This window comes from Magnetococcus sp. PR-3 (genome assembly GCF_036689865.1).
Taxonomy (GTDB): domain Bacteria; phylum Pseudomonadota; class Magnetococcia; order Magnetococcales; family Magnetococcaceae; genus Magnetococcus.
The window spans coordinates 1-57,671 of the sequence record NZ_JBAHUQ010000026.1 but is presented as its reverse complement, the minus strand read 5'-3'; the positions used below and the strand labels follow the sequence as shown (position 1 = coordinate 57,671).

The window sequence follows — 57,671 nt, the reverse complement described above, 5'->3', positions numbered from 1 at the left end:
CGTTGAGCAGGCGGGTATGGAGGTGTCGGTTGCTGAAAATGGTATGCGTGCTTTAGAAATGGTTCAGCAATCCCCTTATGATCTGGTGCTCATGGATATCCAAATGCCCATTATGGATGGGTTGGAAGCCACCCGGCAGTTGCGGCAACTACCCGGTTTAAAACAACTTCCTGTGGTGGCGATGACGGCCCATGCCATGCCGGGTGAGCGTGAGCGTTCTTTAGAAGCAGGGATGAATGATCATTTGACCAAACCGGTCTCTCCTGAAGCGATACAACAGCTATTGATCCGCTGGATTGAGCCAAAGCATCCGGCGCGGGTTGGCACCAAGATCGTCTCAGCCAAGGCTGTTGCAACACCCCCACCCAAAGTTTCTATTGTGGCGCCTGATAAGGGTACCGAAGAGCAGGTCGACCCTGACTTTACAGCTACCTTTGCGGGGCTTAGCCAGTTGGATACGCTGGTGGGTCTAAACCGCACAGGGGGAAATGCCAAACTTTATCAACAGTTGTTGGAGGGGTTTTTAGAGCGTTACCAAGATGCCCCCATCAAACTGGAGCTGTTGGTTGATAAAAAAGATTGGAACGGGATAGGGGATCTGGCGCATACCATCAAAGGTGTCGCTTCTTATATGGCCGCAGAAGCTTTGGTTCGTGCTGCCCAGGGCATGGACCAAGTGATCAAACAGCAGCAAACCCACTCTTACCAAGATGCGGTTAAGACCCTTCAGCAGCAGCTACAACTGGTCTTGGTCGAGCTGCAAGCATGGCATGAGCATATGCAACGTGAGGATACAGCCTCCCCCTAGCCCCCACCTTTTGCTCCGTCATGGATGATCTGCTCCTCTCCCCCTTTTTCTTCTCGACCCTTCAAAAAAAATAGACTCTCCTTTTTTGCCTGTATTTTTTGACAGCTCTCCCTCAGGAGGGCGGCAAAAAATGCACGGTTTATGTCGTGTCAAAGCTTCTCCTGTTTCTGAGTTGTTCTTATCTGTTTGTAATATACGTAGTTTTTATGTGAGTTGTTTTGTTGGCCCGGGGTTTGCTTCGTAAAAGTGAGGCAAGCTATCGAACCATGTTTGGCAGTCATTGAAAAAGGCTCTAATCGAGTTCGTTAAAAAAAAATCGGTCGGGATGCATTTTTTTCTAAAGTTTCTTAAAGCAGTGCCGATACAAAGAACTGGAGGGGTAGGTTTTTACGGAAGTAACCTCTCTCTCCAGGGGATAATAAGAAAGTAGCGTACGCACCACCCAAAAATGGGGGGCGTACTCGGAGCACACGCCCTTTCCACCGAACATACGGTGGGGCTGCCAACAACGGGTTGACCCGCAGCTAAGAAAAAGGGGCGAGGCAAGGATAGGCCGAAGGTTGCGTTCAGCAGGGACTGCGGGCGCACCAAGGGCAAGGATGTTGCCCTTAGCCACTTTTAAAAAGACGAATCAAGAGATAACGAGGAAGGTCGCCATGCCTATCACCATTAACGACTCCCTATTTGCAGCTCAGCAGAGTTCAAACCAGCTGTTGAAAGTTAAAAATGAGAGTGAGAACTCCTTTGAAGCACTCGCTTCTGGTTTAAAAATCAATCAGGCTGTTGATAACCCCGGTTTGATGGGGATGATTAGCCGTCTGACCAGTGAGGTTCGTGGTATTAATACGGCCCGTCAGAATATCAACCAGGGGGTTTCATTAACCCAGGTTGCACAGACAGGGGTTGATACCATTAGCAATGATGTACAGCGCCTACGTGAACTGGCGGTACAATCAGCCAATGGTACGCTGAATGACTCAGACCGCTCGGCCATCAATGCAGAGGCCACTGAGATCCAGCAGAGTATTGCCGACACCATTAGTAACACCACCTTTAATGGTCAAAGCCTGCTTGATTCTGGGAACAGCGTGACCATTCAGTCTGGTACCGATGCGAATAACCAGACAGATCTGCAGTTGAGCGATCTCTCCTCGCTTAATAGCGCAGGGTCTATCGATCTGAGCACACAAGCGGGCGCCGAAGCCTCCTTGAGCCTGCTTGATTCTGACCTGGATAGTCTGGGTACACTCAATGCTTCCTTTGGGGCCTATCAAAACTCACTGGAAAGTGCGGCGGATAACATTAGCCAAATGGCCATCAATACCGAAGCGGCCCGTGCTCAGGTTCAAGATGCCAACGTGGCCGCAGAGATGGCCCGTCAAACAGGCTCAGCCATTCGTATGCAGAGCATTATTGCGGTGCAGGCTCAGGCCTCTCAGATCACAGATAATCTTTATGGCAAACTGATCGGCTAAGGCTTTTCAGAGACAAAAAGAGCTTAAGAAAAACCCCCTCGTGGCAAGCAAGGGGGTTTTTTGTTTTCGCTGCCTTGAGCCGATGACCTTTCCCCGTTTACCATAGTCTTTGGTAATAAGCTTATTCATTGGTTTGGGGCCTACCTATGTTGCGTCTGTTGCTCATTGTTGTTCTACCTTTGGTCTTGGCTGTAACCCTGTTTGTTACCCAAACAGGGTTGTGGAGCAGTATGCAACAGGCAACGCCGGGTCAGGCGCACCATGCCCAGGATGCAGAGCCATTGCTGAAACAGGCTTATGCCCAGGCCTATGCTTGGCAGCAGCTGTTGGTTGAAGGTTTGATGGTTGAGAAATTTGAAACCTACTTGGCCAAATTTCATAAGCATCGACGTGTGACCCGAGAAGGTTTACAACGCATGGTCACGCGTTTAGAGGGGGATCCTGCGCTTGCCCGCTGGCAGGCTCTGCTTCAAGCGCATATGGCCATGGATCCCGCTTTCCGACAGGCCTTGGAGCGGTTTCAGGTTGTCCAAGAAAATCCCAAAGAAGCGGCTGTGGCGGTGATGCCGGATCTAGAAAATCGTTTTCTAAACCCCTTAGAACATGCGGTTGGGCAGTTGCAACAGCAACGCAGTCAAGCCTTACAGCAGCAAGAGCAGGGGCATCGTGGCTTGACCCCCTTACTTTTGTGGGGAATGGGGTCTGCGCTGGTTATGTGGATGTTGCAGTTAGGGTTGCTCTACCGTTGGCAGCAACACCCCCTTAAGCAGATGGCACAACTTCTAAAAAACATTTGGCCAGACACTGTTCCCCAGCCAGATTTGCCCATAGAAAAAGCCCCCGCATTATGGTTAGAACAAGCCCTGTTGGCCCTGACACGCCCACGATCGCTGCCCACCCCTAAGGATGACCCCGCTCCGGTTTGTACCGACCCGTTACGTTTGGAGCTGGGCCCTTTAAGACATGCCCATGGTGAGGGGGATATTCATGGGCTTGTTGTGGTTCGCCTGCTTGATAGTGAGCAGATGGGGCTGCAGATCGGGATGAAACCGTGGGTGGAGTGGCTCACCAATGCCATGGCCCGCTTACATCAATCCCTGGGTGCAGAGGCGTCTGCCATGATGTTGGGTATGCAAGGTATTGCGGTGCGTTTGCCGGCGGTACCTGAACCTTTGGCTTTGGCAGGGTGGGTCTCTCAAATAACCACCGCTTTGCAGGGGTTACCCCAAACCCTTTCTTTACCATTGCCCCTCTCAGTATCTGTTGGGGTGGGGTTGAAAGCCGATAGAGATCTTCAGCAGGCCTTACAGCAGGCATGGCTGGCCAGTTATTTACCCCAGCGTAGTGGTTATGGGTGCTATGAACAGGCCCTGGCTGCCCAATCGATGACAGAGCCTTGGTATTCATTGTGTGAAGCGGTACAGGCACGTCGTGGTATGGCCCTGTTTACCCCGATTGTCTCTCTGCAGGCTGGTGGGGTCTCTTATGTTGAAATGAGTATGCATTGGCAGCATGAAGAGGGTGGCGTGATGACGTTACCAACCCAACCTGTTGCATGGTATCTGCAGCTACAGCTGCCTGGTGTGGCATGGTGGATGATGGAACAAGCGGTACACCAACTGCACGCCTGGCGACAAGAAGCGTTGAATATTCAGTTGGATCTTCAACGGTGGCCATTGCCAGATGTCACCTTTGTCGGGCGTTTGCAGACGTTGATGATGCGCCTTCAGGTGCCTGAGGCGCGGTTGACCATTCTGATCCATCATGATCAATGGCGTGACCCACACCAACAACAGTCGATCCAGGCATTTCAACGTTTGGGTATCCAATGGGGGGTGAAGGGGGTTGGCGGGATCACCCATTGGCAGGGGTGGCCGTCATCCTGTTTGATCTGTTTGGACGAGCTGTGGATCAAACGTCTGGAGGGCGATGAGGAGGCGTGTGCCGAACTGCAGGCGCTCTCCATCCTAACCGCTGAGCATGAGATGACGATGATGGCCTCGGCTGTCGAGAGTCGAATGACACTGGAGCTGAGTAAAAAAATGGGGTGTGATGCTTTTCAAGGTGCTTTCATTGCGCCAGCGATGGCAGCCGATGATTTTTTAACATGGCGCAACCGCTCCCCCTGGTGTCGCTGATCGTCGGGTCTGTTTTGTGGTTCATTGAGTATGGCACGCTTCATTTGTGATGGAACAGGATCTGTGCATCCTGAAAAAGGCGGCACCTTTTACCGCCTTTCCTGAAAACCTTTCCTAAGCACTTCCTATTCATGAGAAGTGGTCTTCATTGTTACGCAAAGTTACCTTGTGATGCGTTGCTTAAGCCTTAAATAATCAGAATGTTAGCCTGATTATCTGGCGGGTGTGTCACTTGGCATGTTCTTGGCAATATTGATGGTCGGCAGAATCCTGAATCCCACCCCTTCAGAGGATCTGTTCAGGTGCTGCACCCTAAGGATAGGCCATGTTGGGTGTGGTGGGATGGGGGGATCCGACCTATGTCGGGCAACATATCTAAGCAGCTGGTATTAGCAGCGGTTGCAACCCCCCTTGGATAAGAAAGGGAGTCGTATGGGCATTGAAATTAACAAGCGGCAATGGGAGCGGGGTACACACCTGCATCTGTTGGCTTGCAGCCCCAAAGATCTGGTTGAAGAGCTTAACCGTTACCGTCTACAGAGTGAACAGCTCGAACGCGTCTATGAGCTGCACCGACGCTTGGGCGAAAAACCAGATTTAGCCGCCATGATCGAGGCTTTTTCCGTCTGGCTTAAAAGCTACTTCTCCCATGAGTTGGTGGCCTATCGGCATGGTGGCCGGCACCGTCAATACATCTCCTGTAGCTGCCATGGCCCAGATCGACAAAATTTGGTGGATGCGGCCTCTGCGCTGTTGGTGGCAGAGACGGTGGAAGATGAGCTGGGCAATCTAGACCACTTAGACAAACGCTATCGCTTTTTGTTGATGGACCCTGAACCGGCTCCTGAGCGACTGTTACTGATTTTTGATCAAGAAAGTGATGAAGGGGACTTTGAGTCCATGGTAGAGATGGTTGCCCGTGAGATGCGGGGACCTTTAGACCGTGTCTTGGCGTATGAAGATCTCTACGATCAAGCCCGTCGTGATGCGCTGACCGGGTTGGTCAACCGCCGGGTGTTTGATGAACGTCTGGAACAAGAGATTACCAACGCTGAACGTTACAGCCATCCGCTCTGTTTGGCCTATCTGGACTTGGATCACTTCAAAGCGGTTAATGATATTCTGGGACATGCAGAAGGGGATGTAGCGTTACGACAGGTCTCTTTGGCGTTGGCCAGTATGACCCGTGACTCAGACTGCCTAGCCCGTGTGGGGGGGGATGAGTTTGCCATGATCTTGCCCCATACAGATCTGGAGCGGGGGCGTAAATTTATGGAACGTCTGGTTTCTAACGTGCGTGCGTTAAATATTCAGGCCCCTGGGCATCCGGTTTTAGGGGTAAGTATTGGCATAAGCCAATGGGACTGTAATGTGCCCTTGGACCGTTGGTTGGAAGATACCGATGCGGCTTTGTATAAAGCCAAAGCCAATGGCCGTTGCCAGGTGTGTGTGCTGTAAAGAACAGGTAAGCATCTATAATTGTCTGCTTTCTTATACGGTGCTGGGGTTCTCTCCAGCACCGTATTTTTATTTGTGACATCCAGGCTCTGGCTGTTTAGACTTCCCCTCGCTGGGGAAAGGGCGTAATCTATAGGGCCTCGAACCCGAATCATGCAGAGACGACCATGGCCAGTGGGCCAGGTCTGTATATAGGTAACGGAATTCCCATGACCCAAGCCCGAAACTTTCTTGAGTTTGAACGTCCCATTGGTGAGTTAATGGCCAAAGTGGATGAACTGCGTCACCTCTCCACCACCTCTGATATCAATATTGAGGAGCAGATTGAGCAGCTGGAAGATAAAGCCAGCAATCTCACGGAGGAGATCTTTGCCAAGCTAAGCCCCTGGCAAAAGACCCAGCTTTCTCGACATCCCGATCGCCCCTATACCAGTGATTATCTGGAGCTGGTGTTTGATGACTTTGTTGAGTTGCATGGGGACCGTGGCTTTGCAGATGACCAAGCACTGATTGGTGGTATGGCCAAACTTAATGGTCGTGATGTCATGGTGTTGGGGCAGGAGAAGGGGCGTGGTACCAAGGAAAAGGTAACCCGTAACTTTGGTATGCCTCGGCCCGAAGGGTACCGTAAAGCGTTACGACTGATGAAAATGGCGGAAAAATTCCGCATGCCTATCATCGCTTTAATCGACACCCCGGGTGCCTATCCAGGTAAAGGGGCTGAACAGCGTGGTCAGGCAGAAGCCATTGCCCGTAACCTTAAAGAGATGGTGATGCTCAAAGTGCCCATGATCTCCATTGTGATTGGTGAAGGGGGATCTGGTGGGGCCTTGGCCATTGGTATGGGGAACCGGGTGATGATGATGCAGTACGCCATCTATTCGGTGATCTCACCAGAAGGGTGTGCCTCCATTTTGTGGAAAGATGCCGCTAAGGCCTCTTTGGCCGCAGAGGCCATGCGTCTGACCGCCGATGAAATTTTAGGGGTAGGGGTGATTGATGGTATTGTGCCGGAGCCTGTTGGCGGTGCCCACCGAGATCGGGAAGAGGCTGCACGTCTGCTGAAGGTGCATCTGGTTAAGCAGTTGGATGGTTTGTTGAAGATGGATTCTGATGAACTGCAAAATCAGCGTTACGAAAAATTTATGGCCATGGGTGAGCTGGAAGAGGTTGGCTAATTGCTCCCTATGACCATGGAGCTGTTTGAGATGTAAGGAGGCCTGGTATCAGGCCTCCTTTTTTATGTTCTGGGCCCAAGCTTTACCTTGGTTGCTTGCCGTCAGTATCTCCTGAAACTCAGTGGCTTCAACAGGGGGGCAGAACAGGTAGCCTTGTAAATGTTGGCAGTTTTTGCGCTTTAGGTGCTCCAGCTGTTGGGTGTTCTCTACACCCTCGGCAACCACCTCCAGCCCCAGTTGTTGGGCCATCAGTAAAATGGCATCAACAACCGCTTGCCCCCGTGGATTTTCGGGATCAATCTTCTGAATAAATGTACGGTCTATCTTCAATATTTCAATGGGGAATTGATGCAGATAGTTCAGGGAAGAGTAACCTGTTCCAAAATCATCAATGGCAATTCTAACCCCAATCTTTTTGAGAGAGGTTACAACGTTCAAGGCATGGTTCATATCCGCCATGGCCATGGATTCTGTAATCTCCAGTTCTAAACACTCAGCAGGTAAGCCTGTCTCTTGTAAGGTTTCAGTCACGCGTTGCAGCAGTTTTGTATCCCTAAACTGTCGGGGTGAAATATTCACCGCAACCGGTAGGTTTTGGCCATGCTGCTGGATCCAAAGCTTAGCGCTACGGCAGGCTTGCCGCAGGATCTGTTGGCCAAGAGGCAGGATTAAGTTGGTTTGTTCGGCAATGGCAATAAACTGATCAGGGTGGATAACCCCTTTATCTGGATGGTGCCAGCGAGCCAGGGCTTCTGCGCCGACAATACGCTGGGAGTGGAGATCAACTTTTGGTTGAAACCATACTTTAAACTGCGCCTCTTCTAGCGCAATGCGCATGTGGGACTCGGTTTCCGCACGCCGGGTATTGACTTGGTTCATCTCCTCTTGGAAAAAACGATAGGTGCCACGCCCCGCTTTTTTGGCTTGGTACATGGCGACATCCGCATGTTTGTTTAACAAAGGTGCGGTACGGCCATCTTGGGGGAAGCAGGCAATACCAATACTGGCACCAATGTGGGCCTCATGCTCATGTAACTGAAATTTTAGATGAAGTTGAGTAAGGATCGCTTTGGCCAGCTCAGTCGCCTTACGTTGAGATGAGAGCTCTGGCAAGATGACGGTAAACTCGTCCCCCCCTAACCGGCAGACGATGTCACTTTTTCGCAAGGTCTTTTGTATACGTGTGGCGACAGCTTTTAACAGTAGGTCTCCCATATCATGGCCAAGGGTGTCATTGATCATTTTAAAGCGGTCGAGATCAATGAAAAAGAGCATGAGCCCCCAATCTTGGCGGGTGGCGACCTCCAGCTCTCTTTGAAGGCGGTCTTGATAGAGGGTTCGGTTGGGTAGGCCGGTTAAGCTATCCTTAAAGGCTAGATCTTCAAGTTTTTTCTCGGTGGCTTTTTGTTCGGTAATATCGATAAAAATGCCGACATAGTTGATCACCTCACCCTGATGATCGTAGACGGTATTAATGGTGAGCCATTTGGGAAAAATAGACCCGTCTTTACGCTTATCCCAAATCTCACCCCGCCATACACCATGGGTTGCAATGCTTTGCCACATTTGTTGGTAGAACCGTGCATCATGATGACCGGATTGGGAGATGCGTGGATTGTACCCCAGCACATCCTCCCGAACATAGCCGGTGATACGCAGGTATGCCTCGTTTACGGCAATGACACGGCTCTCCTTATCGGTAATCAGTACCGCTTCATCGGTATGTTCCACAACCCGCTGATAAAGGTGCAGTTGCTCTTCTGCTGCGCGTCGTTGTTCAATTTCATTAAGTAGATGATCATTGAACTGTTGTAAGGCTTGTGTCCGTTTGGCCACCCTTTGTTCCAAGTTTAGGCGTTCCTGTAAGAGTGCATCATTGCTTTGTCTTAGCTTTGCATAAAGGTCAGAAAGATGGTTGGTCACATCTTTTAAAATGGCAAAATCCGTATCCAGCTTTTTTTGACAGTTTTGGCTCCATTGATAATCCCCCTCGGACAGACCCTTAAGCGCATGGGCTAAAATGGTAATGTTACCTCGTACTCGAGTCAGCATAACAAGACTGATAAAGAGTGTAATGAGCAGTATCGAGCTCCCTGTCCATGCCAAAGTGTGGAACTGTTGATCCAATTTTTGGGCTTGGGCCGTTGTGCGTTGGCTGGCGGCGGAGCTGAGCGTATTAAATAGATCGGCGGCTGCAAATGAGATGCTGTTGTGACGTGTCGCAATAAGTTGAACTCTCTTTGGTGCTTGCTTGGGGTCCAAAGAGGCGGACTTTAAGGCAGAGACCAGGGCATCTCGGTAGCGCCTAAGTTGGTGGTTCAGTGCCGCGAGCTGAAGATCCAGCGTGGTGTTGTGCAAATTCAAAGGTTGAATAAGCTGCGTGAGCTGTTGTTGAAAATGGTGGTTGCTCTCATCCTGGCTATCTAAGATCTCGCGCCCGCGTAGATAGACTTCTTTGGTGGATAAAGGGCTGGAATTTTTAAGAAAATAAGCGGTTCTGTCTTGTAGGCTGCGTAGGGTCTCTGTATGCAGGTAGAGCAGCTTATGTAGGGGGAGAATATTGGAGATGATTTGTTGGTTAAGTAAACTCTGTTGTTGACGTAACGGTTGTAGCTCGCGCCAGGTCGTCCAAAATATAACGAGAAGTAGGGCGGGTACCAATAGGCTCAGTATGCGTAGTGAAAACCATCGACCCAACGGCCATAACGGCATAAGGATTCTCCGGTATTTTGGTGGTTAGTGGAGTTCCAACCACTGCTGTGGATGAATCTTACCCAAGGTTTTTAGCCCTTTTTCATGGGGTTCAAAGACCCAAGCCACACCTTCTGGATCGGGCCAAATACCCATGGCCTCCTGCAAGTTCGCAGAGTGGGAAATGATGATACGGTTTTCACCCATCGCAATGGGTTTGGTCATGAGTTGGCGCAGCTGAGTGGTGATCTCTTCTCGGTTGGTGCGGTGTAACCCAAGGGCGTAGTAGAGGTAGGGCAGCGACTTGGCTTGTCCAAAGGCGATCTGGGCGGTGTCGAGACAGCGGCAAAAAGGGCTGGAGAGTACCTCCCCGATCGGTATGCTCATTTGCTGAAAGGCTTGCCCGATTAGCTGTGCCTGCTTGCGACCCTCTGTTGAGAGATTACGTTGGGTCTCGCACCGACTAAGATCCAGTGTGGGAGAGTCCTGTTCACTGTGTACGGTTTGGGTGTGACGAAAGAAAATAACCAGACCACCTTGGCGCAGGCGCTCAATTGATGGTCGCTGATCAGGATGTTCCGCCGCAGCCAGTGGCCCGACCAAACCTATGCACAGACAGAATAAATATACGCGAAAAAACATGAGTCTATCCTGGTCATGAGTCGTTAACGCTAATTGACCATCCATCGTTCTGTTACAAAGAGACGGTGAATCGGGATAATAATAGACCAAAAATGGTACCCTATAGTAGCGTAAGGAATTGAAAACATGCAAATGAAGTTTTTGGTCTGTACCATTTCACGGTTCTGACATGTCGTTGGAGTGTGACAGCATGTCAGATACATGCCGGTTGAAAGGCTTGATGGGTGAGGTGGTCGCGTAGGGATATTGATTTTTGTTAACTGGCAGATAAGGCGTGCAAAGGGTGATATTTAAGTGTTTTTAGCCAAGTGGTATTGATTACGGCCCGCTTCTTTGGCGACATACAGCGCTTGATCCGCCTCTTTTTGCAGTGCAATGGGTGCCGTATGATGGGTGGGCATGGTGCAGGCTAGCCCCAGGCTGATGGTGATTTTTTTCTCATCCAAGGTAGTTTTGCAGTGTTCAATGGCCAAAGCGGCCACATTGGCCAATAAGGTATCGGCGATCTGTTTTACGCCTTCTGTATCGGTGTTGGGTAACATCACCACAAACTCTTCCCCCCCATAGCGTGCCAACAGGTCAGTGCTGCGTTTCATGCAACACTGCATGGCATTGGCCACACGCTGTAGGGTCTCATCACCGGCTTGGTGCCCATAGTGATCGTTGTAGAGTTTAAAGTGGTCTATATCGATCATGATCAAAGCCATTGGCATTTTATGTCGGACACCTCGGTGCCACTCAGCCTCAAACTGATCATCAAACAGTCGGCGGTTTGCAATACCTGTTAGGCCATCCCGATAGCTTAGGGCTTCCAGCTCCTGTTGTAGGCGGCGCATTTTTAGATGGTTATCCACCCGTTGTGAGACAATGGCGGGGCGAATAGGCTTGGTGATAAAATCGACCGCCCCCAGTTGTAGACCTTTTAACTCATCTGCTTCATCTTCCAGGGCGGTGATGAAAATAACTGGGATATCCGAGGTCTCTTCTTGACGTTGTAAGCGGCGGCATACTTCAAAGCCATCCATTTCTGGCATGGAAATGTCCAGTAGCATTAAATCTGGCTGTTTCTCTTTGGCAAGTTGAAGGGCACTTGGGCCATTGGTGGCAAAAAAGACCTGATGTTCAGGATTAATGACTTGGCGGATGATCTGAATATTTGAGGGGACATCATCGACAATAAGAATACGTGCCTGACGGTTCATCGGGTTACGCGTCATCATTTTCTCCTGAAAGAACAGCGCTCAATCCTTGGGCAGCCTCAGCATAGTCCAGTTTACTGATCTGTTCCATCCATCGTTGGCCTAAAGGTTCTAAACCAGCTTCTTGTAGCTGTGGCTGCAAGCTAACCATGAGCTGTTCTGCGGCCATATCCATATTGTCTAAAAGCTCTTTAAGCTGCTGTAGCTTCTCATGCAAATCTGTAGAAAGGGTCACACCATGGGTTGTAGATGTTGAAGGTTCAGGTACCGTTTTGGTGCCCCCGGTTAATTCTGAAATCGCGTTCAGCAGGGGAGGCCAAGCTTCCTGAAAAGTGGTTAGCCAGAGCTGACACTGCGGCTCATTTTTTTGAATACATGCCTGCTCCAGCTTAGTGGCGGCATGGTGTAGTGCTTTGGCTGAAAGATTACCTGCCAAACCCTTAATGGCGTGGGAGATTGATCTGGCGGCGATGAAGTCTTGTTGCTGAAGATGGGCTTCAAGCTGTTGTCCACTCTGTGCATAGGTTTCGCTCAGTTCAACCAGCAGCTGTTTGTAGAGTGATAGGTTGTTATTCAGTCGCGTGATGCCTTCTGAGATATCAAGTGTGGAGTGTTTGGCTCCCCCTAAGTGTGACTCGGTCGTTTGGGGCCCCATGTTCAGCAGTGTGGGGATGTGCTCTTCGAGCGTACTCAACATCTGTGGAACATCAATGGGTTTGGCAATATGGGCTGCCATGCCGATTTGATGACAACGCTCAATATCCTGGGTCATGGCGTTAGCTGTCATGGCGATGATGGGTGGTGCTTGATCAGGCCAGCGTTGTTTAATGGTATGGGTGGCGGCAAAGCCATCCATGACCGGCATTTGCAAATCCATAAGTATCGCATGAAAACGCTGAGGATCGCCTTCAGCAATCAGATCCACCGCTTGTTGCCCATTTTCACACACCTCAACCTGCATACCTGTTGCTGAGAGGATTTCCAACGCAACTTGTTGGTTGATGTGGTTATCTTCTACCAATAAGACACGAGCCCCTAAAAACCGGTTCATCGTTGGGGTATTGGTCTCGCGGTGATGGGTGTGGTGCTGTTTTTCTGAGGTGCCTGCAAAGGTATCAAGAATGGCATCCAGTAAGATCGAAGGGGTGACAGGTTTGGAGAGAAACGTATCAACCCCCCCCGCTTCAACCTGTTCACGCATCTCTTCTCGTCCGTACGCTGAAACCATAATACAGGCCGCAGGTTGCGTGATCGCTTTATCATCCCGCATTTTTTCAATGGCCTGTAAGCCATTCATGTCGGGCATTTTCCAATCCATACACACCACATCATAGGGGGAATCGCCCTGGTGGCTGGCTTTGGCTAAGGTTTGTAGGGCTTCCGGGCCTGAGGCTGCGGTACCAACGACAAAGCCCATGCTGTTTAAGAACTCGGACAAAATTTCACGGGCTGTGCTGTTGTCATCCACCACCAATACTTTTTTACCCCGGACCTCCGGCCCAGGTACAATGCACCAGCGCCCTTCATCTTTGGGTAATTTAAAGTCAGCTGTGAAGGTAAAGGTCGAGCCTATTTCTGGTTTGCTCTCTGCCCAGATCTCGCCACCCATCAAGGTCGACAGCTGTCGGCAGATGGCCAATCCCAGCCCAGAACCACCATACTTACGGGTTGTGGAGCTATCGGCTTGGCTAAAGGATTGAAAAAGATAGTCCAACTGATCATCACTCAGGCCAATGCCTGTATCGCGTACACTAAAGGTTAACGTGATGTGCTCACCATCTTCCACCACGGTATCCGCTGAGATAACCACTTCCCCCCGTTCGGTAAACTTGACGGCATTGGTGCCCAAATTAATCAAAACTTGTGAGAGACGTAAGGGGTCACCAATGAGGTTGCGGGGGACTTTGTCACAAATATGGAAGAGCAGTTCCAGCCCTTTTTCCTCAGCTTTTACAGAGAGGATGTTACTGAGTTGATCCAGCACATCATCCAGACGGAACTCTGTGGACTCCAAAATCAGCTTGCCTGACTCAATCTTAGAGAAGTCTAGGACATCATTAATGACACCCAGCAGAGATTGCGCCGAGGCGTTGATTTTTGTCAGATAATCGGTCTGTTTAGCATTTAGAGGCGTATTTTCCAGAAGGTGCCCAAGTCCCAGCACGGCATTCAGTGGTGTACGAATTTCGTGACTCATATTGGCCAAGAAATCACTTTTGGCTTGGTTAGCCGCTTCAGCCTGCTCTTTGGCTTGGTGTAAGGCATCATCCAGTTTACGGCGCTCAATTAAACCGGCCAGTGTTTGGCCAATAATTTCAATATAGCGAAGCTCTTCATCTGACGCACAATGACCAGGGTTGAGATAAAGAATCAGTACCCCAAGCAGGGTGTTGCGAGACAAAATGGGTACGGCATAGTGACCATGATCTGCCATGCCTGGGTAATGAATATGATGGCGTTCATCAACATGACTGGCATAAATGGTTTGGCGTTGTTCGGCCGCTTGTCCGCACAGACAGTGCCCCAAACCCACCTTGTTGCAGCTCTGAAGTAAAATGGGTTCAAGGTTATGATGGGCACTGAGGGTGAGTTTTTGTGTCTCTTCATCATAAATAAACAGACCGCCCTTATCCAATAGGGTCAGCCACGGCAGGCTAAGGACTTCCGACAGGGCACTTTGTAGCTGTTCGGTAAAGCTCATGGGTTGCAGGGCGATTTTGAGCAGTCGATTAATCACCACTTGGGCATTGTGAGCCTGGTTGCGTTCTTGTTCGGCCTGCTTACGGTCGGTAATGTCCACCGCCATGCTGATTACAGCCCGTCGACCGTCCGGCAGCTCACCCAAAGGTGCAGAGCTGAAGTCCCAAATACGCTGGCTACCTTCCTGGGTGCGAATGGTAAACTCACCCTCATGCTGTTGTCCTTTATGACGGTGTAAATTACGTATGCCATCGATGACATTTTGGCTCTCTTCTGGGTGGGCACGTCCAGCCCAGCGCTCGATGGTGGGTATGGCTGCATGGGTATAGCCTGTGATATGTGTCCAGCTTTGGCTGATCTCCAAAACTTCACCATCGGATGCATGGAGCATAATGGGAGCAGGGGATTGTATAACCGCTCGACGAAAGCGCTTTTCACTGGCTTTTAGAGCCTCTTCATAGCGGCGGCGTTCACTGACGTCCCGGATAATCAGTAAGCGATAGGTGCCTTGCTCACTGACCGTCACATTGCTGGTGATCTCAGCAGGAAAGTAGCGGTCAGACGGGGTGTGGATCTCCATGGTGACGGTATGTATGGCCCCATCATTGGCCAGTAAGGATTCAAACAGTTCACTGCGGGACTCCCCACTGCTCTGTTTGCCAAACAGGGATTTGACCGATTGCCCCAAAAGTTCATCCTGGGGCATGTCAAACAGTTCACAGGCCTGATGGTTGATGCGTAAAATCTGACCATCTTCACGCAAGGTGAGCATGGCATCTGGCGTGGCCTGTAAGATGGTTTCCAACTGGCTGCTGATCTGTAGTGTACGGTTGTGCCCAAGAACAATACGGCGCAACATATAGGCTGTAAAAAGCCCCATAAGGATGGTTGCTGGTAGCAGCAAAATACTCCAGGTCAGGTAGCTTTTTGTGGTGTGCAGAGAGGCCATGGTGGTGGCCTGTTTTTCAGTACGGAAGGCATCAATGGAGTCCGTTAAGATGCGCATGGCCGTAATGGCGGGGGCATCATCAATTTTCACCACTTTATCAACCGCTTTTGGGTCGGCACCCCGTTTGACCAGTAAATAGGCCCTGTGGACATTATTTTTGTATTTCTCAATGACTTGTGTAAAGTTGCCCATGGCCTCAATCTCTTTGGGAGAGGGGGCGAGGCTATAGTAGTGAGAGGTTAGGGCCTCAAACCGTTCAAAACCGGCTTGAACCCGGTCATAATAGTGGGGTTGGCCTCTGAGTACATAATTTTTGAAGTGATGAATAAAACCACCATAACCCAGTTCCTGATTGATGCGAGAGAGAACCTGAGCTCGGGAGAGTGCCAGTTGTTGGTACTGGTTTATCTCCTGATGAAAGGTCTGTATACGGCGGAACCCTTCTAGCCCATAAAGCAACATACCTGAAACAGCGGCCATGGTAATAATCAAGATCAAGGTAACCATCCAGCTATAGCGGTTTCGGCTGCTCTTGTCCTTGGTAGAGGCGGTGGGCTTATGGGGCTCCGGTTGGGGTTTCTCCCGGTCTGATATGGTTGGTTTGGCGTGCTGATCCTGGGGGTGGTGGGGCAGACGCTCTTTGGCGCTATCCATTTCCATTAAGGTCTGGGTCAGTAGTTTGGCTTTGGCTTCTGCCATATAGGCTTGTGCACGCATGGCCAGAGACTGCTCAATTAGCCGCTCTTGAACCGTGAGTGCGTCATCCATGGCCTTAAAGGGGTCTTGGGCGTTAGGCATGCTCATCTCAATCCCGTTTTAGATCCAGGCCGCAGGGGAGTTGGCGTAGATGTTCAATGGCAACCTTGACCTGCTCTCCCTCAATGATCGAACCGTGTTGGGGTAAAATACGATCGATCTGTAACTGACTCAACCGCGCCATGGCAGGGGCTAATATGGTGTTGCTGGGCATATACTGCTGATGCCAGGAATCCATGCTTTGGGGAAAGTGGTCCCCTGCATAGAGCGCCCAGTTATGATCAATGGCGCCGAACAGATCACTGGAAAAAAGGCTGCGACTTTTGGTGTCGTAGGTCACGATGGCACCAGGGGCATGTAGATAGGGGGTGGGGATAAACTGCAACTCTCGGCCGCTGCGTAACGACAGCTTACCACCCTGTTGACTCGTGTCATGAAATTTGGATTTGATCCCATAATGCCGGATTAACCGAATGGTGTTCAAACTGGCCGCAATACGTAGATCATCCCGCCCAATGACATCCTCAATAACCGGTAAATTTCCGCAAACATCAGGATCTTGATGGTGGGCAATGATCAGGGTGATTTCCTGTGGTTTAACCAGATCAATAATTTTACGGGTAACGATGGGAAAATGGGGGATAGAGCCTGGATCAAACACCACCACATCTTCATCATCAATCAAGAGGTAAGGGTTGCAATGAAGGTTAGCCTCCGCATCATGAAACCCAACCCAGTGGATATCACGGGTAATGGCGATGGGGCGGTCATAGTTGAGCTGCGGCATAGATAGGCAACCTTCTGTTAATATCAGGTAGATGACGATCCAAAGTATCAAACAATCGATAAAGGCAATATTTTAGTTTTGTGACAAATGTAACATAGTGGTTTTAAATAGGTTTTGACCGGATTTGAATGTTTGCATTCTAGCGTATATCTCTCGCTATAGGAAAGGGATTTGCGTATGGGGAAAACGACCTAATATGGCTTTAAATCCTTTTGGTTGTGGGGTCTGGCCGCTCAAGGGGGGTGTTTGGGCGCTTCTTTGGCACATATGCACCCAGCGGGGGGCAAGGCTTCCATCTATTGATGAGAGGTCTTGTGGTCTTTAGGAAGCTGCAGAAATATAGGGATAAACAGAGTCTATAAATGAAGTGTATCGTTGAATTTATACGGATAGGGCGTGCTGTCAGCGTAGCTTCATGTTTAGGGATTAGGTATGATGCCTGAATCTATGCCGCTGGGGGGGCGGACCGCTCTTTATGAATGAACCGGCCCGGTATGTGCATGTCTGTTTCGGTGGGTTTTTCTGTATGGCGCATGTGTTCGGGTTGTTAGGGTTTGCGACCTTTTTTCAATTAGGAGATTATTGATGCCTCTGGTTTCCATGCGCCAACTGTTGGATCATGCCGCTGAGAATGACTATGGCTTACCCGCCTTTAATGTCAATAACATGGAGCAGGTGCGCGCCATTATGCGTGCCGCGGATGACACCGACAGCCCCGTTATTTTGCAGGCATCAGCTGGGGCCCGTAACTATGCGGGAGAGGCTTTTTTGCGTCATCAAATCATGGCGGCCATTGAGGCTTACCCCCATGTGCCCATTTGTATGCACCAGGACCACGGCCAATCTCCAGCGATTTGTCAGGCGGCTATTCGCTCTAACTTTACGTCGGTTATGATGGATGGTTCCCTGCACGAAGATGGTAAAACCCCTTCGGATTGGGACTATAATGTGGCCACCACCCGTAAAGTGGTAGAGTTTTCTCATGCCATTGGTGTGAGTGTAGAAGGTGAACTGGGTGTGTTGGGTTCCTTAGAGACCGGTATGGCCGGTGAAGAGGATGGTATTGGGGCGGAAGGCAAGATGGAGAAAGATGCCCTGCTAACCGATCCAGAAGAGGCGGCACAATTTGTTGAGCAAACCCATGTTGATGCCCTGGCCATTGCCATTGGTACAAGCCATGGTGCCTATAAATTTACCCGTAAGCCCACGGGTGATATTCTGGCGATCAGCCGTATTGCAGAGATCAACAAGCGTATACCGAACACCCATTTGGTGATGCATGGATCTTCGGCAGTTCCTCAGGAGCTGTTGGCCATTATCAATGAATATGGTGGTGAAATACCTGAGACCTATGGTGTACCGGTAGAAGAGGTTGTTGAGGGTATTAAACACGGTGTACGTAAGGTAAACATTGATACAGACCTGCGTTTGGCTATGACTGGGGCTATCCGCAAGTATTTACACAGTAACCCCAGTGCATTTGATCCGCGTAAGTATAACCGTCCTGCGGAAGATGCTGCTTATGATGTGTGTAGAGCCCGTTATGAGGCTTTTAACACAGCCGGTCATGCCTCCAAGATCAAAGTGATCACGATGGAGAGCATGGCTAAGCGGTATGCTTCCGGGGAGCTTGACCCCAAGGTGAACTAAGGTATGTGGCGACAGGCGCTCTTTGGCATAACTACACTACTGGCTGCCCTGGTCCCGTTTTCTGCAGCCTCCGCTCAGGAGGTGTTGGGAGAGCGGGCTAACGCCTGTCCGGCGGCGCGTGAGATCGCGCTTAAGGGCATGGGGTTGTATGATATCCAGCCAAAGAAGGGCCTGGCTGCCTTGCAAGAGGCCTATGAGCTGTGCCCCATGGATCTGGCCGTTGGGTACAACCATGGTTTGGGTCTTTATCTGGCCGATCAAAAACGGGCAGCGCTCAAGGTGTGGGGTAAGCATATGAAAACTTACCCCAATCACCTACATACGGTTGCCAACCATGCTTGGACCTACTTTGAACTGGGGGAGGATGAAGATGCGCACATTGCCGCATTCCGTGCCCTGGAACGTTTTCCCCAAGATCTCTCACTTGCCCACACTAAGCTTTATAGTCTGTTTCGCCTTGGACGTTATCTGGAAGCCTATGACTGGCTGACCCGTGCCAATTTGGAAGGGTTGCGTGCCAAAAAATGGCAGGAGCAAGCTGCCCGCTATGTCGTGGAGAAAGAGGGTTGGAGAAAGTTTAGAGCGGGGGAAGAGTTTGAGGCATTAAAACGCAGCATCAATCTGTTGGTAAAAGAGTATCCCAGCGAAGATCAGTTTGTGGTGGCTAAAGATATGTTGGCCCTTGCCCATGTGGATAATGAGGCTGAGGTGCCAATTATTCTGCCTCTGCCCCATGAAGTTTGGGCTAAAAAAGGTAATGTGGATGACCGCCGTTTGGTGTTGGATGAGTTCATCCAGGCTCAACCACTGATCAATAAGTGGGAAAAACGCTCCGATACCTTCGCGTTGATCGTGGGTGTTAGCCGCTATAATCATCTGCCAGGCCGCTATTTTTCTGCACGGGATGCTGAGAATATGGCCCAGCTATTGGTGCGCCGTGGCCTGTTGCGTGGGGATGCAGACCATCTGCGCCTCCGTTTGGATCGAGAGGCCACCACGCTGACTTTACAAAGGGATATTAACTGGTTGCTGGAACAGGGCCGTTTAAACCCCAACGCACAGTTGATCTTCTACTATGCTGGGCATGGTGCGCCCTATATGACCGGTAAAAATGGCACATTGCAGGATCTGCTGATGTTGCCGGTTAATGTCCGTAAAGAGATGATGACCCCGGATAGTGCGCTGTCCATGAAAGATCTACGGGAGTCTTTGGACTCCCTGAAAAACAGAGATGTTGCTGTGATTATTGACAGCTGTTTTTCGGGTAAGGCCCCTTGTTTAAAAACCAAAATGCCGTTAAAGCCCCATCATCGGTCAGGTGCTGAAGTGGCCCGTAAGCCTTGGCTGTTAGCCGCTTGGGATGATCGCCCCTCACAGTTTTTTGCCCCTGGACGTCAAAGTGGCCTGACCTACTTCCTGATGGAAGGGATGTTGGGACCTGCGGATGGTTTGGCTGGTAACGCGAAAGATGGTTGGGTGGGTTTTTCTGAGGCATTTGTCTATGCGCGCCAGGCCATTAAAGAGCAGGGGTTGAAAATGACCCCATGGATGACCAGAGGCAGTAAAATGCGCCTGACCCAAACCGGAGGTGACCGATGATTGGTTTCTCTCTACGCCCACGTTGGTTTATCTGGCGGGCTATAGCCATGGGGCTGGCGTTGTTTCCTGGTATGGCCAGTGCTTTTTTGGTCAACCAATGGGAACCTATTGATACCAGTAGACAGCGGGCCCAACCCGCAGAGGTTGTGCAGCCAGGGCAGCATTGGTTGGAGCCTTTGACAGGTATAGAAATGGTGTGGATTGAAGGGCGCTGTTTTAAGTATGGCAGTGCCCCACGTATTGATGGACGCGATGCCGATGAAGGGCCTGTGCGGGATATCTGCCTATCTGGGTATTGGATTGCCCGCACGGAGATGACCCAGGGCCAGTGGCGACATGTGATGCGGAACAACCCCTCCCAAAACCGTAAAGGGGATGAATATCCTGTTGAGCAGATCGCTTGGGATGATGTGGAGATGTACCTTGGCCGGCTTAATAGCTTCTATAAAGGTAAGGTCAAGTTTCGTCTACCGACCGAAGCCGAGTGGGAGTTTGCCTGCCGTAACCGTGGCCAACGGGTACGTTACGCCACAGGCAGTAGTGCAGGGCAGGGGGCGTGGTACCGGGATAATAGTGGAAACCGGCCACAGAAGGTGGCCACCCGGCGTTCCAACCGTATTGGGTTGTTTGATATGAGTGGGAACGTCTGGGAGTGGACCCAGGATGCCTATGATGGCCAAGCCTATGCCAAAGCCAAATCACAGGACCCGCTTCATGAGGGTGAGCAGCCCTACCGTGTGATCCGTGGTGGTAGCTTTAGTAGTAAAACCAAGCAGCTGCGTTGCAGTAATCGTGGGTTTGAGCATTTCAGTACGCAATCCCCCATGATTGGGTTAAGGCTGGCGGCGGAGATTGATATACCTGTGAAGAAAAAACCCATTAATCTACGCGATGCACTGCTCTAGTCAGTGCCTGATTCTGCCCAATGCTGAACAAAAAAAAGCGACTCTTTAGAGTTGCTTTTTTTGTTTTGCGGCATGGCTGTGGATGGTTATGGCTAATGGTGCAGGTGTCAGCATGGGGGTTTAAGTCTATGGGCTCTATCCCTGTGCCTTGGTCTGTTGGTCTGTGGGATCTCTCATGAGGCACCGCTCAAAGGTTGGGGGGCTCAGTGGCCTGCCCAGCCCCGCATCGTATAGAGGATGTGGGGCTGGCTGGTTCTCCTCGCAGCTTGGTTTGCTGAGGGTGGGGGATGGATAGCCTGATGTTGATCAGCAGAAAACCCCTGGGGAAGAGATGTTTAGTTCCATCACACCTGTGGCCCGTTTTGTAAAGGTCGAGACCCGCTAACGGGCCTATCGCTACCCATGCTAAGCTTCAAAGGTCTGTACGGGTACCTGATGTTTGCTATTGCTGCTGGCTTTAGGGCAGACAATGGTCAACATACCCTGGGCATAGCTTGCGGTGGCCTTACCATTTTCTACATCACCAGGCAGTTTGAGGTGCCGTTGATAGGGCAGGTTCGCCCGCTCATCATATGTGCAGTTTGTGTGATCGCGCTCATTCTGAGTTTTTAGCGCACCAAAAAAGCTCACTGTACGCTGCTGGTTTTCAACCTTTAAAGTGGCGATATCAATACCGGGCATCTCCGCTTCCACGATCCAGGCCTTTTCATCTTCATGCAAGGAGATCAGAGGGGTACGGGTGGATTCAACCGACTCCGCATCCTGGGCAGCACGGGCCATGAGGTGGTCCATCTCTTTTTGAATGGCACGGACCTGACGGAAGGGGTCAAGGGTCATTAAAGTCATGATGTTTCTCCAGATCGCAAGGGCTATAAAAAAGGAGGTTGCAACCTCCTGTCCTGTTGCGAAGCGCTTCTGGTAACTCATGTGGGGAGGGGAGGGCAAAACATCAATAGGTCAAAGGATGTTTTTTTGATGGTATGCTCGTAGTACATTGAAAATTATATGAGAAAAAATAGATCCATCATATGGTTGGCCACAGCCTCGGCATCATTTAAAGGTAGCACAGGGCAATCTGTCGGATAGTTTGGGTCATCACTCACCACGGCTAATAGGGGGGTGGGGATATCGATGGGGTCGATCTCTATGCCCTGCCGATGGACCAGGATTTTAGGAATATCTCCGGCTTTATACCCTTCCACCAGCACCAAGTCTGGATCATCCATATAGGGTAGAAGCTGTCGGGGATCTGGCTGCTCAGAGCTGGGGTGCTCCCGGACCTGAAACCAGGAGCTGGGACCTGCATAAAAGACACTCTCAGCACCTGCACGACGAAAGCGATCACTATCTTTACCCGGTATATCTGGGCTGGCCTTATGGTGGCCATATTTAATGACACTGACCACATAACCCCGTTGAGACAAAATATGGGTGATCTGCTCAATAAGGGTGGTTTTTCCGGTGCCGCTCGGGGCAAAAAACCCAATAACAGGGGTATCCATATGCTTAGCCACCACTGACGGGTGGGAAAAAAGCAACTTCATCACTATCTTTAACGGGATCTTCAGCTCGAGCATGGGTTTGGTTCACGGCCACTTGCACATGTCCGCCAGCCAAGGCCTCTGCATAGGGGGCGCCTAAATCCTGAAGGTGGGCCAGTAGCGTACCCACGGTTGTCACATTCTCAGGCAGGGGCAGCTGTGTGGCAGGCATGCCGACCTTATCTTTAACCGATGCAAAAAAAAGCAGATGAGCCATAGCGTGGTTTATCCTTAACCGTATCGTATTCTGATCTTATTGGTCTGGTTGCTCAGATCAGCGGGGTTGTCGTAAGATTTAGGTGCCATTTTGGGCCTGAAATTCCAATAAAGCCCATTTTCTACCCGTTCATCTGCCCTGACCGCCGCTAAAAGTCCACAGCGAACTTAAAGGTCGCTGCATCACCAGAGAGTTGGTCGGGCATTCGGTCCCGACGTAGCTCAAGTGACAGGGCGCTGTTGGGGAAGAGGTTCATACGAACCCCTGCCAAAAAACGATCTTCGGGTAAATCGCCATCCAGTGGTACACCACTGCCCTGGTAGCCCAGCGCAAAAGTGGTGGCAATACCACCCCATGCATGACGATAACCGAGCTCTGTGTTCCACGCACTTGGGCGTAACCCGGTTAGATGTGATGTTTGGTCGGAGACGCGGTTGGCTGTGGTGACATACTCGCCCAACATGGTAAGAGCACCCATATTAAAAATACCATGGGCACTAACACCTTGAAGATCCAATAGATCATCAGCCCGTTGTAACTGCATATTATTGGTGTACCGTACACCAACATCCATAGAGAAGGCCCCTTCATTAAGCATATAGCCCATATGGGCTGTATAGCTGTTGGGTAGGCTCAAACGGCTATGGGGGGTGCCCGCATACAGTCCACCGTATAGGCCCTCATCTGCTCTTAAACCTAGTGCTAGGCCTTGTGCAGGTAAGGTCGCCATTTCACCGGTTAGGCTCATGCTGTCCCAGTGGCTGGCTGTCGCGGCAAAGGGGCGTACTTTGCGTCCCATCTCCATATATAGATGTGGCGCTTCACCATAGCTCAGTCGTAACGTCTGATGGGTTGTTACCTTAACCTCATCCCCATCCTGAATGATCTGAGGGGTCAACATGGGTTGGGCGTGCAGACCGGGCGGTGGGCTCTCGTCATGGGGTTTTACAAAACGCTGAGTGGGATCTTGATGCGTTTTAAGTTGGTTGGCCACGGCTTTGGGGTTGGCGATTATGCTTTTATCCTGAGACTGTGCCAGTGCAGGGGATAGCATAAGCAAGAGGGTGCTACTTGCCATAACATGGATAAACTTCATCTGCTTTAAATGGTGCGGCGTGGCCTTCATAAGCGTCTGCTTGAGTACATGAATGACGAGAAATCCCAATATTCGCAGTATAGTCGGGCCTAGAGAGAAAGTCCATTTTAAGGGCGTAGGCCGGTTTGTAAAAACCAAGGCATGTTTTAACTTAAAACCAAGTGTGCTTTTTTTCTCTGCTTTATTGTTCGACAGCTAATAAAGGTTAACCCAATGGCTTATCCCTGTGATGCCTGCCGTAAACAGATCCGTTTAGGACGTTATGCCAAACCTCATGGTGCACTTCAGCTTAAAGCAGACAAACCTGTGCGCTTTGTTAAACGTTCTGAAACCTGGGTATGTCAAACCTGTGGGGCTCTCTTGCATGCACCAGATACCGCACATCAATCTCACTGGATGATTACAGGCTGTTACTAAAAAAAGTGCTTAAAAAGTGATCGTAAGTAGCTGTTTTTCTAGATGTTGGTGAAGTCACATTTTGATACAGAGTAATAACTTATATAATATAAGCCGTGAATATAAGCATAAATCTAAAATATAGTAAGAAAAAGTAAGGTTCAAATTGTGTTGTGTTGGGTTGTGCAGGAAGTGTTTAAAAAATAGCCTTTATGTTGCCCAATATAAGGGCTTAATGGATAAAAAATATCATATTGCTAAAAAAATGTTAGATGTGCTAATCATGATCTAATAAAGAAAAGCATCCTGTATTTATAGGTAGTTGCGACAGTTTAATCGACTGCTTGTCAAGGGGACCTGCTCACAGTGTGTTCAATATGTGAGCAGCCAGGATGCTTAATAACTCCCCGTTGTTTCCCCTCAGATCTGTGAGTCTGTTTCCATGAAAATTCAACATAAACTGATCATTGGTGCGCTTTTATTAGGTACCTTGCCTTTGCTTATTTCCTCAGCTTGGATTGGCTGGGTAGGGGTTGATACAGGTCGTCAGGCTTTAAGTGATGTCGCCCAGCAAAAGTTAATTTCTGTACGTGAAACCAGCCGCCGTAGCATTGAGCGCTATCTTCATTTGTTGGAAGATCAGGTAAAAACCTATTCCAGCGATGGCATGGTGATTGATGCCATGGCAGACTTTAACGCAGGCTATGCGCGTATTGTCGATCAAACGGCCCAAGGTGATGTGGCCCATCAGAAAAAGCAAATTCTCGCCTACTATGATGCACAGTTTGGTGCCCGCTACCAAAACCGTAACAGTGGCGGTAAGCCCAATATGCAGCATTTGGTCAACCAGTTAACGCCAAATTCTGTTGCCCTGCAGTACCAATATATCGCCAATAATCCTCACCCACTGGGTGAAAAAGATACCCTGAAAGTGGTTGAGTCCGACAACAGTGACTATGGAAAAGCCCATAAAAAATTCCATAGCCATTTTCGGGATTATCTCAAAACGTTTGATTACTACGATATCTTTCTTGTCGAGCCAGAGCAGGGACGTATTGTCTACTCGGTATTTAAAGAGCTGGATTATGCAACCTCCTTGAACAGCGGCCCTTATGCCAACAGTGGTTTGGGCAAAGTGTTTAAAAAGGCGGTGTCTCTGACGGAACGTGACGCCGTGGTCTTTGAAGATTTTTCTCCCTACTTTCCCTCTTATGAAGATCCCGCCGCTTTTATTGCCTCCCCGATCTTTTCTGATGAAGGTAAAAAGTTGGGTGTGTTGGTTTTTCAAATGCCCATTGATCGGATTAATGCGGTCATGACCTTTGGCGGGCAGTGGAAGAGTAGTGGCATGGGGGATTCCGGCGAGAGTTATCTGGTTGGGCCAGATACACGTATGCGTAGTATGAGCCGGTTTTTAATTGAGGATAAAAAGGGCTATCTCGATGCACTTAAAACAAGCGGTATAGAGCGCAGCCTACTGGATAAAATTGATAAAAAAGAGACCAGTATTGGTCTGCAGCCGGTAGCTGGGGATAGTTCCCGTAAAGCCCTGGCCGGTCAAAGTGGTTTCCATATTATTGATGATTACCGCGGGGTGCCTGTCTTTTCAGCCTACGCACCCATTGAGTTTGGGGGTGTCCGGTGGGGTTTGATCAGTGAAATTGATGAAGCCGAAGCTCTGGCGACCGTTGCCGTGTTGCAAAAGAATATGCTCTTTAGCTCGGTGACCACGGTATTGATCATGTTCCTGGTGGCAGCTATAGCAGGCTGGTTGCTGGCCAAAGGTATGATCAAGCCTTTGAAGGCGATCAACCAAGCGCTAGGGCGTTTGATCAATGGTGATCTGAATGCACGTATGGATGTACCCAATGCAGAGGATGAAATTCGGGGTATTGCTCTAAATTTGAATGAGCTGGGTGCCCACTTAAGCTACACCACCAAAGCCATTACCATGCACTCAGGCAGTATGGCGGCCTGCTCTGGCGAACTGCTGAACATTCGTCAGCTGGTACGCCAGGATTCAGGGAATGCCCATACTGTTGTTGAGAGTGTGACCGCAGAAAACCGGAACTTGGCTGCAGATATTATTCAGGTTCAAACTGGTGTTCAGGAGATTCATCAACGCTTAGGTTCAATATCAGGCGCGGCTGTGCAGCTGACAAGCAGTATTGATCATATTGCACAGGCTGCTGAAGAGAGCAGTCACAACATCAATACGGTAGCCTCTGCAGCGGAGGAGATTACGGCAAATATTGGTGGGGTTAATGATAACTTGGCTCAAGTGAATGACTCGACCCAATCTGTCTCTGGTTCCATGACAGAGTTGCGCAACTCTATTAGTGAGATCCGTGAGCGGTGTAGCCGTACAACGGGTGAATCTCAATCGGCCCGTGATCATGCCGAATCCGCCTCTACAACCATGGCGGAGCTGTCTCAAGCTGCACAAGAGATTGGTAAGGTTGTGGATGTTATTAACAATATTGCCGACCAAACCAACATGCTGGCGCTCAATGCTTCCATTGAAGCGGCGGGTGCAGGGGAGGCAGGTAAAGGTTTTGCTGTGGTGGCCAATGAGGTGAAAGAGCTGGCCAGTCAGACCAGTGAAGCCACCCAAACCATCTCTCAGCAGATTCATGATATCCAAGCGCGAACAGGGCAGGCTTCCAATGCCAATAAGGCCATCCATGATGCCATTGAGCGTATCAACGATGGTAATATGGAGATCGCCTCATCAGTCGATCAGCAGGGGCATACCATTGACCATGTGGCCAATGAGATTGATGCAGTGGTACAGGCCACAGGTGTCGTGACCCATAGCGCGGCAGAGCTCAATGAGGCCGCCAATGAAATTGCCCGTTCTGCTTTGGAGTCGGCCAACAGTGCCTCTACCATTATGTCTGCCAGTCAACAAGGGGCGGATGCCAGCCGAGAAGTGGCGGAGAGTGCCAAACAATCCTACGACTATGCCAACGAGATCCAAAGTTTGACCAACCATACCCAAGAGGTGACCGAAGTGGTCGCCAAGCGGATGGATGAGGCCTCAGATACCGTACGCTTTATGCAAGGCTCCAGCCGTCAATTTGATCACTTGGGCGATACACTGCGTAATATGAGCAATGCTCTGTTCATGACACAGTTGGAGATGAGTACTGGGACGCCCTCTTTTGATGTGCGTCGCTTTAAGTCAGGGTATCTGGCTTGGCAGTCGGCATTGGAAAAAGCTGTTGATGGTCGTGAACCCTTTGATGCCGATTATTGGTTTGATCCCCGTAATCTGGAGACCATGAACTATCTGAACGACCCCAAACGCAGCAACTCAGAGCCCAAACGCCAACTGTTGCAAAACCATGAGCAGCTGATCACCTATAGTAAAACGGTGTTAGCCTCAACCGAAAATAGCGATACCTCAGGGGCAACCAAGGCGTTGGAGCAGTTTATTGAGGGGTGTGGTGCAGCCTTTACTCAGATGGATGCTCTGTACTTGGGCCGCGAGGGTGAAGAGCGTGATGCACAGCCCTTCTTCCCTTGGAGAGATAGTCTCAGCGTTGGTGTAGCCCAGTTTGACCAGGAGCATCAACGTTTGATTGATCTGATTAACCAGATTCAATCCGGTCTGAAAAGGCGCATGCCCCAAGAGCAGCTTTCTCAGTTGATCACCGAACTGGCAAGCTTTACAGATACCCACTTCTCACGGGAAGAGGGCATTATGAAAAAGCATGGTTATCCTGGTTTGGGTGAGCAGCAGGATGAGCACCGAGGTATGGTGGCCAAGCTACATGATCTGGCGAAGCAGCATGAAGAGGGTGAGTTTAGTGCCGCCATGGACCTTATGGGCTTTGCCCGAGCTTGGCTCACGGAACACATTCTGGAAACAGATATGCGCTACAAACCGTTCTTTGCTGAGCGTGGTGTAAAGTAACGCGCTAAGTTTATAGAGAAGAAGAGGCCCTGCTGACAATCAGCAGGGCTTTTTTTGTGCCACAGCAGGGGCATGTTTACGTTCTACCCAAAGGATAACCAGCAGCGCGACCCCATTGAATAAGGCAAAGCCACCAATAAGCGGGATAAGGGTACCATTAAAGGCTTGTCCTAAGCCCGTTCCCAGAGAAACGGCAATAAAGGAGGAAAAAGCACCGACAACACTGGAGGCCACGCCAGCCATATGCCCCATAGGCTCCAGGGCTAAAGCGGTGACATTGCCCATAAGTATGCCAATACAGAAAAATGCAATGAGTGCCCAAACCATCATGCCACCAAGGGGCAGTGGGTTGCCGCTCATCAGTAGGTAGAGCAGCACCAGGGTGGAGAGCCCGCTAAGGGTCATCAGGGCAAGTTGGCTGAGATACCGCATGCCCCAATGCATCACCAATTGGGCATTGGCCACACTGGCCAGGCCCACAGAGAGTGCCAACCCGCCAAAGTAGTAGGGAAAGTGACTACCCAGGGCGTAGTGGTTTTGCAAAATCTGTTGAGAGGAAACCAAATAGCCCACAAAAGCCCCAAAAATAAGACCGTTTGCAATGGTATAGCCCAGGGTGGCGGGGTGTGTGCTGGCCTCTTTAAACATCTGCCAGAGGTTGTGCCAAGAGAGCTCTCGCCGATATTCAGGGTGTAAGGTCTCGGGCTGACGCCAACCAAACCAGCACAGTACAACCAGTGAGAGTAAGAGCAGCAGGCCAAAAATCATGCGCCAGTGGGCCACCATGAGAATCCACTGGCCAAGGGTTGGTGCCAGTACAGGTACAAGAATAAAGACGGACATGATCATGGACATAATGCGGGCCATTTGACGCCCAGCATAGATATCCCTGACCAGGGCTGTGGCAATGGTTCTAGGGCTTGCTGCACCTAAACCTTGTAGAAAACGCCCCAGTAGCATGGCTTGAAAATTTTCAGCGTATAAAGAAAGTACAGACCCCACCATAAAGATCAACAACCCAATAAAAATCATGGGTCGACGTCCGGTACTGTCGGAGAGCGGTCCATAAAAAAGCTGACCAACGGCAAAACCCATGAATAAGATAGAGATGATGAGCTGGTTCTGTTTGGCACCTTGCGTACCGAGCGCTTGGCCCATGACTTCCAGCGCTGGAAGCATGGCGTCAATAGAGAGCGCAACCAGGGAGATCATAAGGGCCAGCATGGGGATAAACTCCCCATTGGATAGGGCTGAAGGGGAGGGGGGAGCCTCTGACATGGTGATCTTTCTGGCACGTTTGGTGACGTGCGAATGGGGCCAGGTAATGGAAAAAACTAAGCTTTTTAGGCCAAAGCGGCGTTTAACAGACGGTTAGCTATCTTTGTCTTTTTTAAGGGTAAAGCCCCGATGCAGCAGCCCGTCAGTGCCGCATCGGGGCTTTGTTTCCCTAGAAATAACGGGCCAACTCCACTTGGAACATGGTGTCACGTCGGCGGCTGTAGAGTAGGTCTGACGGGTCTAAATTCAGGTTACTCCAGCCATCCACCGATATTTTCCAATCCTGGCCAATGCGACGGCTGGCCTCCATGGTCAGGTAGACGGCCTGACTGTCCATATCGGTAATGGCCCCCGCCAGGAACTCTGTAGATTGGGTGTCGTTCAGGGTTAACCGTGCACCGACCATGAGATCATTTTGAAATGGGGATAGGCTGTTATCATTCTGCTCTTCCCATAGGTACTCTGCAATAAGTCCCAGGTCAGCATCACTTTGCATGAGACCAACCAGGGTATATTCAAAGCCACCCACAGCCGCGAGACTGCGCCCTTGCATATCATCACGACTAACCGCCTCAAGCTTCCATAGCCAAGCTTCTGTTGTCGCTTGTAGCTCCAAGCCTGTCTGTTCCAGCTTGTAGTAGTAGGGGTAGAGAACCGTTTCGCCATTGGTGTCGGTCTTACTTAACAGGGCAGGTTCCCGCCCGGTGCCTGAAAAATGGCTTAGGGCAACATCCCAGATATCAAAAGTATGGCTGTAGCGGATGGCAAAATCTTGATTCCACATCTGAGCGGCGGATTCATACACCGCATCCTCATGTTTAATGCGCAGAGGGTAACCCGGCCGACCTTTCCAACCCGGTAGGGTACGCTCCCTGAACAGGGGCATCCAAAAGAGGTTAAGGCTACCCCAGTCACGCATTACGCCCACAGAGAGCATGGGTTGCCCCAGCTTATCCTCACCATCGGTACCTTCGACCGCATCAGTTTGGTTAATGATATCAACCAAATGGCGAGACTCGGTCACACCCCAATAGATTTTATTCAGACCAACGCTGACTTCCCAGTCATCATCATCCAAATGGGAAAAAGCCAGCTCCCGAAAATCAATATGGTTGCGGTGATCATCCCGAGTATCCAAACGGATATAGGGGGTGACGCGGAACTGTTTCCGCCCCTCATCCCACTCTCGGAAATACTCCCCTTCTGCACTAAATGAGGGGTAGAGCCCCTCTTGTGCGCGCCGCAACGGGGATTCTGGGAAAAGACGCAGCTCCCCTGCAACATAACCGGACCACTCACTACGAACATCATCCTCGGCAAAGATTGGGGTGCTGAAGAGGGCACACCCCAAAGCCGTGGCAGCGGCTAGTAGGGTGTGCAGGGGGTATGTGGGAAGCATGGTTTTCATGGTTACCGAGCCCGCTTTAGACCATTCTTATGAAAATCACGGTCTTTAAAACCATTTTTGAAGGTATAGCCAATCCACTGAAGTTCTGTCTTCTTATGGGTTTGGTGGTTGACCATCAGCATGACGTCGGGGCGCCAATATTGACCAATGTACTGCTGGTACCCTTTGAACGATTGTGTTTTTAGTTTGCTGTTTTTGCGATCGTAGTAGATCACTTGGTTAGGCTGATAGCGTTCTTTGTCTAACCACAGTTCCTGACGGGTGTAGCCTGAGTGTGTATAGGCGGGGCGTCGTTCAATCACCCAGCTATCCCGGCCATCAATGACTTCATCCCGTAGGTAGTTGTAGGTGTATTTGGCAACCTCTTGAGAGCCTAAATCCTCAAAGGCAAACTCACTGCCCATGAAGGGACCTGATTTGTTCTTGGAGCTAATGCGCTTAACCCGCTTAAGGCGTGGTAGGTACATCCACTGATCATCCGGTTTTACCGCATGGGTGTGGGTCAGCATAGCGGTCCCTTTGATGGTTGAGGGGGTATCGAAAAGAGACAGGGATTTATCCCCATCATTTTCTACCTCTTTCATCTTCATCCGGATGGTACGGGTGCTGGTTTTGCCCAAACGATCGGTCAAGGTCATTTTCATTTGTGCCGTTAGGTCCACGTAACCGTAATCGCGTTTGTCGGCCTCATCAATCAGGCGGAGCCCCTTCTCCTGGCTGGTTTCAGCCTGAGCCGTTAAAGGTGCAAAAGCCGGTAAGCAGAGCAGGCTGCCGATGAGTAGACGTTGGAAAAAAGTGTTACGCATGATCGTTCCCTTCCAATTTAATCAGTAGAGCAGGCAGCAGTAGAAAATCGATAATCAAGGCGATGGCAATGGCCATAGCTGTCATTAGGCCCATCTCAGCATTGAGTTTGAAATCTGACATGGTCAAAACCATAAAGCCGGCAACCAGAACCAGTGTGGTGACCCATAGGGCGGTACCAACCGTTGAAAAGGCATAGCGTACAGCCTCTTCAGCCGTGTGCCCATGTTCCCGGCGTGCCCGTAGATACTTACTTAAAAAGTGCACAGTATCATCCACGATAATGCCCAGCGTCATCCCAGTGACCACCGATAAAGCCAAGCCTACCTGTCCGTTAACCATGCCCCACAGGCCAAAGGCAATACCGGCGGGAACCAGGTTGGGGATCAGGCTAAGCAAACCAATTTTAAGGGAACGCAAGGCCAGAATGAGCGACAGTGAGATCAAGAACAGCGCGATTGTGGTACCCCCCAGCATACTGACGATGTTGCGTTTACCAATGTGGGCAAACATTACCGTGGGGCTGGCGCCTTCAACGATCATCTCACGGGGCCAGTTGTGCTGCATCCAGTTGCGCACACGATCCGCAAAACCAATGACATCGTTGGAGCTAATGCTCTTCATGGTGACGGTCAGGCGGGTCTTGCGTTTATCCACATTAATTTGGTTGTTCAGGTCCAACCCATAGGGGAGCGACATCTCATACAGCAAGAGATACTGTGCCGCCATATTCCGATCGTCTGGTAGTCGATACCAATCAGGATTATCCCCATGCATGTTTTTATTCAACCGTTTGAAGATATCCGTAATGGTGCTGACATGGGTTACCTCAGGTTGGGTGCGTAACCAATTGGCCATTTTCTCAATATTGGTGAGGAAGGCAGGATCAGAAATGCCTGAGCTTTCCCCTGAGTCGATGGAATAACCGATGTTGTAGATACCCGTTAGGTTCTCCACGGTGTAGTCGGTTGCATTACGGAAGTCGACGTTTTTGCTGAAATATTTTACAAACTCATCGTTCAGCTGGTTGCTGGGGATAAAGGCAATGAAGAGAATAGCCAGTGAAGACATACCATACAGCAGCCCTGTGCGTTTGCTGATAACCCAGTCGGCCAAAATTTCCATCATATGGCTGGTACGGGGCTTTTTACGGTGAGGCTTAACCGGTACCAGAGATAGAAAGATGGGTAAAAAGGTGACGGAGTAGACAAAGGCTGCAAGGACCCCCATGGATACAATGTTACCCAGATCACGGAAGGGCGGGGCATCACTGAAGTTCATGCTCAAAAAGCCAATGGCTGTGGTCACGCTGGTCAAAAGAATGGGGGAGAAGTTAATGCGCAGAGCTTCAATAATCGCCTCATTCTTCTCTTTAAACTTATAGCCATAGACCACAAAAAAGCTGACCAATAGGTGTACAGCATCCGCGACACCCATGGTTAAAATAATGGTCGGTGCACTGGCGCTTGGTCCGGTTAAAACAATACCTGCCCAGCCAGCTAACCCCATACCGGTGGCGATGGAAAACAGAATAACCAGTACGGTCCCTACGGTGGCCCAAGGGGAGTGTAGAAGAAGAAGAAAGGTCACCACCACCACCCCAAACATAATGGGGATAAGCGTGCTCATATCCTTTTTGGATAATTCAGGAAATGAGTTGTTCATCATGACCATGCCGGTTAGGTGTACCTGCATATCTGGGTGGGCTGTACGCAGTTCATCCGCCATGTTACGAACAAAGGCTGCCACTTCAGGCACGGCGGTTTGGGTGTTGTCATCTGGCAGCTGTACGGTGATATTGACCGCCGTTACCGTACCCTCTGTATTAATAAGCCTGCTCACCAATAGGGGTTCTGTGGTGGCAATCTCTTTAATGGTTTTCCACTCTTGGGGGGAGAGTGCGCTGGGCGCTTCAACCAGATCGCCCACGGCTAGATCATCCTCTTCAACCCAGGTGTGCTGGTAGTTGCTTAAGGAGTCTACGCGAATAGAGTAGGGGATCTGCCACGATTTCTCGGTAAGATCCTGAACAATACTCATGGTCTTTTCATTAAAGACCTGCCCCGACTTGGGGGTGAGTACAAACATCACATTATCATCTTTGGTGTAGCTGTTTTGTAGCTCATCAAAGGCGATTAATTGAGGATTATCTTCCCCAAAAAAGATGCGATAATCAGTATCAAACTGTAAAAAACGTACCCCCGACGCCGCTACCAGCATGGTGATCAGTACCAAGAAGATAACTGAAAATCGATAGCGCATCAGCCAATTGGCATAATGACGGATCATGGGTGAAACTCCTTCTTCATCTATCGGATGAACCTTGTTCGGTCGGTTCTAAACTTTTAACAAATGCAAATAGTTGATTAAGGCAACGATGCATGATGTCGGTATCCTGCGTTGCCTTTAAGACGCTCTCACACCCTTCACGGGCGGCAAAGATAAAGAGAGAAGCATCATCAGCCTGAATATCGCTACGTATGTTCCCAGCCCGTTGGCCTTGGCGAATTTGCTCTGCCATCGTCTCCATTCCCCACCGGTAGAGGGCATCGACCCGGGTACGGAAATCTTCGTCGATGGGGGACATCTCTTCTGCCAGTTTGGCGACGGGACAGCCCAGCTCAATAAAAGAGGCCCCGCGGTTGGCCAGAAATACCTCATGGGCATGGATAAAGCCCTCTACAAAGCTATCTTTGGCATCGAGATAGAGGTTGAACTCTTCTTCAAAAATAGCGGGTAGTAATTCATCCACCACCGCCAACCCCAACGCTTTTTTGTTGGGAAAATGGTGATACATCGCCCCTTTTGTCATTTCTGCCCGCTCTAAAATGGCGGAGAGAGAAGCGGCTTGAAAGCCTTTACGATGGATCTCCTCCAGTGCGGCTTCCAGTAGTTTGCGGCGGGTTTTCTCTGGGTCACGAGCATCTGCCATGGCGTTACCTTAGTACTGAAATAGGTACATACAAACCGGTTGGTATGTTGATGGTGAGGTTACATACCAACCGGTTTGTATGCAAGCCAAAAATGGCACATTATCGGCTTTGTTTTGATTGGTTAGATTTTGTTCAAAGAGGGGATAATCGGTAAGCTGGGTTGTCTGTGTGTGTTGATTTAAAAAATAAAAACAAACTATTAGAGTCTTGCTCCAGGGATAAGTTGGCGAGCTTTAGCAAAGTCAAACTGGCCTAAAGCTTGTGCTAAGTCCGTGGCTAACTGGCCTTGCCCCTGGGTTTGAAGCTGGGGGGTGAGCTGTTTAATAAGATCTCTGGCCTGTAGATCATTGGCCTCTAAAAGTTGAATGAGCCTTTGCATCTCTTCTTCTAAATTCACCATTGGTGGTGGTGCCTGTGGTGGTCTCTCTTCAATAGCGGGCATGACGGCGCAGGTATCATGCATGCATTGTAGCAGTGTCTGCCACTGGGCTGAGATATCTGGTCCGGATACGCCTTCTGATTTTAAGGTTGTTTCCAGGGACTGAAGGGTTTGGGCAAGCTGTTTGAGGCTTAAATTTTGAGCAACACCTCGTAGTGCGTGGGCCGCTTGGAGTAAAGCCGGGGTATCCCGGTGCTGTTGAGCTTGGGTTAAGGGTGCAAAAAGCAGATCACACTCTTGGGCAAAACGTCCCAAACGGTTCATCAGTTGATGTAAATCGCCACCCAAGCGTGCATGTAGGTCAACTTTATCAACCAAAGCGATATTCGGTTGCCAGTTTTGCCACCGCTGTTGGGCGGCGGCATCTTGAATATGATCCGGGTCTTGCTCAGCGTGAGGTTCAGGCAGCCAACGCCGTAACATCATATACAAAGCTGATATGGAGATGGGCTTGACCAGGCAGTCATCCATACCCGCACGCATGCATTGTTGGCGATCTGCTGGGGTGCCATTGGCTGTCATGGCAATAATTGGAAGGTGCCCTGCTGGATGGTCGGGGCGGATCTGTCGTGTGGCTTCCAGGCCATCCATAAGGGGCATTTGCATATCCATAAGAATGCCATCAACGGGGTGTTTAACCCCTTCGTTTGCCATATAGCTGACCGCTTCAGCACCATTGTTTGCGGTGACCATCTCAATTTGAGCCTGCTGTAGTAGCTCTTTGACCATCTCCTGGTTTAAAAGATTATCCTCTGCAACCAGTAAGGTAAGCCCTGGCCATTGTGGAATGGTAAAGGATTGTTGGAGGGGTAACTCTTCAGGCACCAGGCAGGCATCGGTAATTTCAAAAGGGATGATACAACGGAAGTTGCTGCCTTGGCCGGGTTGACTCTCCACATGAATGGTTCCCCCCATTAATTTGGCTAAGCGCTTACTAATGGAAAGTCCAAGACCACTGCCCCCAAAGTTGCGTGTGGTGGAGATATCCCCTTGTACAAAGGGTTGAAACAGACGTTGCAGCTGCGCTTCATCCATACCAATACCACTGTCATGGACCTCAAACTCCAGCGTTTGGTGGGTTTGAGAGCCGTTGCCGTGGGTATGCATACCCAGCACAACTTTGCCCTGGTTGGTGAACTTAATGGCATTACTCACCAAATTGATAAGAATTTGCCTTAACCGTAACGGGTCCCCCAAGAGCAAGGGTGCAATGGTTCCTTCTGTCAGCGTATGAAAATGCAGTCCCTTCTGTTTGGCTTGGGGCTCAAGCATTTGTATTATTTGTTGGAGTTGTTCATGGGGTGAAAAGGGGATTTTTTCCAAAGTGAGCTGATCGGCATCAATCTTGGAGAAATCCAACACATCATTGATTAACCCCAACAGTGTACGGCTGGCGGTATGAATGGCTTGTAAATGTCGATCATGGGGTGCGGGCGGATGCTGGGTCAAACTCAACTCTGTAAAGCCCATAATGGCATTCATGGGGGTACGAATTTCATGGCTCATATTGGCTAAAAAGCGACCTTTAACCGCATTAGCCCGTTGGGCTTCGGCCGTTGCATGTTTAACCGCTTCTTGATCTTGTCGACGTTGCACCACCCGCCACACGCCCTGCACAAAGGGTTGTAAATTTTGTACATCGCTTGACTCATAGGCTGTATCACGGCCCCAGACCCCAATGAGTGCCATCACTTGTTGATCTTCGATCAGTGGCAGAATCATCGCTGGGGGTCGTTCATGGGCTTGGTGTAAGACCGGCTCTTGATGGGCGATAGCAAGCTGGCAGGGGGGGAAGTTATCTGGCCGGTAATCTCTGGCCTGATGATGAAGATCTCCCGCCTTAACATCAAACAGCCGGTCCTCACTAATGGCGGTGCGGTCATCGTGGATCCAAATAAAAAAGGCTTTTTGACTGGTTGTTAGGGTTGCAGCGCCCTCCAGGGCAAGATCAATGAGTGATGGACCCGGTGCATGGGCCATTTCATTTAACCGGAGCAGCCAGTGATTGACCAGTTCTTCACGGGCATGGATCTCCTGAATACGATGTTCACGGGTAATATCTTGAATGACAATATTTATTTTAACAGTTTCATCTTCTTGACGGTTGGGGTGTAACAGGGTTCGGAGCCAAAGTTTAGGCTGTCCAGGGCGCTGTATAGCCGCCACCATATCTCCTTTTAGACCGTTACGATGGGCAATGTCCAAAATGTGCTGCAGGCGGTCGCGGTCTTCAGGTTCATAGAGCTCTAATAAGGTCTGTAAATTATAAGGGGGGCTGTCAAAACTGGTTGTGAGATGTAAAAAGGCATCCGTGACCGAAAGTTTATCTTGAGTGGGAAACCAGGCACATCCACCAATACGGGCCATGCTCTGCACTTCGGATAAAAGAATACGCCGCTCTTCCGCTAAGGCAACGGTATCTTGCAAGGCTGCGGTACGCTGATCAACTTCATCTTTTAGGTGTTCATTAACCCGCAGTGTTCGGCCATGGGCGTGATTCAGTCGCCTTAACAGAAGATCCATCGCTCTAGCCAAGGTACCAATTTCATCCGTTCGTTTTTGGTGGGGGATCAAGCCACCCTCTTGAGATTTTGCCAAAGCACGTGCGGTATCGGTTAAGTCCCGTAAAGGTGCTGAAAGTCGGTAGGTCATCCAGGCGGTTAACAGTGTGAGCAAGAGCACCAGCAGTACCACCGCCAGGGTCAGATCTTTGGCCAGCAGATCGGTATGAATGGCGATGATGCTGCGTACCGCCTCTCCAATCACAATAACAGGCGGGGCCAGACGTTGAGGATCCAGGTGGATTAACTGGCCAATGACAACCTTATGTTGAGTCGGCAGGTGAATAATAAAAGGGTCCCCCTCTTTAAGTGCACCAAATGAGGGCCACTCAACATCCTTGTAGTCCTGGAATAGGCCGGGTTTACCATGCTGTTCCAGGGTAAACATGCGTATGGCCTCAGGATGGTAGAGATAATCTCCACGGGGGTTGATCAGACGGACAGAAACTTGGGCATCTAAGCTCTTAAAACGGCTGACAATACGGTTAAAGTCCAGGTTGATAACCATGACCGCTTCCACCTTGCCCGAAGCGGCGTATATAGGGGTGGAAATACGCATGACTGGGCGGATGGGATACTCAATCTTGCCATGTTCACGGTTTAGTTCAATGGGGGAGAAGTAGTGTTCACCCTTGGCCAGCTTTAGCGCTTTTTTTAGGTAAGTACGCTCCCCTTTTTGTTGCATTAAAACCGCTGGAAGGGAGGTGATCTGCCCCTGCTTATTCCGTTGAACACGTATCCGCTCCCAACCCTCCTTCGAGTTTTCGATCAAACGCACCTGGGCATAGGCAGGGCGGTTGCGCATCATTGCCACCATCTGCTTAGCGACAGTACCTTGGGCTGGTTCAAGCTGGGGCTGAAGCACGTAGTTTTGGACGGCTGGACTATGGACCAATTGATCAACATCTTGCCGCATTTGGGTAAAGTAGTTGCGTAAGAACCGAATTTCACTAGAGACTCGGTTCATAACCATTTGTGCTGTCTGAGCTTCAAGTAAAGATCGGGATTGTTGAAAGCCGTAGGATGCAATCACTGTGATACCCCCACCCATAAGAATGAGTGCGTAAATGGCGTACCGAACGGGCAGTGAAAGCTGTAGCATCAGAAATTCCTAATGAACGGCATCAAGGCAGGGAAGGTTGGCTTTCAAATAACGGGTTTTAAAATATCCCCTGCATAACCCCTCCATTTGGAGGTGTATTGAACACTTTATCGATATATGAGTAATTTGAACCTGTTTAGCTTACGCGCTTTTATAAAAAGTGACAATTCTTTTGTAACGAATGTTACATTTCGAAAAGCCGACAAAAAGGCTCTGTCACCGTTTTTGTCGGCTTAAGTATTTTAGAGCGTGTCGAGGTAGAGTCGATCCAGGCGGGTGAATAGATCTCGTCGCAGTTCATTGAACCGTTTTAACCCCTGTTCAGCCCCCTCTGGGTTGAACTCATTCATCATTTGAACCACTTCACGGGCTGTTTCATGCACTTTTTGGTGTGGATCGGCAATCTCGATAAAGAGTGGGTTATCCCCCAGTTTGGCCTGACCATCACTGTAATACCATTGGCCAAAAGCACACTCTTGGGATGTTGCAACATCTTCAGGGTTAATATGACTTCTACCACGGATGACGCCGACCAACTTGCCCAGCCAAGCAATGTGGGCTTTTTTGACCATTTGAATATCCATGGGGGGCTGGCCAATATTAAAGGCTTCGGAAGCCTTGTTAAGATCTTCGCAAGACTCATCACTCAATTCGCTGAGCATGCTGGCATGGGCAATGGCACCATCTAGGAAATTGGCAAAATCCATGGACTGCAGCATCTTCTTTTGTACATTGGCCGAGGCTTCATAGATCTCACCCGAGTTGTCTTTAATCACCTGTAAGCGTTCTGAGGCTTCACTACTGTTGCGGGCAACCTCTTCGGCACTTTGAGCGACATTGGAGGCTGAGGCGGCAATTTCGTTGGTTCCAGCGGCGGCTTCCAGCGCAGCTCGAGCTACTTCGGAAGAGGCAGACTCAAGCTCCAGAGCGTTGCGCCCAACCTCTTCACCCGCAATGGTGACATTGTGCATGGAGTCGTTGATCTGAGCGACAGATCCTGTTTGTTCTTCAACTGCTTCAGTGATTTGAGCCGTGGTTTCACTGATCTGCTGGATCATCTCATTAACATCAAGCGTGACCGATGCAGCCTGTTGGGTGTTGGTTTGGATCTCTAAGGTTTTTTGTTCAATCAGCTTGGTTGCATCTGCGGTCTGTTTGGCCAGATCCTTAACCTCATTGGCAACCACAGCAAAACCAGCCCCTGCTTCTCCCGCACCTGCGGCCTCAATAGAGGCGTTTAAAGCCAGCATATTGGTCTGGTCGGCAATGGTTTTGATCAAACCCACCACCTTCACAATCTCGCGGGCCGATAGGGTTAACGCTTCCATGGTGGATTGGGTCTGCTGGGTAAACTGCTGCGCCTCTTTGGATTTGTGATCGGCATCGACACAGCGTTTCCGTACTTGATCCAGGGAGAGATTTAACTCATCCAAAGCGCCTGAGACACTACCGACGGAGTGATTAACCTGTTCCAAACTGGTATTGACGGCCGTAATGTTGCCGGTCATTTGTTCGGCAGCGGCAGCCATGGTATTCACATTTTGACTGGCTTGCTCAGAGGCCGCAGCAATAGAGGAAACATTCCCAGAAAGGTCATCGGCGGTTTGGGTTAAGGTGATCATGTTGGTATCAGCCTGCTCCAAATCACTACGCAGTGCATGGGTCATCTGATCAATACCATCATTAATGGAAACAACCTCTTTGGCGAGCCCGTAGCTCTCCCCGGAATCTCTTTTTAGCTCCTCTTGCGCCTCTTTTTGTTCCTGCACCGTAGCCCGCATGGTCAAGGATTGAAGTTTCAAAGAGGCGGCCATCTGAAAAAGATCCCGACTCATTTGCATCACATATTGCGCAAGAGAGTCTGGCTTGGCGCCTTTAAAGATAATTTGTCTGGTGAGGTCTCCTTGCCCCAAACGTTCTAGGACTTGATTAAGCTCTACGGGGTCTGCCCCCAGCTTATCCATAATGGTGCGGGCGATCAGGCTGCCTGTGATTAAAATCAATACAATGGACAGTATAAAGATGATGACAGTATGCGTAACCAGGTTTGAGATCGTATGGCCAGATTCATCCAGGGCAGTCAGCATGCCATTAACATACTTTGTTTCCAGCCCTATAAGGCTTTTTTCCAGGTTCTCTGCCCGGGCATCTACATCACTCATCATGCTGTTGCCTAAGGCCGGGCCGCTCTCTACATAGCCCTTGGCCATCTCTCTCGCTTTGGCATAGTAGGCATCAAAAGTCTGGTCTAGTTTATCCAGTGTGGCTACAGAGCTGCGGTCATGTTCCAGTCGTTTTCGGAATTGATGAAGGAGCTTTTTAAACTGGCTGGCATGATTGGCGGCTTCATCAAAGCCATCATCCAGTCCGTTTAAACCTCGTGTGGCTGAGATATCTGTCAGCCAAAGGTTAACCTGCGCAACCTCATACTTCATCTGTAGGGAGAGCTGGTTTAACGGTACATGTTGGGTTTGTACCGTGAGAATTTTCTGCTGGGAGGTGTTGCTGCTATTCCAAATAAGAACCGCCGTACCGAGCATGGTCAACGTCGGAAGGAGAATCAACAGCTTGATGAGCGATTTGAATCGCCATTTCTGAAAAGATAACACCGTACGATCCTTATATTTGCGCTGGTCTGGTCGGACTAGGCAATGGGGAAGGGCAATGCGCTATACCATTTGATCAGAGATGATATAAAACACCGCAGTTGTAGCATATTCCCGCATTAAACCCAAGAACCCCTCGGGTCCATAAATGGGGTATGTCGTATTTATCTGTAGCAGGTAAGCTTTGCCTGTAGCTGGAGACAATACGCCCTCTCAAAGGGTATTTTTTGCAGTGCATAGAACCGGCCAATCTTGGCATTTTCACCAAAAAAATTGAGATATATCAATATCTCAAAAAAAGGCCGTTAAGTTTTCCCTATGCTCTCCTTGAGTTATCGGTTTTTTCCTCTGTGGTGATCACTATAAAAGCGTTTGCTGGAACGGATCTTGAAGATCGTATGCAACAACAGGTCGCATCTGTGCAGGTGAGCGATTGTGCTTTTTTGGGTGGCAAAGGAGAGTTTTTATGCGTCATGCCGCAGTTTTAGGAGGTAGTGTAGCCCTGATGTGGTTGGTCAGTGCCCTAATGATTTTAGGGTGGCAAGGGCTAAGTCAGGATATGGGGTGGGTTGTGAGTATTTTTGCTCTACTGTTCGCCTCGGGCACCCTTATGCATTTTTTGATCGGCTTTATGGGTGGCCAGTGGGATGGCTTTGATGAAGCCATGGAGCAACCTTCCCGTATTATGTCGCAGCTGAGAAGTCATTAAAGCTGAGCCATGCCCGTTTGCTTGGTATAAAGAGACAGTCAACCTTGGTTGTCTCTTTCTTCTAACCGAGAAAGTTGGTTTGTCTATATCAAAAAGGGATCTCCACCTTGTGTGAGATCCCTTTTGATAAAGTCACGCAAAGCACCGCGTTAATAGTCTGCCAGTAAATTTACCTCAGGTGTAAATTGATACCCAACCCCATGGACCGTAATTAACAGTTTGGGGTCGCGTGCATCCTCTTCCAGTTTTCGTCTTAAGCGGTTAACCATGACATCAATGGTCCGATCGTTAGGGCTCCACTCCCGATTACTCACCGCATCGAGTAGTTGATCGCGGCTTTGTGCACGACCTGCACGGTTTAAAAAAGCCAACAGTAAGCGGAACTCGCCATTGGTCAGGTCAACTTCTTGCCCATTATCATGGCGTACTTGGCGGGCCGCATGAAAAAGTGTCCAGTTGTCGAACTGGAAATTTCCCATCTCATCGAGCTCTTTACTGCTGTTGGCGTAGCGTTTAATCAGATCAACGCGCCGCAACAAACTTTTTACCCGCGCCAGTAATTCCCTTTCATTAAAAGGCTTAACCACATAATCATCTGCACCAAGCTCCAAGCCGACAATACGATCCACATCATCGGTACGGGATGAGACTAAAATAATGCCCAGCTCTTCAGACTCAGCTCTTAGGTCCTGGGTAATGCTTAAACCATCTTTTCCTGGCAGGTTGATATCTAGCAGCACCAAATCAACACGGCCCCCTTTAAGGGCTCTTTGCATGCTTTTGGCATCTTCTGCGGTATGTGTCCGATAACCTGCTTTTTTAAAGTATCCCGATAGAAGCGTGCGGGTCACACTGTCATCTTCAACAATCAATATTTCATGGCGTGCGTGCATGGTTATCCTGCTATCGAGAGAAAGTTTGGGTTTTTTTTGTTTTTTTCTCGCGCGTACTTATTTGAGAATTTTAACACATAAAACCTTAAGTGTTTGAAACTATGTGTATTGAAGATCTCTTTTTTTATCTACACTAACATGCAGACCAGGACATTGCTTGGTATTTACATCTCGTTAACATTTTTTCGATAAATGTTAACAGAGGGGCGTAATCTTATTTACATTAGGGGGGTATGATCTAAACCCATGGAGAGATGGTATGAAAAACAAACCATAGAGCCAGTAGCGGGCAAGGCCGTACTTTAGTTGGAATATACATGGAATTTACCATGTCCAGCTCAAGGTCGGGGAGGCGATAGCACTTGCTTGGCGATATTAATCCCCACTTGGATTTTATCAAGATAAAAAGCCCTGTAGCGTAAGCTGCAGGGCTTTTATTATGGGCCTCTCTTTTTTCTTTAAAGCAAAAGGTGCTTTTTTTACGCGCTCTCTTTCACAGCTAAACCAAGGTTCAGTTTGCTTGAGATATGATCAAAACAAAGGCCCTGTCGCATAAGCTACAGGGCCTTTGTTGTTTGCTTGTTTTGATGATCCAAGAGCAGGGTGTACGCTGTCAGCTTCAGATTTTTACCGATTGGCCATCACACTCTTTTGGCTTAAGCCCAGGTTATCCCTCAGCAGCCCCATGGCATACCATAGACGATAAATCCCCGTGATGTAGCTGTAGGAATCAATCGTCTGTTGGACTTCTGCCCGGTACAGTTCTGTTTTGGCGTTAAGGACATCCAGGTGGGTACGCTGGGCCATATCAAATTCCTGTAGGTAGGAATTGACGGTCTTGCGCTGAGCGGCCACCTGTTTATCAGCCAGTTCAATGCTGCGCTTGGACATTTCCAATTGCTCCCAGGCATTGATCACCTGATCGCGCACAGTCCGTTGGTTTAAGGCCAGTGTCTCGCGGGTTTGGTTGATGCGGCGGTCTGACTCACGGTAAGAGGCCAGGTCTGCACCACCATTAAAGACATTGTAGGTTACATTGAGCATGGCAGACATGGACTGGGCATAGCCACGAGTACCACTAACGTTACCGTTGTTGCTTGCTGCCAAGTCTAAAGTAACCACAGGGTAGAAGTTACCCTTGTTCTGTTTTTTGGTTTGTTGGGCCGCCGTCAAATCTGCATGGCTGCTCTGGAGCAGTGGGTGACTGGCCTGGGAAACTTCAAGGGCAATATCCAGGGACTCTGGAATATTCTCAGTGGGGCGCTCTGGTTTAGATAGCTCCATGGGGACATCGCCAATAACCCGTTCGTAGGTCGAACCAGCAATGTTCATGTCCGCTTGGGTCTTAACTAACACTTTCTGGGTGCTAAAGAGTCGGCTCTCAGTCTGTTCAACATCAGCCTGTTTGCCTTGTCCGCCACGGGCAAGCTCTCTGAGCTTATCCAAGACATTTTCGTGATCTTTAACATTGTTCTCAGAGAGGGTGACCAACTCCTGATGGCGTAAGCGGCCCAAAAAGGCTTCTACCGCGCTAAAACCAACCGTTTCAGAGGTGCGGTTGAAGGCGTGCAGGGTCGAGTTATCTGTAGCCTTAGCCCGTTTGATGTCTGAATAGGTCGCAAAACCGTCAAACAGAGTCTGGCTAATGGTCGCGCTGGATTCACCCCGGTTCAGGGTATAGGTGCCTTCGCTGGCACCTCGGGTTGTGGTGTTGTCACTCACTTCCCGTCCATAGCCTGCCGCCAGATCAACAATGGGGTAGAGGCCTGCTTTGGCTTCGCGTACCAGTTGTGTGTTGGCACGCTTATTTTCCCACGCAGCCAGAACTTCTGGATTGGTGGTCAATGCTTTGTGAACCGCATCCTGTAAGGATATCGGAGCGTCTTCCTGAGCCCATAGGTTTCCCGCTAGCATCGGCATGGCCAGCAAGGATAGGGCAAGAATTGAACGGTGCTTAAGCATAAAAGCATTCCCAGCTAAGAGCAGAGAGACCAAAGAAAATGGTGTACCCAAAACAGTGACGCAAGGTCACAATACAATTTTACAAAATGAATGATGAGCCCTGTCATGCTGCTGTCTCATCATTCCAGACCTAAAATGATCAACTTAACTTGGCTTAGAGCAAACTCTACACCAAGACGACCAGTTGGACAGGTTTTTTGCCAACAGTTCCTCAAGTAAGGCGAATATTCTTCGCACAACCTGCACAATATAAGCAAAAAAGATAGAGAAGGCGAGTCCAAATTGTGTGAAAGCCTTCTTCATGCTGTCATCGGCAGAAAAGAGCAAGAGGATTAACGAAAAGCATTTTTGCCGCTGATTTGTTGAGAACTAGGCTGTCGCTAAGTGGTTAGCGTTCTCTCAGCGCGCTGTCACGGGCTTTTAGGATGGGTTTGAGCAGATAGTCAAGAATGGTTTTTTCTCCAGTGATGACATCGACAGAAGCCACCATGCCAGGGATAATCGGCAAAACTTCATCACCACGGCTGATATGTTTTTCTTCGGTGCGTACCTGAACCAGATAGGCTGCTTGCCCATTTTCATCGGTAATGGCATCTGCACTGATATGGCTTAATTGTCCCTCTAGCCCCCCATAGATGGAAAAATCATAGGCGGTAAATTTAACCGTGGCCTTCTGTCCAGGATGTAGAAATGCAATATCCTTAGGGTCAATGCGGGCTTCGACCAGCAAAGAGTCTTCCTTAGGCATAATTTCAACCAATGTTGCCCCGGATTGAACCACTTGGCCAATGGTGTTGACGTGTACCCGGATGACTGTTCCGTTGACCGGTGAGCGGATGGCACTACGGGTTACCCGATCTTCCAGAGCGGTGCTCGATTGTTGAAGCCGGGTTAACTCACTGCTGGCGGTGCTGAGATCTTCTTGAGCTTGGGATTTAAAAGCCAGGGAGGCTTCTTCTAATTTACTTTGCCCCTCTCTCAGCGCTGAACGTGCACGGGGAATGGCATGCTTGAGGGAGGTGATCTCCCCTTTTAAATTAGCCTCATCCCGTTGGGCCCGAAGCAGGGTGACCTCACTCATTAAACCTTTATCCACAAGAGGCTGGGTCAGTTTAATCTCTTTACGGGTTAGCTTGAGCCGCTCCCGGAACTGAATAATGGCCGACTGCGTCTCTTCCAGTTCCTGTTGGCGCTGTTCAATCTGCCGTTTTCTGATCTTAATATTGTTAAGCAGGGTCTGCAGGCGGCTTTTAAACAGCGCTTGTTCTGAGGCCGCCAGTTCAGGGTCCGCTTGAATAATGGCTTCGGGTATCTTGAAACGTCTGGCGCCTGAGGCCTCAGCATTTAAACGGGCAATACGTGCTTGCAAGGCCATGATACGGGCCTCACTCTCATTGAATGTTGCCTGGAACTGCGTATCATCAATCCGCAGTAAGACATCGTCGGCATGAACGGCATCCCCTTCACGGACCAAGCGTTCGGTCAAACGTCCAGCTTCCAGGCTTTGAATGCGCTGTACCTGACCCGATGGAATAACCTTACCCATACCGCTGGTCGCTTCCACCACTTCTGCTTGACCTGCCCAAAATAGAGCAATGGCAAAAAAGGCGACCACACTCCATAACAGCACATGGCTAAACAGCCCAATACGTGCCGAACGTGCGGTTAAGCGTGCATCAGAGAAATTCTCTTTATTCCATTGAGACATCAGTTTTTAACCCTGAATTTGCCTTCTTTAAGTTGCCAGAGAATGGGTTCTTTGGGGCCGTCAGCAAGGATCTGCCCCTCCTCTACAATCACAACCCGATCCACCAAAGAGAGTAGTGAGGCGCGGTGGGTGACCAGCAATAGGGTTTTGCCGGGTAACAGATCTTCCACCATTTTTTTAAAGCGCTCTTCAGAGCCACTATCCATACTACTTGTGGGTTCATCCATCAACAGCATGGAAGGATTATGAATAAGAGCCCGAGAGATGGAAACACATTGACGTTGCCCCCCGGAAAGTCCTTGGCCCTGTTCTCCAATGATCTGATCCAAACCATCGGGGTGGCGGTCCGTAAAGGAGGCAACCCCCCCTTGTTCAACGGCACGGCGCAGGGTGGCATCTTCCACAAAAGGGGCCCCAAGGGTGATGTTTTCCCGAATGGTACCGTAGAGCAAACCAGCATCTTGGGTGACAGAGCCCATATTGCGGCGTAGATCGGCAGGGTCGATCTGTCGGGCATCCATGTCATCAAGCATAATCAAGCCTTCAGTGGGTTCGTAGAGCCCCTGAAGGAGTTTTAACAGCGTGCTTTTACCTGATCCTACCCGGCCAATAAACCCTACCCGTTCTCCCGGCTCAATGTGTAGATTGATTTTTTGAAGCGCGGCGGTTTTGGCGTTGGGGTACTGAAAAGAGAGATCTTTGATCTGGATTTTACCCGACAGGCGAGGGCGGCTGAGAAAAGTGCGATCATCCGGGCGCTCTTGTGGGGTATGCATGATCTGGTTCAAGGTGCGTAAAGAGATCAGCGTCTGCTGTAACCGGACCAACAGGCCTGCCACTTGAGACAAGGGGGCCAGCGCCCGCCCTGTAAGAATGGTACAGGCGATGAGGGCACCCATGGTGATCTCCCCCGCTTCAATGGCGTAAACGCCCACCACAACCACCGCAACGGAGCTTAGTTGCTGGGTGAGCATGGAAAAGTTCACCCCAAGGGTTGAGAGAAAGCGTGACTGCTGTGCTGTCTTAGCGGTTTCAACAATGCAGTTTTCCCATTTAGAGGCCAGGTGACCTTCTGCATTATTCAATTTAATGGTCTCTAAGCGCCCCAGGGTCTCGACCAGCATCGCGTGCTTTTGTGCGGCCTCTTTAAGTGCCCGGTTCATGACCCGGTTGAGTGGGGCTTGTAAAAGCAGGCCAACCAGAATCACCAAAGGCATGGCCAGCAAGGGGACCATGGCAACCTGTGTGCCCCCAAGTTGGGAGATGACGACCAAAAAAATAAGGGTAAAGGGTAAGTCGATGAGCGTTGTAAGCGTCGCCGACGTAAAAAAGTCCCTCAAAGGTTCAAACTCTTGAAGGTTACGGGCCAGTGCCCCAGCACTTTGTGGCTGTTGGCTCATCTGCATGCCGGTGACATGTCGGTAGATGTTAGAGGCCAGCACAATATCAATCCGTTTTCCGGCGGTATCAACAAAGTGTGCGCGTAACGTCCGTAATAAAAAGTCAAAAGAGAAGACAATCGCCACCCCAATGGCCAGCACCCAGAGTGTCTCCATAGCCTGGTTGGGGACAACCCGGTCATAGACATTCATGACAAACAGCGGGGAGGCGATGGTAAATAGATTAATCAGCAGCGAGGCCACCGCTACTTCACTATAAATGGGCCAATAGCGAAAAAGGGAGCTCCAGAACCAGTGTCCTTTGGTGGAGCTGCCAATAAATGTAGTGCGGTCATCATGTTTAAATTGAGGACTGACCAGAATGCAGTGGCCCTGGTAACGCTCTTCAAGCTGTTGACGGGCCAAGCGGGTTTCGCGACCACTTTCTGGTAAAAGAAGGTGGGCTTCACCCTCATCCCACCCCAACAATACCACCGCCAGTTTATCGTTCAGCAGCAAAACTGCAGGAAGGTGGGCCTCTTCCAAGTTGGCCAGATTCTGTTTACGAATATTGGCATTTAAGCCTGCCTGTTCAGCAGCCCGCAGGAACAGCTCAGGTGTCATGCCAGATTCTGGCACAGGCAAATGAGCCGTTAAGCTCTGCACGGTGGCGGGCAAGTGCCAATGGTGAGCCAGGAAGAGTAGTGAACCCAGCAGCGGATCTTCGCTACGGGGGTCATGTCCTTCCAAGGTCCATGTAGGGGCTTGTTGGGGGGTGGACTGGTCCATTATCGCAACCGCATTCCCTAAAAGTGAAGAGGTTAAAGCGCATAAAAATCACTCTAACATAGAGTGATATCAACCCTTATTCTAGCATATTTCCCCATCTGTCGGGGGGAATGGAATGACCCAAGTGAAAGAACAAGGGTATCCTTTTCCAAATATGTGGTGGAAAATGGCGACAATGTGGCACATCATGTGCCAGAGAAATGAGAATCTTGTTACAGACATTGGGTATCTAGTTTTTATATGGGTGCCTGCAGCGACCGGATGGAATGATGCACGGTGTCATTTTTTTAGCCCTTGAAGAATACCTGGACGAACGGATGGGGGAAGAGGTGTGGGAGCAGGTGGTGGAAACCGCAGGCATTCCAGACTCCGACTTTACCCCTGACCGTATGTATGATGCCCAGGATTGGGAAGCGTTGTTGTTGGCAACAGCCCAGGTTATGGGTAAAGAACGCGCAGATGTACTGGAAGAGTTTGGTACCTATATGGTGCCCGGTTTAATGGAGATGGGGGATGCCATGAATTTGCTGGATCCCCGCTGGCGTACCATGGACTATTTGGAAAATGGTAAAGATCTTATCCATGCCGCCATCCGTATGCAGATTCCTGATTTTAAGCCACCCGACATCCGTGCTTTACGGTTGCGTCAAGGCGAGGCTGCGGTGGCTTATATGGCCAAAAACCGTATGGGACCTCTTTTAAAAGGTGTTGCCCAGGGGTTGGGTAATCATTTTGAAGAGGAACTGGCCATTTGGCAGCCGGAGTCTCGTACAGGTAGTCATTTTTACCGCATTAATGTGCGTCTGGCTGATACGGAAAAACTCCGTGCTGTGGATATGGTGCGTGAGTTTAATACGGTACGTACGGAAGGTGGTAAGGTCCAGTTTTACAACCAGTTCATGGGGGTGCCTTTCTCTAATGAAGGGACCGTGTTGGATGTGGATGATGATGGGGTGCAGTTTTTGACCTTTCGGGATCAGTTGTTGGCCATGCGCCGCAACAATGAAACCTTTTTATCATTACCCCATATGAAAGTGGGCATTCATGCCCATGTTAAAAAGATGGATCTCAATAAAGGGACGGTTATTCTGGACCGTATGCTGCTCACAGATGGTGCTGTTGGCCAGCGTCAGGAAGCCCGTGTGGAGCCACCAACAGAGATCCGGGTTCAGCTGGGGTCTGAGGGTAAGCGTTTTCAGGGGTTCTTGAAAGATATCTCCACCACGGGGGCCTCTTGTAAATTTTCCCGCTCGGGTCTTGATGAAAACTACCTGTTTCTTAACAGCAAGCTGGAATTTCTCGTGCCTTTAAGTGCATTTGAGGATCAAGAATCACTGGCCAATACCAACCAGTATTTTGAGGCTGAAGGTAATATTCTGGATGTGATTGTGGGTAAAGATGAAGTGCTGGTCCGTTTGATTTTTGAAAGTTTGAGTGGCAACGCCAAAAAACTGATGACACTGTTTACGGCAGAACGTAAACAGTCGGTAATCCGGCATATGTCACAAATTGGTGGTTAACATGCGACCAGCCATCCATAGCTAAAGGGGCGGATGATTTCCAGCCCCTTTTTGCTGGGCGGGTTGGTCGGTACTTCTGACTCGTAGATGCATGGCATGGTATAAACTATTTTTCCCTGAATTGTGCCAAAGTTCATGATGCTAAAGCGTTTATCCCCTAAGATCTGGATACTCCTTCTCGCCAGCCCCCTGCTGTTGCCGCTGTTAAGTAACCTATTGCTCTATGAAGCACAGTCGTTTGATCCAACCGACCTGAACCGGCTAAAAAAACTTAAACCCCATTATGTCTTTATGGGTAACTCCATGATGTTCAGTCGTATTTTGCCGGAGCACTTAGAGCAGAAGCTGGATCGTAAGCGGGTGTTGGTCAACTATACGGGGGGCGAGCAGTCGGCCATTTGGTATCTGCGTTTAAAAAATGAAGTGGTTACTTCTGGCCTAAAGTTGGATCAGCTTTATCTCTTTTTCAGAGATGATGAGCTGACCAGCCCCCTGGCACGCACCGCAGGTCGTCCCCGTTTTCGGCGTAAATTAGAGCGTAAATCTATGCCTGAGGAGCCTTATCTCAAACAGGTGTTGTCCCATGCTCGTGGAGCCGTAGGGTGGACAGCCTACTGGCTAGATAAACTCTATCCTCTTCAATATTATATGGGAATAGACAGTGCCATTCGGTGGCATGTGAACAATGTTTCAACCCTTCTGCCGTTTGCATGGGCTGACCCGCCTGCGCCCACAGGCAATACGCCAGCCTTTGCCCGTTTTCAACAGATGCGTACCCAGATCAAAGAACATTATGACGCGACCTTTGCCTTAGATAACCTGCGGTTGCAAAGAGAGCGGGATGAGCCCTTGCCAGATGCCCCTTTTCAGGACTTGGTGGCTTCTTCTTTTTTACCTGAAATCCTGCGGTTAGCCAAAGTTCATGAGATCCCCATAACCTTGGTGCGGGTAAAGCGTTACCCCAATGAGGATGGTGTGCGCCATGAACCCACGGCCCTTAAAAGCTACATCCAATCTCTGGCGGCCTATCTTAAGTCTCAAGATGTAGCGTATGTGGATTTAAATGAAGATCATCGATTAAAACCCCATATGTATATGGCGCCTGGGGATGACCATATTGATGAGTCGTATCGGGCATTCTTTACAGACATTTTTTATGAACGTGTTATGGAAGGACCGTTATGATATTCCATAGCATTGATTTTATAATCTTTTTTATCGTTGTTATCTCGCTCTATTGGCAGCTGCCACGCCGAGAACAGACGCTCTTTCTACTGCTTTCCAGCTATTTTTTCTATGGCTATGTTCACCCTTGGTTTTTACTGCTTATTTTAACGTCGACGGTTGTTGACTATGTGTGTGGGCGGTCTATCGCAGCGGGTGTTGGGCACCGTAAAGCCTGGTTGGTTTTAAGTTTGGCCACCAATTTGGGGCTGCTGGGTGTTTTTAAATATTTTAATTTTTTTGTCGAGAATATCTCTCTGTTACTGACAGGGTTGGGTTTTTCAGGCTTAGAGACAACCTTGCAGGTCGTTTTGCCCGTCGGTATCTCTTTCTATACCTTTCAAACCATTAGCTATACCGTGGATGTCTACCGAGGCAAATTACAGGCGTGTAAAAACCCCATGGATTTTGCCGTTTATGTCTCCTTTTTCCCTCAGTTGGTGGCGGGCCCCATTGAACGTGCCACCCACTTGCTTCCACAAATTCAAAAACCCCGTCGTATTGATCGCACCGATATTTATGAAGGTTTGCTGCTCATTTTATGGGGGTTTTTCAAAAAACTGGTGATCGCCGATAATGTGGCAGAGGTCGCCAACCAGGTTTTCTATCTTAAAGAGCCCTCCTTTTTTATTCTTTGGGCTGGGGTGTTTGCCTTTGCGGTGCAAATTTTGGCAGACTTTTCCGCCTATACCGACATTGCACGGGGGGTTGCCCGGCTGTTAGGGATCACGCTCTGTCAGAATTTTAATCACCCCTATTTTGCGGTATCCCCTGCAGATTTTTGGCGCCGCTGGCATATGTCGCTCTCCTATTGGATCCGTGATTATCTCTACATTCCATTAGGTGGGTCACATGGTGCCTGGTTTATGGCAGCCCGTAATTTGCTGATCACCTTTGTGCTCTGCGGCTTGTGGCATGGCGCAAGTTGGAACTTTATTCTGTGGGGGGCCTACCATGGATTGTTAATTTTAACCTTCCGTGGATTGACCAACCTAGCCTATCCCCATTGGGTCCATGCCGGTTGGTTCCGACCGGTTCGTGTGCTCTTTATGTTTGTGCTGACATGCATTGGCTGGTTAATTTTCCGGGAGACCAACCTGGAACTGTTGGTTCGGGATCTGCTATTAAGTCCCTGGCATAGTTCGTCAGCAGACCTGCTATTGGCCATGTTCTTGTTCAGTAAGGCGCTGCTGTTTGGCTTGCCGTTGTGGCTGCATGGCTTCTACGATCAATGGCAGTTGGGCGCTTGGCTTAAACAGCGACCCGCCCGTTTTATCCTGGGTAGTCAGCTCTTTGCGATCAGCGCCTTTGTTTTGATTTTGGTGGCTCGATCAAAAGTACCTGCAGATTTTATCTATTTTCAGTTTTAACCGGACGATTAATCCCCTTTCTGACGTTACGCTCTAAGGCGGTGGTGCCGTTGTGGAAAATGCTCTTTTTATAAAATGGCGGTTGTGTTTTAGAGCGCGGTGGTCCAGGTTGGTGGCTGTTTTACAGAGATGATGGTGTGCTATCCTTTTCATGGGGGAAGGTTGCATGCTGTGGGAACGAGGCATTCGGTATGGTTTGGCGTTTTGGGTGGATGGCGTTTGGGGTCTGGATGATGGTGGCGGGGCTGAACAGCTCAGCTTTAGCATCCGGTGCAGAGTGTCGGGATGTGCTTTTGGAACATCCCAAGCAGCTCTATGCCATTACCCTGGGGGCACGTCTGTATGATAACTGGTACAACGAGTTAGAGGTCAGCCCGCCTAAAGAGAACCATCCGACCTATCCTAAAATTTTGCCCGATGCCTTTAAACCCGCCCAAAATTGGCGTTGTAGTAGTTGCCATGGCTGGGATGGGCTTGGTAAGGATGGGCATGGCCAAGTGCAGACAGATATGGTGGGGATCTACGGCCATAAAGAGGACAGCTTGGCGCAGATTGTTAAACAGTTGAAGGGTGGCATCCACGGTTATGAAGGGCGCATGCCGGATGAAGCGTTTACCGCTTTGGCCCAATTTATTAAAGCGGGTCCCTTGCCCGGTGATGTGATTGAAGATCTGCACACGCTTGGTGATAAGCGACGTGGAGAAGGGTTCTACCTTACACTATGCAGCCAGTGCCATGGTGAGAACGGGGTAGCGAGAGGTATGCCGGTTTTGGGTAAAGTGGTGCAACAGGATCCATGGCGGGTATTGCATAAAACCCTTTATGGTCATCCTGGTAGCGGCATGGTGGCTTTACGTGCTTTGGGCCGGGGGGTGACGATGGATTTGCTGAGTCACATGCAGGAGCTGCCCACAAGTAAGTAGAATGGATGTATTGGATCGTATATGAAGACGCTGTTCCTTATGGGGGGATGGCGTTTTTTTATGTCTAAAGAGCTGTGGTCGTGGGTTGGTGGATGGGAAGGATAACTATTTGGAATGGGTAGGATAGTTTGTGAGGATAGATGTCATCCATAAAAAAATATAAAAATTTCAATGGACTACAAAACGTTGGCAGGCATGTAAGGTCGATACCTGACAAAAAAAGAGTGGCATATCATGAAAAACTGGTCGTTTCTTATGTTGAGGTGAGCTAGTGTGTAGATTGAAAAAAAACTAAAAAGTTCCCGTCGAGGGCTAAAAAATCCTGCACATTGTTTTGTTGAGGAAGGTTGAGTGATGATTAGGTGCGCAAAAGAAAAACGTAGCTACCGGTATCTAAAAACACTGTTTAGTGTTGTGGCGTTAATGCTGGTGGTTTTGGTTCAACCCGCTATGGCGATGGAGCCGGTTAAAGTTACGGATCCTATGGATCGTCCTTTAAAGCCGCTTAAGGCATTTGCCTCGCTTAGTAAAGAGAGTGCCACCTGCGCGACCTGTCACCGCGAAGATAATATTGGCCTGTACAACCAGTGGGGCCGGTCCAAGCATTATGGTGCCAATGTGGGGTGCTACGAATGCCACAAGGCCGATGCCGATGATCCAGATGCTTACCGCCACAAAGGTAAGATCATCAGCACCATCGTTAGCCCAAAGGATTGTGGCCGCTGCCATGAGAAAGAATCAAAAGAGTTCCAGGAGTCTACCCATGCAGGTGCGGCAGACTTTGAGGGTTCTACAGAGCATGCTTTGGCAATGATGGCCCAAAGTGGTCATGAAGGTAAAGCTGTGGATAAGGCTGCGGGTTCCCAGGCTTGTGTCCAATGCCACGGTGCAAAAATCCAAGTGAATATGAGTGGCAAGCTGCTGCCAGAGACTTGGCCCAACAGTGGTATTGGCCGTATTAACCCCGATGGTTCCCGTGGTGCCTGCTCAGCCTGTCACCAGCGCCATGAGTTTTCCCAGGCCCAAGCCCGCCGTCCTGAAGCGTGTGGCAAATGTCACCTGGGTCCTGGCCACCCACAAAAAGAGATCTACAATCAGTCCAAGCATGGTGTGAGCTACTACGCCAATGTGGACCGTATGAACCTCAACTCACCAAAGTGGATTCCTGGTGAGGATTATGATGCGGCACCTACCTGTGCAACCTGTCATATGTCAGCCACCAAGGAACAGCCGCTGACCCACAATACCAGCCTACGTAACAGCTGGAATCTGCGTAAGCCCATCGCTGAGACCGTTGATGACATGTTAGAGCGTACTGGCCAAGAAGATGTGCCAGATGGTGATGACCGTCGTGACGCCATGGCTGATGTTTGCATCTCCTGCCACTCCGAGCGGATTGTTGAGAACTTCTACAAGCAGTTTGATAGTTCAGTTGAGCTCTACAACAAGAAATTTGCCGAGCCCGGTAAAGAGATCATGGAAGTACTGGCTGCGGAAGGTCTGATCTCTAAGAAGCAGTTGGATGACACCATTGAGTGGACCTGGTTCCGTCTGTGGCATCATGCGGGTCGTGCCATGCGTCATGGCGCTGCGATGAATGCACCAAGTGTTCAGCAGTGGCAGGGTATGTATGAGCTCTCCCAGCTGTTCTACACGCAGTTGATTCCTCAAGCTCGTGAGCTGGCTACCAAGGCTGAAGCTGCTGGTAATAAAGCAGCTGCAGATAAGGTACGCGGTGTGATTGACGGTATCGCAACCCGTCCTGAGCACAGTTGGCTGACGGACAAGCAGGCTGCTGCCACCACTGAGAAGTGAGGCAGCCTCTATGTACCGCTATCTTTTAATTCTAATGGTGATGCTTCTCCCCTTCGGGGGGGAGGCCTTCGCCATCGGTATGTCGAAAGGTGATACGGATCCGGGTTACCGGATTCCGGTCATCGATTCGGCCGCTGCCATGTTGGAACGGGCAACACTGGCCAACCCAGTGCCTGTTACCAAAGAGACCACCAATAATCACTGCCTGGAGTGCCACGGTGTTCCAGGTTTCGGCGTGCCTCAAAAAGAGGACGGTGTCGGTCGAAAGGCGATTCGTCGTCTGGATATGCATGTGGACGCCTTTAAAAATAGCGTCCATGGTGTGCGTCGTTGTACCGAATGTCACACCGATGTTCAGCAGATTCCGCATAAGCCGGAAGTGGAGCGTCAGGTCAACTGTGAACAGTGTCACTTAAAACAGTTGAGTGCGCTGGAGTCCACATCAGACCCCAGTAAACGGGCAACTTTGCAAAAAGTAGCGGGTAACATTCAGCACTTTTTGGCCTCGACCCATGCCCAGCCAAGTAAAGAGGACCCCACCAAACCCCGTGCTTATTGTCATGATTGTCATGATGCCCACGCGATCTTCCCGCTGCGTAGCAACAAGGGTACGGAGTTCCGTCTGACCACCCCACAGAAATGTGGTAAATGCCATGAGAAGCAGTTGGAGGATTATGAAGACTCCTACCATGCCTCTTTGGTCTTGCGGAAGGGTGACAAACGGGCCGCGGTTTGTTCCGACTGTCACACAGCTCACCAAATTTCATCACCAAAAGGGGATGAAATTAAAGTTGCCATTACCTCCAATTGTGGTGAGTGTCATACCAAGCAGATCAAAACCTACCGTGCAACCTACCACGGTCAGGTCAATGAGTTGGGTTACTCCCATACCGCCAAGTGCTATGACTGTCATGATTTCCATAAGCAGCGCGCGGTTAAGGATCCAACCTCACCGGTCCATCCTGATAACCGGATGAATACCTGTAAAAAATGTCACCCTAAGGCGACCGCTGGTTTTATGACCTTCGAGCCCCATGGTGATATGCATGATAAGGAAAACTTCCCCATCATGTATTGGGTGGCGACCAGTATGTTAGGTCTGGTCTTTGCTGTATTTGCCTTCTTCTGGAGCCATTCGCTGTTGTGGTACATCCGCGAATATAAAGAGGTTGGTAGTTACCGCTATACAGAGGAGAACCATCCTCATCACGGTCATGGTGATGATCATGAAGATCCCAACGATCCTCATGCAGGGATGTACATTAAGCGCTTTACCAAGGGTTGGGTCATTGCCCATGGTATTCTCGCCATTGGGGTTATGGTTCTCTCCCTAACAGGTCTGGCTGTCTTGTACAGTGAAACCTTCTGGGCGCCCTATGTAATGAAGTTGTTGGGTGGCACGCAGAATGCTGCGATCTTGCACCGGGTTGGTGCGGTGATGTTTGCCATCATCTTCTTCGGCCACATCGCCTTCATGCTCTATCGCATCTTCTTTGTAAAGACCTACAAGCTACAGTGGTTTGGTCCTTACTCTCTGCTGCCTCGTTGGCAGGATATGCATGATGTGATTGCGATGTTCAAGTGGTTCTTCCATCGTGGGCCTAAACCCACCTTTGACCACTGGACCTACTGGGAGAAGTTTGATTACTGGGCACCTTTCTGGGGTATGTTCATCATCGGTGTTTCCGGTCTGATCATGTGGTTCCCCACGATTGCGGCATCCTTCTTACCCGGTTGGGCGTTTAACATCGCCATTATCGTGCATGCGGATGAAGCATTCTTGGCAACGGTGTTCCTGTTCTCCGTTCACTACTTTAACTGTCACTATCGTCCAACACGGTTCCCTCAGGATATCGTGATGTTCACGGGCCGTATTCCGCTGTCCGAGTTCAAGGATGAGCGTCGTCACGAGTATGATCGTCTGGTTGCTGAAGGTAAGCTGGAGAAGTATTTGGTTGATCCACCCAGCTGTCGTGTGGCCAAAAACTCTAAAAAACTGGGGGCGCTACTCATTATCATGGGTATCATCCTCTGCTTCTTTGCCTTACATGGGTTTGCCCTGACGTTTGGGGGATAGCTCTGAGCTAGGCTAGGAAGAGATGATGAGGGCCACGGGAAACCGTGGCCCTTTTTTTGTCGTGTGC

The 57,671-nt window shown here is 49.8% G+C and carries 37 protein-coding genes and 2 pseudogenes (1 of these 39 running past the window's edge); 19 read left to right on the top strand and 20 right to left on the bottom strand.

Annotation, left to right across the window (positions count from 1 at the left end; translation table 11 throughout):
- The 5 genes from V5T57_RS14115 to V5T57_RS14095 all read left to right on the top strand — a co-directional run.
- Positions 1-808: the 3' portion of a transporter substrate-binding domain-containing protein gene (locus V5T57_RS14115; RefSeq protein ID WP_332891881.1), read on the top strand. The gene continues 2,912 nt to the left of window position 1, outside the view; only the last 808 of its 3,720 coding nucleotides appear in the window; the start codon falls outside the window, past its left edge; its stop codon occupies positions 806-808.
- 656 nt (positions 809-1,464) lie between these two features.
- Complete coding sequence (locus V5T57_RS14110) at positions 1,465-2,283, top strand: flagellin (protein ID WP_332891880.1); 819 nt, start codon at positions 1,465-1,467, stop codon at positions 2,281-2,283.
- A 146-nt stretch (positions 2,284-2,429) separates the two neighbouring features.
- Entirely contained in the window at positions 2,430-4,421 is a 1,992-nt protein-coding gene (locus V5T57_RS14105; RefSeq protein ID WP_332891879.1) for an EAL domain-containing protein, read from the top strand.
- A 432-nt stretch (positions 4,422-4,853) separates the two neighbouring features.
- A complete protein-coding gene (locus tag V5T57_RS14100; RefSeq protein WP_332891878.1) occupies positions 4,854-5,879 on the top strand; it encodes a GGDEF domain-containing protein in 1,026 nt (341 codons plus the stop codon).
- Positions 5,880-6,046: 167 nt separating this feature from the next.
- Positions 6,047-7,057 (top strand): acetyl-CoA carboxylase carboxyltransferase subunit alpha, encoded by a 1,011-nt coding sequence (locus V5T57_RS14095; protein ID WP_332891877.1) that lies wholly within the window; start codon positions 6,047-6,049, stop codon positions 7,055-7,057.
- Positions 7,058-7,105: 48 nt separating this feature from the next.
- Here the strand turns inward: V5T57_RS14095 and V5T57_RS14090 are convergent, their stop codons facing one another.
- From V5T57_RS14090 to V5T57_RS14070, 5 genes are all read right to left on the bottom strand, one after another.
- The gene (locus tag V5T57_RS14090; protein ID WP_332891876.1) at positions 7,106-9,769 is read right to left on the bottom strand and encodes a putative bifunctional diguanylate cyclase/phosphodiesterase; all 2,664 of its coding nucleotides are present in this window, start codon (positions 9,767-9,769) and stop codon (positions 7,106-7,108) included.
- A gap of 24 nt (positions 9,770-9,793) precedes the next feature.
- Positions 9,794-10,390 carry a histidine phosphatase family protein gene (locus V5T57_RS14085; RefSeq protein WP_332891875.1) on the bottom strand — a complete coding sequence of 199 codons (597 nt, stop codon included), beginning with the start codon at positions 10,388-10,390 and terminating at the stop codon, positions 9,794-9,796.
- Positions 10,391-10,680: 290 nt separating this feature from the next.
- Positions 10,681-11,607 carry a diguanylate cyclase domain-containing protein gene (locus V5T57_RS14080; RefSeq protein WP_332891874.1) on the bottom strand — a complete coding sequence of 309 codons (927 nt, stop codon included), beginning with the start codon at positions 11,605-11,607 and terminating at the stop codon, positions 10,681-10,683.
- The gene (locus tag V5T57_RS14075; RefSeq protein ID WP_332891873.1) at positions 11,597-16,036 is read right to left on the bottom strand and encodes a response regulator; all 4,440 of its coding nucleotides are present in this window, start codon (positions 16,034-16,036) and stop codon (positions 11,597-11,599) included. Before V5T57_RS14075 ends, V5T57_RS14080 begins: the two co-directional genes overlap by 11 nt.
- Before the next feature lie 7 nt (positions 16,037-16,043).
- Positions 16,044-16,781, bottom strand: coding sequence for an oxygen-binding di-iron domain-containing protein (locus V5T57_RS14070; protein ID WP_332891872.1), 738 nt, complete (start codon positions 16,779-16,781; stop codon positions 16,044-16,046).
- A 585-nt stretch (positions 16,782-17,366) separates the two neighbouring features.
- On the opposite strand from V5T57_RS14070, the gene fba reads away from it, so the two are divergent.
- From fba to V5T57_RS14055, 3 genes are read left to right on the top strand one after another with little or no spacing between them, the layout of a single operon-like run.
- Positions 17,367-18,431 (top strand): class II fructose-bisphosphate aldolase, encoded by a 1,065-nt coding sequence (gene fba / locus V5T57_RS14065; RefSeq protein WP_332891871.1) that lies wholly within the window; start codon positions 17,367-17,369, stop codon positions 18,429-18,431.
- A 3-nt stretch (positions 18,432-18,434) separates the two neighbouring features.
- Positions 18,435-20,030: a caspase family protein gene (locus tag V5T57_RS14060; RefSeq protein WP_332891870.1), complete on the top strand. Its 1,596-nt coding sequence runs from the start codon at positions 18,435-18,437 to the stop codon at positions 20,028-20,030.
- Positions 20,027-20,935: a formylglycine-generating enzyme family protein gene (locus tag V5T57_RS14055; RefSeq protein ID WP_332891869.1), complete on the top strand. Its 909-nt coding sequence runs from the start codon at positions 20,027-20,029 to the stop codon at positions 20,933-20,935. Before V5T57_RS14060 ends, V5T57_RS14055 begins: the two co-directional genes overlap by 4 nt.
- Before the next feature lie 405 nt (positions 20,936-21,340).
- Here V5T57_RS14055 and V5T57_RS14050 read toward each other — a convergent pair whose 3' ends face one another.
- The 4 genes from V5T57_RS14050 to V5T57_RS14035 form a co-directional block, all read right to left on the bottom strand.
- Positions 21,341-21,781 carry an Hsp20/alpha crystallin family protein gene (locus tag V5T57_RS14050; protein ID WP_332891868.1) on the bottom strand — a complete coding sequence of 147 codons (441 nt, stop codon included), beginning with the start codon at positions 21,779-21,781 and terminating at the stop codon, positions 21,341-21,343.
- 155 nt (positions 21,782-21,936) lie between these two features.
- Positions 21,937-22,437, bottom strand: a complete 501-nt coding sequence (gene mobB, locus V5T57_RS14045; protein ID WP_332891867.1) for a molybdopterin-guanine dinucleotide biosynthesis protein B — start codon at positions 22,435-22,437, stop codon at positions 21,937-21,939.
- A gap of 4 nt (positions 22,438-22,441) precedes the next feature.
- Positions 22,442-22,693 (bottom strand): molybdopterin converting factor subunit 1, encoded by a 252-nt coding sequence (moaD, locus tag V5T57_RS14040; RefSeq protein WP_332891866.1) that lies wholly within the window; start codon positions 22,691-22,693, stop codon positions 22,442-22,444.
- Positions 22,694-22,841: 148 nt separating this feature from the next.
- Positions 22,842-23,819, bottom strand: a complete 978-nt coding sequence (locus V5T57_RS14035) for an LbtU family siderophore porin (RefSeq protein WP_332891865.1) — start codon at positions 23,817-23,819, stop codon at positions 22,842-22,844.
- 183 nt (positions 23,820-24,002) lie between these two features.
- On the opposite strand from V5T57_RS14035, the gene V5T57_RS14030 reads away from it, so the two are divergent.
- The 4 genes and pseudogenes from V5T57_RS14030 (at position 24,003) to V5T57_RS20965 (ending at position 28,104) form a co-directional block, all read left to right on the top strand.
- Complete coding sequence (locus V5T57_RS14030; protein ID WP_332891864.1) at positions 24,003-24,206, top strand: hypothetical protein; 204 nt, start codon at positions 24,003-24,005, stop codon at positions 24,204-24,206.
- A 421-nt stretch (positions 24,207-24,627) separates the two neighbouring features.
- Positions 24,628-25,863: pseudogene (locus V5T57_RS21090) on the top strand (cache domain-containing protein); the annotation flags it as partial.
- 30 nt (positions 25,864-25,893) lie between these two features.
- A pseudogene (locus V5T57_RS21085) lies at positions 25,894-26,988 on the top strand (methyl-accepting chemotaxis protein); the annotation flags it as partial.
- A gap of 90 nt (positions 26,989-27,078) precedes the next feature.
- Positions 27,079-28,104: a bacteriohemerythrin gene (locus tag V5T57_RS20965; RefSeq protein ID WP_442918217.1), complete on the top strand. Its 1,026-nt coding sequence runs from the start codon at positions 27,079-27,081 to the stop codon at positions 28,102-28,104.
- A 39-nt stretch (positions 28,105-28,143) separates the two neighbouring features.
- On the opposite strand, the gene V5T57_RS14020 is transcribed toward V5T57_RS20965, so the two are convergent.
- From V5T57_RS14020 to V5T57_RS13990, 7 genes are all read right to left on the bottom strand, one after another.
- The gene (locus tag V5T57_RS14020) at positions 28,144-29,382 is read right to left on the bottom strand and encodes a multidrug effflux MFS transporter (RefSeq protein WP_332891862.1); all 1,239 of its coding nucleotides are present in this window, start codon (positions 29,380-29,382) and stop codon (positions 28,144-28,146) included.
- A gap of 169 nt (positions 29,383-29,551) precedes the next feature.
- Positions 29,552-30,790 carry a hypothetical protein gene (locus tag V5T57_RS14015; RefSeq protein ID WP_332891861.1) on the bottom strand — a complete coding sequence of 413 codons (1,239 nt, stop codon included), beginning with the start codon at positions 30,788-30,790 and terminating at the stop codon, positions 29,552-29,554.
- A gap of 2 nt (positions 30,791-30,792) precedes the next feature.
- Positions 30,793-31,596 carry an outer membrane lipoprotein-sorting protein gene (locus V5T57_RS14010; RefSeq protein ID WP_332891860.1) on the bottom strand — a complete coding sequence of 268 codons (804 nt, stop codon included), beginning with the start codon at positions 31,594-31,596 and terminating at the stop codon, positions 30,793-30,795.
- Positions 31,589-33,883 (bottom strand): efflux RND transporter permease subunit, encoded by a 2,295-nt coding sequence (locus V5T57_RS14005; protein ID WP_332891859.1) that lies wholly within the window; start codon positions 33,881-33,883, stop codon positions 31,589-31,591. Before V5T57_RS14005 ends, V5T57_RS14010 begins: the two co-directional genes overlap by 8 nt.
- 16 nt (positions 33,884-33,899) lie before the next feature.
- On the bottom strand, positions 33,900-34,526 hold the full coding sequence (locus tag V5T57_RS14000; protein ID WP_332891858.1) for a TetR family transcriptional regulator: 627 nt from the start codon (positions 34,524-34,526) through the stop codon (positions 33,900-33,902).
- A 200-nt stretch (positions 34,527-34,726) separates the two neighbouring features.
- On the bottom strand, positions 34,727-38,629 hold the full coding sequence (locus V5T57_RS13995; RefSeq protein ID WP_332891857.1) for an ATP-binding protein: 3,903 nt from the start codon (positions 38,627-38,629) through the stop codon (positions 34,727-34,729).
- Between the two features lie 242 nt (positions 38,630-38,871).
- The gene (locus tag V5T57_RS13990; protein WP_332891856.1) at positions 38,872-41,238 is read right to left on the bottom strand and encodes a methyl-accepting chemotaxis protein; all 2,367 of its coding nucleotides are present in this window, start codon (positions 41,236-41,238) and stop codon (positions 38,872-38,874) included.
- A 463-nt stretch (positions 41,239-41,701) separates the two neighbouring features.
- On the opposite strand from V5T57_RS13990, the gene V5T57_RS13985 reads away from it, so the two are divergent.
- On the top strand, positions 41,702-41,944 hold the full coding sequence (locus V5T57_RS13985) for a hypothetical protein (RefSeq protein ID WP_332891855.1): 243 nt from the start codon (positions 41,702-41,704) through the stop codon (positions 41,942-41,944).
- A 149-nt stretch (positions 41,945-42,093) separates the two neighbouring features.
- Here V5T57_RS13985 and V5T57_RS13980 read toward each other — a convergent pair whose 3' ends face one another.
- The 4 genes from V5T57_RS13980 to V5T57_RS13965 form a co-directional block, all read right to left on the bottom strand.
- Positions 42,094-42,837 (bottom strand): response regulator, encoded by a 744-nt coding sequence (locus V5T57_RS13980; RefSeq protein WP_332891854.1) that lies wholly within the window; start codon positions 42,835-42,837, stop codon positions 42,094-42,096.
- Between the two features lie 627 nt (positions 42,838-43,464).
- Entirely contained in the window at positions 43,465-44,799 is a 1,335-nt protein-coding gene (locus V5T57_RS13975) for a TolC family outer membrane protein (RefSeq protein WP_332891853.1), read from the bottom strand.
- Positions 44,800-45,187: 388 nt separating this feature from the next.
- On the bottom strand, positions 45,188-46,507 hold the full coding sequence (locus tag V5T57_RS13970) for an HlyD family type I secretion periplasmic adaptor subunit (protein ID WP_332891852.1): 1,320 nt from the start codon (positions 46,505-46,507) through the stop codon (positions 45,188-45,190).
- On the bottom strand, positions 46,507-48,675 hold the full coding sequence (locus tag V5T57_RS13965) for a type I secretion system permease/ATPase (protein WP_332891851.1): 2,169 nt from the start codon (positions 48,673-48,675) through the stop codon (positions 46,507-46,509). Before V5T57_RS13965 ends, V5T57_RS13970 begins: the two co-directional genes overlap by 1 nt.
- A 269-nt stretch (positions 48,676-48,944) precedes the next feature.
- Between V5T57_RS13965 and V5T57_RS13960 the strand changes: the two genes are divergently transcribed.
- From V5T57_RS13960 to V5T57_RS13935, 6 genes are all read left to right on the top strand, one after another.
- The gene (locus V5T57_RS13960) at positions 48,945-50,195 is read left to right on the top strand and encodes a heme NO-binding domain-containing protein (RefSeq protein WP_332891850.1); all 1,251 of its coding nucleotides are present in this window, start codon (positions 48,945-48,947) and stop codon (positions 50,193-50,195) included.
- A 135-nt stretch (positions 50,196-50,330) separates the two neighbouring features.
- Positions 50,331-51,380, top strand: a complete 1,050-nt coding sequence (locus V5T57_RS13955) for a hypothetical protein (RefSeq protein ID WP_332891849.1) — start codon at positions 50,331-50,333, stop codon at positions 51,378-51,380.
- On the top strand, positions 51,377-52,789 hold the full coding sequence (locus tag V5T57_RS13950; protein ID WP_332891848.1) for an MBOAT family O-acyltransferase: 1,413 nt from the start codon (positions 51,377-51,379) through the stop codon (positions 52,787-52,789). Before V5T57_RS13955 ends, V5T57_RS13950 begins: the two co-directional genes overlap by 4 nt.
- A gap of 191 nt (positions 52,790-52,980) precedes the next feature.
- Complete coding sequence (locus V5T57_RS13945) at positions 52,981-53,712, top strand: c-type cytochrome (RefSeq protein ID WP_332891847.1); 732 nt, start codon at positions 52,981-52,983, stop codon at positions 53,710-53,712.
- 354 nt (positions 53,713-54,066) lie between these two features.
- Complete coding sequence (locus V5T57_RS13940; RefSeq protein ID WP_332891846.1) at positions 54,067-55,527, top strand: multiheme c-type cytochrome; 1,461 nt, start codon at positions 54,067-54,069, stop codon at positions 55,525-55,527.
- A 10-nt stretch (positions 55,528-55,537) separates the two neighbouring features.
- Positions 55,538-57,604, top strand: coding sequence for a formate dehydrogenase subunit gamma (locus V5T57_RS13935; RefSeq protein WP_332891845.1), 2,067 nt, complete (start codon positions 55,538-55,540; stop codon positions 57,602-57,604).
- Positions 57,605-57,671 lie beyond the last annotated feature (67 nt).

Coding starts and splice junctions, on each gene's coding strand:
- V5T57_RS14015 (WP_332891861.1), bottom strand. CDS start 30,790: ATGAAAACCATGCTTCCCACATACCCCCTGCACACCCTACTAGCCGCT.
- V5T57_RS14030 (WP_332891864.1), top strand. CDS start 24,003: ATGGCTTATCCCTGTGATGCCTGCCGTAAACAGATCCGTTTAGGACGT.
- V5T57_RS14095 (WP_332891877.1), top strand. CDS start 6,047: ATGGCCAGTGGGCCAGGTCTGTATATAGGTAACGGAATTCCCATGACC.
- V5T57_RS13980 (WP_332891854.1), bottom strand. CDS start 42,837: ATGCACGCACGCCATGAAATATTGATTGTTGAAGATGACAGTGTGACC.
- moaD (WP_332891866.1), bottom strand. CDS start 22,693: ATGGCTCATCTGCTTTTTTTTGCATCGGTTAAAGATAAGGTCGGCATG.
- V5T57_RS14060 (WP_332891870.1), top strand. CDS start 18,435: ATGTGGCGACAGGCGCTCTTTGGCATAACTACACTACTGGCTGCCCTG.
- V5T57_RS13965 (WP_332891851.1), bottom strand. CDS start 48,675: ATGGACCAGTCCACCCCCCAACAAGCCCCTACATGGACCTTGGAAGGA.
- V5T57_RS13975 (WP_332891853.1), bottom strand. CDS start 44,799: ATGCTTAAGCACCGTTCAATTCTTGCCCTATCCTTGCTGGCCATGCCG.
- V5T57_RS14010 (WP_332891860.1), bottom strand. CDS start 31,596: ATGCGTAACACTTTTTTCCAACGTCTACTCATCGGCAGCCTGCTCTGC.
- V5T57_RS14005 (WP_332891859.1), bottom strand. CDS start 33,883: ATGATCCGTCATTATGCCAATTGGCTGATGCGCTATCGATTTTCAGTT.
- V5T57_RS14100 (WP_332891878.1), top strand. CDS start 4,854: ATGGGCATTGAAATTAACAAGCGGCAATGGGAGCGGGGTACACACCTG.
- V5T57_RS14075 (WP_332891873.1), bottom strand. CDS start 16,036: ATGCCTAACGCCCAAGACCCCTTTAAGGCCATGGATGACGCACTCACG.
- V5T57_RS14085 (WP_332891875.1), bottom strand. CDS start 10,390: ATGTTTTTTCGCGTATATTTATTCTGTCTGTGCATAGGTTTGGTCGGG.
- V5T57_RS14090 (WP_332891876.1), bottom strand. CDS start 9,769: ATGCCGTTATGGCCGTTGGGTCGATGGTTTTCACTACGCATACTGAGC.
- V5T57_RS13970 (WP_332891852.1), bottom strand. CDS start 46,507: ATGTCTCAATGGAATAAAGAGAATTTCTCTGATGCACGCTTAACCGCA.
- mobB (WP_332891867.1), bottom strand. CDS start 22,437: ATGGATACCCCTGTTATTGGGTTTTTTGCCCCGAGCGGCACCGGAAAA.
- V5T57_RS13995 (WP_332891857.1), bottom strand. CDS start 38,629: ATGCTACAGCTTTCACTGCCCGTTCGGTACGCCATTTACGCACTCATT.
- V5T57_RS13935 (WP_332891845.1), top strand. CDS start 55,538: ATGTACCGCTATCTTTTAATTCTAATGGTGATGCTTCTCCCCTTCGGG.
- V5T57_RS14055 (WP_332891869.1), top strand. CDS start 20,027: ATGATTGGTTTCTCTCTACGCCCACGTTGGTTTATCTGGCGGGCTATA.
- V5T57_RS14000 (WP_332891858.1), bottom strand. CDS start 34,526: ATGGCAGATGCTCGTGACCCAGAGAAAACCCGCCGCAAACTACTGGAA.
- fba (WP_332891871.1), top strand. CDS start 17,367: ATGCCTCTGGTTTCCATGCGCCAACTGTTGGATCATGCCGCTGAGAAT.
- V5T57_RS14035 (WP_332891865.1), bottom strand. CDS start 23,819: ATGAAGGCCACGCCGCACCATTTAAAGCAGATGAAGTTTATCCATGTT.
- V5T57_RS13985 (WP_332891855.1), top strand. CDS start 41,702: ATGCGTCATGCCGCAGTTTTAGGAGGTAGTGTAGCCCTGATGTGGTTG.
- V5T57_RS13945 (WP_332891847.1), top strand. CDS start 52,981: ATGGTTTGGCGTTTTGGGTGGATGGCGTTTGGGGTCTGGATGATGGTG.
- V5T57_RS20965 (WP_442918217.1), top strand. CDS start 27,079: ATGTCTGCCAGTCAACAAGGGGCGGATGCCAGCCGAGAAGTGGCGGAG.
- V5T57_RS14110 (WP_332891880.1), top strand. CDS start 1,465: ATGCCTATCACCATTAACGACTCCCTATTTGCAGCTCAGCAGAGTTCA.
- V5T57_RS13950 (WP_332891848.1), top strand. CDS start 51,377: ATGATATTCCATAGCATTGATTTTATAATCTTTTTTATCGTTGTTATC.
- V5T57_RS14050 (WP_332891868.1), bottom strand. CDS start 21,781: ATGACTTTAATGACCCTTGACCCCTTCCGTCAGGTCCGTGCCATTCAA.
- V5T57_RS14080 (WP_332891874.1), bottom strand. CDS start 11,607: ATGACGCGTAACCCGATGAACCGTCAGGCACGTATTCTTATTGTCGAT.
- V5T57_RS14070 (WP_332891872.1), bottom strand. CDS start 16,781: ATGCCGCAGCTCAACTATGACCGCCCCATCGCCATTACCCGTGATATC.
- V5T57_RS14105 (WP_332891879.1), top strand. CDS start 2,430: ATGTTGCGTCTGTTGCTCATTGTTGTTCTACCTTTGGTCTTGGCTGTA.
- V5T57_RS13955 (WP_332891849.1), top strand. CDS start 50,331: ATGATGCTAAAGCGTTTATCCCCTAAGATCTGGATACTCCTTCTCGCC.
- V5T57_RS14020 (WP_332891862.1), bottom strand. CDS start 29,382: ATGTCAGAGGCTCCCCCCTCCCCTTCAGCCCTATCCAATGGGGAGTTT.
- V5T57_RS13940 (WP_332891846.1), top strand. CDS start 54,067: ATGATTAGGTGCGCAAAAGAAAAACGTAGCTACCGGTATCTAAAAACA.
- V5T57_RS13960 (WP_332891850.1), top strand. CDS start 48,945: ATGCACGGTGTCATTTTTTTAGCCCTTGAAGAATACCTGGACGAACGG.